Source organism: Collinsella sp. BM28 (genome assembly GCF_054551995.1).
On sequence record NZ_JBTOLJ010000001.1, the window covers coordinates 286,550 to 344,220 of the forward strand.

Consider the following 57,671-nt stretch of genomic DNA (forward strand, 5'->3'; position numbering starts at 1 on the left):
ACACCTCGATAGAACAACGCGCCGCCCCGTAGGGCGGCCAATGCAGATGTGTAAAAAGGGGACTGTCCCCTTTTTACACATCGAGAGAGGTGATTCCATGAGAATCGACAAGCTTGCCATGACCTCGCGCGAGGCGCTGCAAAACGCCATCGGCATCGCGTCCGACGCGCAGGCAGCATCGGTGGAGCCCATCCACCTGCTCGCCGCGTTGCTCACCGGCGGAGAGCGAAACATATCCGTCATCATCGAGCGCATCGGCGCCGACCCAAAGCAGCTCGCAAGCGCAACTCAGCAGGCTATCGACCGCGCCCCCAAGGTCGAAGGCGCTCAGCAGCAGCTCGGTAGCGATCTCACCCGCGTGCTTGAGCGCGCTGAGAAAAAGGCCTCCAAGATGGACGACAACTTCGTGGTGACCGAGCACCTGCTCATGGCACTGGCGGAGGACAAGGGCGAGGCTGGTCGCATTCTGGCCGCCGCCGGCGTGACCCGCGAGCGCATCGAGGAGGTCTATACGGAGCTCCGCGGCGACGACCGCGTGACTTCGGCGGACTCGAAGACCGAGTTCGAGGCCCTCGAGCAGTATGGTCGCAACATCTGTGACCTCGTCCGCGCGGGCAAGCTCGACCCGGTCATCGGCCGCACTGAGGAGATCCGCCGCACCATTCAGGTCCTTTCCCGCCGTACCAAGAACAACCCCGTGCTCATCGGCGAGCCCGGCGTGGGCAAGACCGCCATCGTCGAGGGCATCGCCCAGCGCATCGTCGCGGGCGACGTGCCCAGCACGCTGCGCGACCGCGACCTCATCGAGCTTGACATGAGCGCGCTCGTGGCGGGTGCCAAGTACCGTGGCGAGTTCGAGGACCGCTTGAAGGCGGTGCTCAAGGAGGTCGAGAAGGCCGAGGGTCGCGTCATTCTGTTCATCGACGAGCTCCACACCATCGTGGGTGCGGGTGCTACGGAAGGCTCGATGGACGCGGGCAACATCTTGAAGCCGGCGCTCGCCCGCGGCGACCTGCACGCCATCGGCGCAACTACGCTCGACGAGTATCGTAAGTACATCGAGAAGGACGCCGCGCTTGCGCGTCGTTTCCAGCAGGTGTTCGTGGGTGAGCCGAGCGTGGAGGACACCATCTCCATCCTGCGTGGCCTCAAAGAGAAGTACGAGATCTTCCACGGCGTGCGCATCACCGACGGCGCCCTCGTGGCGGCGGCAGACCTTTCGAGCCGCTACATCGCCGACCGCTTTCTGCCCGACAAGGCCATCGACCTGGTCGACGAGGCGGCGAGTCGTCTGCGCATGGAGCTCGATTCCATGCCGGTTGAGATCGACGCCATCACGCGCCAGCTCACGCAGATGCAGATCGAGGAGCAGGCCCTCATGAAGGAGACGGACGCCGCCTCCGCCGAGCGCCTGGAAGCGCTGCGCCAGGACATCGCTGAGACGCAGGAGCGCCTCAATGTGGCTAAGGCCGGCTGGCTCAACCAGAAGAACGCCATCGACCGCGTCCAGGAGCTGAAAGCCAAGCTCGATGAGGCTCGCGGCGAGGAGGCGCGCGCCACGCGCGACGGCGACCTCGCTCGCGCGTCTGAGCTGCGCTTCAGCGTGATCCCGGGCTTGGAGGCTCAGGTTCGCGAAGGCGAAGAGCAGCTCGCCGCGCAAAAAGAGGACGAGAGCGCCCTCAAGGAGGAGGTCACGTCCGACGAGATCGCCGAGGTTGTGAGCTCGTGGACCGGTGTGCCCGTGGCGAAGATGATGCAGGGCGAACTCGAGAAGCTGCAAGGCCTCGAGGACGAGCTGCACCGCCGCGTCATCGGCCAGGACGAGGCTGTGCGCGCCGTCGCCGCAGCCGTTCGTCGTAGCCGTGCGGGGCTTTCCGACCCCGATCGCCCCATCGGCAGCTTCTTCTTCCTCGGTCCCACCGGCGTTGGCAAGACCGAGCTCGCCAAGGCGCTCGCCGAGTGCCTGTTCGACGACGAGCGTGCGCTCGTACGCATCGACATGTCTGAGTACATGGAGAAGTTCAGCGTCCAACGTCTCATTGGCGCGCCTCCCGGATACGTGGGTTACGACGAGGGTGGCCAGCTCACCGAGGCGGTTCGTAGGCGCCCCTACTCCGTCATCCTGCTGGACGAGATGGAGAAGGCGCACCCGGATGTGTTCAACGTGCTGCTCCAGGTGCTCGACGACGGCCGCCTCACCGACGGCCAGGGTCGCCAGGTGAGCTTCAAGAACACGATCATCATCATGACGAGCAACGTGGGCTCGAGTGCGATCGCCGAGTACGCCGGTCGCGACGATGCCGAGATGCGCCGCTTGGTGGACGAGGCCATGAGCCATACGTTCAGGCCCGAGTTCCTCAACCGTATCGACGACATCGTGGTGTTCCATCCGCTCGGCATGGCTCAAATCGAGAAGATCGTGGATATCCAGCTCGCCGACGTCCGTGCGCGCTTGGCGAAGGAGCGCATGACGCTTAAGATTTCGCCCGCGGCCAAGCAGATGCTCGCGGCGGGCGGCCTTGACCCCGTGTTCGGTGCGCGTCCGCTCAAGCGCCTTATCCAGCGCGAGGTGGTCGACGCAATCGCGCGCGCCATCATTGATGGCCGCGTGCACGAGGGCGACGAGGTCACGGTGGATGTTGACGGAGATGAGTTCGTCGTCGCGTAACCGTTGCGTGAGCGGCGAATTGCGCGTGCGCACGCGGAGGCCGCGTTTCGCCATGGCGTTGTGCAACGTATACTAAGGAGCCGGGTGCCCGTTGGCGCCCGGCTTCTTTACATGAAAGGGGATGGCATGGTGGACGGCAAACGCGACGAGGTCGAACTGCGGGACGAGGAGACGCTCGACCCTTGTGTCCGCGCGGAGAACGAGGACGATGACGGCTACGATCCGTACTCCGATCGCCGCCCCGACCCCGAGCCGCTCTTCGAGCGCGATCCGTGGGCGTAGCGTTTATCATGGCAGAGCCGGTCGAAGGTGCCCTGGCGGCGCGTAGCGGCAATCGCTGCGGCGCACCGTTTGTCCCGTGTGAGGGTGCCGAGTTCGCGCGGGATCCGGCCTCTGCGCCTGCCGCAGATGCCGTGCTTGCTGCGCGCCCTGTGTATGATGAGCCCTTCGCACCCGTGGTGGGCCGCTTTGCGCCATCGCCCACAGGACGGATGCACCTGGGCAATATTATGGCTTCGCTGCTGGCATGGCTGTCTGTGCGCAGCCAGGGCGGCAAGCTCATCTTACGCATCGAGGACTTGGATGACCGCGCGCGCAGCGGTCCGTGGGCGGACCTGCTCATGGATGATCTGCGCTGGTTGGGCCTCCATTGGGACGAGGGGCCGTATTACCAGACCGGGCGCCTTGACCTGTACGAGGCCGCGTTGACCCAGCTGGAAGACTTGGGGTTGCTGTACCCCTGTTTTTGCACGCGCGCCGAGCTGCACGCCGCGAGCGCTCCTCATGCGAGCGACGGTACCCCCATATATGTAGGTACGTGTAGGGGATTGACGCCCGAAGAGGTTGCCGAGCGCTCCAAGTTGCGTCCGCCTGCCTTGAGGCTGCGCGTGCCTGCCGTGCGCACCGCGCCCCGTTCCGCCGCCAACATTCGCGAGAGTTTACTCTCGCAGGCGAAATTGCCCGATTCTGCCGATTTTTTGCCGCGAGAGTTAACTCTCGCGGGGTATGGCACGCCTCCTGTGCGGAACGATGCGGGGCCAATCCGCTTCGAAGATCGTACCTATGGTCCACAGCAGGAGGTCCTCGCGCAGGAGTGCGGCGACTTCCTCGTGCGCCGAAGTGACGGCGTTTTTGCGTACCAGCTTGCGGTGGTGGTGGACGATGCCGCGATGGGCGTCACGGAGGTTGTGCGCGGATGTGACTTGCTGGGATCGACCGCTCGCCAGTTGTACCTGCAAGACTTGCTCGGCTATAAGCATCCGGAGTACGCGCATGTGCCGCTGCTGGTTGCGCCCGACGGCCGCCGCCTGTCCAAGCGCGACCGCGACCTCGACATGGGGGAGCTGCGAGCCCGGTTTGATACGCCGGAAGCGTTGCTGGGTAAGCTCGCATGTGCCGTGGGGTTGCGCTGTGATGCTGCGCCATGCTCGGCCGAGCGACTCGTTGATGGCTTTACATGGGATTGGGTGCGCGAGCATCCGGGCGACATCGTGGTCGCCCCTGGCTTCTTGGGCTAAAGCGCTGCGGGGTTTTGAGATCTATGGCGGCGTCCGGACGGGGTTTCTGGGCGAGTTTTGAATTATTGCCCCGTACTCTGTTCAAGCCCGGGGAAGTGCGATATCATCGACTAGCTGTTCCGGAGAGCTGACCGAGAGGCCGAAGGTGCTCGCCTGCTAAGCGAGTATGGGCCACAAGCCCATCTGGGGTTCGAATCCCCAGCTCTCCGCCAGTGTGAATGATGCGCCCCCTGAGTTATCGCAGCTCAGGGGGCGTTTTCTTTTTCCTGTATCTTCCTGCCGCATGCCCGAATGGCAACTATTTGGCAATCGCCCCGCGCATGGAAAAGAGAGTCGGAAGTCTTTGGAGAACCGTACGCTATATAAACCGAAAAGACAATTACGAAGAATGAAATATCACTATGTAAAATTGAATACAACGTAAGGAGGCAAGATGGGCATACCCGAGAACATTGATGCCTTGCTGGTAAAGTTCGATCTGAAACCCGAAAGCCTCGCAACGGCTCGGTGGCGGCGGTCTCCATCGACGGCGCGGACTACGTGATGCGCCGCCTGTGCAACACGGGGCGCATCATCGTGCTGTCCCCGGACTCGTGGGACGACTCGTACGAGGACATAGTCATAACGGGGGAGGGGGAGCGCACGGTCGAGTACGTCGGCACCGTGGTCTGGTTCCAGCCCGCCGAGGAGATGGAGTAGGGAAATGGTCGGAGAGAGGAGTTTGAAATGCCGCCGAAGGAGATAAGCGGGAAGATAACTGCGCTCGGGGTTGATATATCGGTCTCATCAACAGGAGATCGAGACGACTATATCTCGCTGACGGATATCGCAAGATATCGCAGCGATGAACCCGGTGATGTCGTGAAGAACTGGATGCGGAGCAGGGAGACCATTGAATTTCTCGGCGTCTGGGAACGTCTTCACAACCCCGATTTTAAAGAGGTCGAATTCGACCTCTTTAGGTTGGAGTCTGGCCGCAACGCCTTCACCATGTCCCCGACCAAGTGGATACGATCGACTGGAGCTATCGGGATAAAGAGCAAAAGGGGCAGGTACGGCAGCGGAACGTTCGCTCACGTCGACATTGCCTTCGAATTCGCGTCGTGGGTGTCCCCGGAGTTCAAGCTCTATGTGATCCAGGACTATCAACGTCTGAAAAGTGATGAGAACAGCCGTTTGTCGCTCGACTGGAATGAGAAGAGGCTGTTCACGAAGATCAACTATCGCATTCATACCGATGCGGTGAAGGAGCACCTGGAGCCGATTGCCCGGGGCAAGGCGAAGCAGTTCGTCTATGCCAATGAGGCCGATGTGCTGAACGTCGCCTTGTTCGGAATGACGGCAAGACAGTGGCGCGATGCCAATCCTGCTGAAAAGGGGAACGTCAGGGATGGCGCGACGCTGCATCAGCTCATTGTGCTCGCAAACCTTGAGAGCATGAATGCACAGCTCATCAAGGAGGGGCATTCCAGAGAGGAGAGGGTTGTCTACCTGAGGGAAATGGCTTCCCAACAGCTTGACGCACTGAGAGAGAATCCGACTATCAGGGCACTTGACGGAGCCGTCCTTCCTCCCGCTGCGGAGGAATAGGCCTCACCGTGGAAGCCAGCCTGCCCTCCTTGAGTTCACGGAGCTTCTGGAAATTACCGAAGGGGTTCGCCTCTCCTAGTCGGGCGCATTTGACGGAAAACCGGATTTGTCCGTCAGAAATATCGAAATTTGACGGACAAACCCTGTTGTCCGTCAGAAGTGACTGATGTTTCAGATCCGGTCTGAAGACGGAATAGACAGGCACGCTATCTTGTTCGGGCAGAACAATACGCTCGGGCCTGGAGGTGCCGCATGTTCGGGAGGTTCGTTGTGGAACGCAGGGAAGTCGTTTATAGACTTGGAGGCGTCGACCCGGATGAAGGGGTCGATGTTTACGATTTAGTCAAATACCTTAATAAGTTCGACGACCTCGTGCGCCTGACTGTCCGAGAGGCAGGATACGACGGTGAGCTCAAGATCAGGGTGCGCCCATTCAAAGAGGGCTCCTTTATCACCGAGTTCATTGTCGAAAGCGGCATCGTAGATTTGCTGACGAGCCAGAACGTCGACGCCGTGCTCAACGCGATCGAGATACTCGGTTTCTGCTATGGCGGAGCGAAAGGCATTCCGTGGATTGTCCGGAAGGTGCGAGGGGCGATCGACCGATTCGTGGACAATGGCGACGGGTCCTACACTTACGGAAAAGGCGACAATGCCGTGACGGTTGATGAGGCCACACATCGGGCGGTGCAGAATCCTACGATTGCTGAGCTATACAGGGATGTGGCGGTCGGTCCTGTCGCGGAGTTTAACGGCACGGTCCAACAGGTGAATATCTACATGCGCAATCCCAAGGAGGAGGACGATGGCCTTGCTGAAGGCTCCTCTTTTTCAAGGGATGACGCAAGCGACCTCAACGCGTATGCTAGGACCGCCTCGTCGGCGGATGAGCTCGAGGTCAGCGAGACGTCGTACATAAATAGGGGGATATGGTTGAGGCCGCTCGCCGGCTCATATGGCGGAGCCGAGAAGGGATATACCTTTCAATTTGGATCGGGCAGCGACGTCCTTACGTACAAAAGCGTGCGCATCGAAGACAAGAGTTTTTTGGATGATCTTGCAGACGGCACCGTTCGCTTCAACGCTGGAGATCTGATTCAGGTTGACCTTGAGGTAACCGAGAGGCGAACTAGGAGCGGGAAGATGAAGAATCCCCAATACAGGATTCTGAGCGTTGCTGATTACAGGCCGTTGAGAGTTTCAAAGCAGGAGACGTTTGCCGACTTTCTCGACAAGAGCGAAGAGGTCAGGTCTTCGAAGGAATCGGAGGAGTGACGAAATAGGTCCCGCGCATATGGGCGGCAACCCTGCGCGAGGCCGTGTGTAGCACCAACCGAATACATCGGAAGGCAAGGTAAGTGCGAATCACGCGCTGGAATGCGAAAAAATGCGAGTGGAGCCCGCCCTCCCGCGGCATGGAAAAGCCGCGTCGGAAGAGGGGCTTAACGCCTATCGATAACCTTCACTTCGAAGCTCATATCGGTTATGAGCGGGAAGAGGGCTTGTTTTCAGCCCCCGATATGAAGGAGGTTCATGATGGGCACCATATACGGTTACGCGCGCGTGAGCACTCGCGAGCAGAATCTCGATCGCCAGTTGAGGGCGCTTGAGGAGTTTGGTGTTCGGCGGGAGCATATCTTCGCCGACAAGGCGAGTGGCAAGAATTTCGACCGGCCGGAGTGGACACGTCTCGTGAGCGTGTTGCGTGAGGGCGACGTATTGGTGGTAAAGAGCATCGACCGACTCGGCAGGAACTACGAGGAGATCATAGACCAATGGCGCGCCCTTATAAAAACCTGCGCGCGGATGTCGTTGTGTTGGATATGCCTCTGCTCGACTCCCGGAACGAGTGCGATGGCGTGACGGGCATGCTGATCTCCGATATCGTGCTACAGCTGCTGTCCTACGTTGCCCAAGTTGAGCGGGAGAGCATTCGGCAGCGCCAACGTGAGGGCATAGTCGCCGCCAAGGCTCGGGGTGTGCGCTTTGGCAGGCCCAAAAAACAACGCCCGGCAGCGTATGGGGTCACGAAAGAAGGGTATCTGGACGGGCGCGTCACTCGCGCCGAGGCAGCGCGACGTCTCGAGATATCGGTTTCGACTTTTGATAAATGGCTGAGGGAAGATGGGGTCAAAAAAGACAACGGGCTGAGGTGTGAATAAGTGCACCTTTTCAAAGCCTTTTAAAACGTACCCATTTTACCAATGATTCCGAAATAAAACCCAGCAATCGACAACTTCATATCTTGTCATCGAGTTGAGTAACCCCTCTCTAAAAAGGTGCACTTTTGCGCGTCGCGTGCGTGCGGGGCTGCACCATCGGGGAGGGCCATGCGAGCCGCTTCGCCACAACTGAGCTTGACACCTGCGGGTTTGCCCGCGGGGCGTCGCGTGCCGCGTGGGAATATGCGTTGGTACCTGGTCCATACGCCCATGAGTATGGAGCATGCCACAGCTGACAAGCTGCTCAAGCTCATCCCGAAAAACCTGCTCGCGGATGCCTTCACGCTTTCAAAGGAGCGCTGGGAAAAGCGCAACGGAGTGTGGTCAATCCGTCGTGTGCAGATGTACCCCGAGTACCTATTTGTCGTATCCAGCGATGCTCACGGCCTGAATAGCGCGCTGCAAAAGCTGAGTTTCCACGTGGACTTGGTGGGGGCCACAGAGCGCTCGATCATGCCGCTTTCGGAAGATGCACGTGCCTTTTTTGAGAGGGTTGCGGGCAGTGAGCGCGTGATCCGCAGCAGCACCGCGGTGATCCTCCATGGCGAGCTGAGCGTCACGGACGGTCCTTTGGTTGGTTGCGAAGCCCTCATTACCAAGGTCGACCGGCACAAGCGCCGCTGCTGGGTGCGCGTGGGAGAGCCCGGACGGGGCTTTTTGGAGACGCTTCCGCTGGACATCCCAATCAAGACATAGGAGCACCCAAAGAGTAAGTCATCACAGCAAAGACGCACGTACATGAGGGGAGGAACCTCCCCGGCAATGAAAAAAGTCCGGGGGGGGGGGCGTTCAAAAGTGACCAATGAGACGCAGAAGACAACGCGGGGGCATGCGGAGGACGAGGGCGTGTCGATAAAGCCCGCCGCAACTTTGGGCAACGTTGCTGTCCCCGCCGATGTGAAGGTTCCCGTTGTTGACACCCGTGAGTCTGTCCAAGAGGGCGAATGCTCCGTGCGTTTGTTATCGCTCATGCGCAACGCCCAGGCCTTCGACCGCGAGCGCCTGTGCTATCGCTTCGTGAAGCGCGCGTTCGACATCGCCTTCTCCGCGTGCGTGATCGCCGCGGCGATCGTGCCGTCCGCGGTGCTGTGCGCCGCGATCGCCGTCGAGAGCCCGGGATGCCCGCTGTACCGCCAGAGGCGCGTGGGGCGCATCGGCGCGGACGGCAGGCCCCGCGAGTTCACCATGTGGAAGTTCCGCTCCATGGTGAAGGGCGCCGACAGGATGAAGGACGCCCTGCTGGCCGAGAACGAGGTCGAGGGGCCCATGTTCAAGATGAGGGACGACCCGCGCGTCACGAGGATCGGCCGCTTCATCCGCAGGCACTCCATCGACGAGTTCCCGCAGTTCCTCAACGTCCTTCTGGGCGACATGTCCGTGGTGGGCCCGCGCCCGCCGCTGCCGCGCGAGGTCGCGCAGTACGACGATTGGGCCATGCAGCGCCTGGCCGTGAAGCCGGGCCTCACCGGCCCCTGGCAGGTGGGCGGACGCTCGGACGTGGACTTCGACGACATGGTGCGGCTGGACCTGGGCTACATCGCGCGCCGCGGCGTGATGACGGATCTGAAGCTCATCCTGCAGACCGTCGCCGTGGTCTTCACCGGGAAGGGGGCGGCGTAGATGCACGGCCCGTCCGACCCGCGGCTCGCCCGAACGCCGATCATCGACGTCCCCATCACCGCCACGAACATGGGCGACGCGCTCGCTTTCATCTCCGAGCATCTTACGGAGATCAAGGGAGAGTACATCTGCGTGTCGAATGCGCACACGACCGTGATGGCCCACGACGATCCGGCGTACTACCGCGTCCAGACCGAGTCCCTCATGTCGGTTCCCGATGGTAAGCCGCTCTCCGTTGTGGGAAGAAAGGCGGTCCCCACGATGAGCCGCGTCACCGGCCCGGACCTCATGCGGGAGGTCTTCGAGGTCTCTGCGGAGCGCGGGTACCGCCATTACCTCTACGGCAACACGCGGGAGAACCTCGACGCCCTCGTGGAGGCGCTTGAGCGCGACTACCCCGGCATCGACATCTGCGGCGCCGAGCCCTCCGTGTTCAGGGATATGACTCCCTTGGAGGAGGCTGAGCTGGCGGGGCGCATCAACCGCACCGAGCCGGACTTCGTCTGGGTCGCGCTGGGCGCACCGCGCCAGGAGTGCTTCTGCCATAGGATGCGCGGCAGCATCGACGGCCTCATGGTCGGAGTCGGCGGAGCGTTCAACATCCTGGCCGGCATCACGCCCGAGGCGCCCGTGTGGATGCAAAACCTCAGCCTGGAGTGGCTCTACCGCCTTATCCAGGAGCCAAAGCGCCTGTTCGGGCGCTATTTCGTCACCAATTCGAAATTCATGTTCTACCAGGTCACCGGTAGCAAGAGGAAGAAGGAGAACAAATAGATGGCTTCGTTCGCAGGCAAGACCCTCATGATCACGGGCGGCACGGGCAGCTTCGGCAACACCGTGCTCAAGCACTTCGTCGACACGGACCTCGGGGAGACCCGCATCTTCTCCCGCGACGAGAAGAAGCAGGACGACATGCGCCACCGGCTGCAGGAGCGCAGCCCCGAGCTCGCCTCCAAGGTGCGCTTCTTCATCGGCGACGTGCGCGACGCCCAGTCCGTGCGCGACGCGATGCGCGGCGTGGACCACGTCTTCCACGCGGCGGCGCTCAAGCAGGTGCCCTCATGCGAGTTCTTCCCCATGGAGGCCGTGCGCACCAACGTCATCGGCACCGACAACGTGCTGCACGCCGCCATCGCCGAGGGAGTGGAGAAGGTCGTGTGCCTGTCCACCGACAAGGCCGCCTACCCCATCAACGCCATGGGCAAGTCGAAGGCCATGATGGAGTCGATCATCTACGCCAACGCCCGCAACGGCGCGGGCCGCACCACCATCTGCTGCACGCGCTACGGCAACGTGATGTGCTCGCGCGGCAGCGTCATCCCGCTGTTCATCGACCGCATCCGCCGCGGCGAGCCGCTCACGGTGACCGACCCCAGCATGACCCGCTTCCTCATGAACCTCGACGAGGCGGTCGACCTCGTGCAGTTCGCCTTCGAGCACGCCGACCCCGGCGACCTGTTCGTCCAGAAGGCGCCGGCCTCCACGATCGGAGACCTGGCCGAGGCGGTCCAGGAGGTGTTCGGGCATGTGGGCACCAAGGTGATCGGCACCCGCCACGGCGAGAAGCTCTACGAGACCCTCATGACCCGCGAGGAGCGCCTGAGGGCCGAGGACATGGGCGGCTACTACCGCGTCGCCTGCGACTCCCGCGACCTCAACTACGACAAGTTCTTCGTCGAGGGGGAGGTCAAGACGCAGGCCGACGAGGCCTACACCTCCCACAACACCGAGAGGCTCGACGTGGAGGGCACCATCGCCAAGATCAAGACCGCCGAGTACGTCCAGTTGGCCCTCGAGGGCCGCGAGCACGAGGCGGTGCAGTAGGATGCGCGTCCTGGTCACCGGCGCGAAGGGGTTCGTCGGCCGCAACCTCTGCGAGGCCCTGAAGGCCATCCGCGACGGCAAGGACCGTCGCGAGCGCTTCCGGGCGCTCCTGCCGCTCGAGGTCATGGAGTGCGACCTCGGGACCACGGCGGAGGAGCTGGACGCGATGTGCGCCCGTGCCGACTTCGTGTTCAACCTCGCGGGCGTGAACCGCCCCGAGGACCCGGCGGAGTTCATGGCGGGCAACTTCGGGTTCGCCTCCGACCTGCTCGCGGCGCTCGAGCGCCATGGCAACGCGTGCCCCGTGATGCTCGCGAGCTCCGTCCAGGCGAGCCTGGTCGGGCGCTACGCGGGATCGGCGTACGGCGAGTCCAAGCTGGCGGGGGAGGAGCTGTTCCGCTCGTATTCAGATCGCACGGGCGCGCCGGTGCTCATCTACCGGTTCCCCAACCTCTACGGCAAGTGGTGCTGCCCCAACTACAACTCCGCCGTCGCGACCTTCTGCGATGCTATAGCAAATGACCGCGAATACACGGTCAACGACCCTTCGGTCGAGCTGGAGCTCCTCTACATCGACGACCTGGTCGCCGAGATGCTCTCCGCCCTGCTGGGGGAGGAGCGCCACTGCGGCTACGACGGGCTTGCGGAGATCGAGGGCGACGACTTCTGCGCGTGCCGTCCCACCGACCGCGCCACGCTGGGCGAGATCGTCGACCTGCTCGAGTCGTTCAGGGCGAGCCGCGCCGACCTCTCGGTGCCCGACCTCGCGGATGGCTCGTTCTCCAAGAAGCTGTGGAGCACGTTCGAGAGCTACTACGACGAGGGCTCGCGGGCCTACGCGCTCAAGGCCAACCGCGACGAGCGCGGCTCCTTCACCGAGTTCCTGCGCACCCCGGAGCGCGGCCAGGTCTCCGTCAACGTCTCCGGGCCAGGCGTCACGAAGGGCAACCACTGGCACCACTCCAAGTGGGAGCGCTTCCTGGTGGTCTCCGGCGAGGCGTCCATCCGCCTGCGCCGCGTCGGCCTGGACGCCGACGGCCGCCCGTTCCCCGTGGACGAGTACCGCGTCTCCGGCGACGACCCCGTGGTGGTCGAGATGGCGCCCGGCACCACGCACTGCATCGAGAACCTTTCTGATACCAAGGATCTCGTAACCGTAATGTGGGCCAACGAGCCCTTCGACCCCGAGAACCCCGACACGTATTACGAGGAGGTCTAGCCCTATGGTAGCCGACTACTCCAACGTCTCTTTTGCCAATGACGGTCGTCTTCGACTCCTTGTCATCGTTGGCACGCGCCCCGAGGTTATCCGCCTGTCCGAGGTCATCAAGAAGTGCCGCCGGCACTTCGACTGCCTTCTGGCGCACACCGGGCAGAACTACGACTACACTCTCAACGGCATCTTCTTCCGCGACCTCGAGCTGGCGGACCCGGACATCTACCTGGACGCCGTGGGCGACGGGCTGGGGGAGACCATGGGCAACATCATCGCCCGCTCCTACGACCTGATGCGGGAGGTGGAGCCCGAGGCCCTGCTCGTGCTCGGCGACACCAACTCCTGCCTCTCGGCCATCGCGGCCAAGCGCCTGCACATCCCGATCTTCCACATGGAAGCCGGCAACCGCTGCAAGGACGAGTGCCTGCCCGAGGAGACCAACCGCCGGATCGTCGACGTGATCTCCGATGTGAACCTCGCCTACTCCGAGCACGCGCGCCGCTACCTCAAGGAGACGGGGTGCGCGCCGGAGCGCACCTACGTCACGGGCTCGCCCATGGCCGAGGTGCTGCGCGCCAACCTCCCCAAGATCGAGGCGTCCGACACCCACGCGCGCCTGGGGCTCGAGCCGAGGAGGTACATGCTGCTCTCCGCGCACCGCGAGGAGAACATCGACACCGAGGCGAACTTCCTGTCGCTTTTCGGCGCCATCAACAGGCTCGCCGAGGAGTACCAGATGCCCATCCAGTACTCCTGCCACCCGCGCAGCCGCAAGCGCCTGGAGGAGACCGGCTTCGAGCTGCACCCGCTGGTGCGCATGCACGAGCCCATGGGCTTCCACGACTATAACCGCCTGCAGATGGACGCGTTCTGCGTGGTCTCCGACTCCGGCACGCTGCCCGAGGAGAGCTCGTTCTTCGCGAGCATCGGAAAGCCGTTCCCCGCTGTGTGCATCCGAACCTCCACCGAGCGCCCCGAGGCGCTCGACAAGGCCTGCTTCACCCTCGCCGGCGTCGACGAGCGCGGCCTGCTGAACGCGGTCCGCACCGCCGTGGCACTGGACGCGGAGGGGTCGCTCCCCCAGGCCCCCGTGCCAGACTACGCCGACGAGAACGTGTCCACCAAGGTGGTCAAGATCATCCAATCCTACACCGGCATCGTGGACAAGATGGTGTGGAGGAAGCGTCTGTAATGGCCTCGAGTGACACTAAAACTGCTGAAGCGCTTGTCGGCGAGGCGTTGACGCTGGGAGAGGGGCTTAGTAGGCCGCTGCGCTACGTTCAGCTTAATAGTTTCTACAACGGGTCGACCGGCTCCATTATGCGCGGCCTTCACGCCCAGCTATCGAATTCCGGTGTTGACTCTTATTGCCTGTGGGGCAGGAGGCATGAAACCATCGACGAGCACATGGCATGCTGCGCATCCAAGCCCGAGGTGTATCTGCACGGCGCGATGACGCGTCTTCGAGACCGGATGGGCTTCTACTCCAAACGCGACACCGAGAGGCTTCTCGCTCGGTTGGACGAGATCGACCCCGACGTCGTCCACTTGCACAACATTCACGGCTACTACGTGAACATCGAGATGCTGTTCGCCTGGCTAGCGGGCCACCATTGTCAAGTGAGGTGGACCCTGCACGATTGCTGGGCCTTCACCGGCCATTGTGCGCACTTCACATATGTGAAGTGCGCACAATGGATGACTCATTGTGCGTACTCGGAGGGCTGCCCGCAGCCGGATGCCTATCCCAGGACAATCTGCAAATCGAACTGCGCGAGGAATTTCGAAGATAAGAGGCGCATCTTTACCAGCGTTCCACCGGAGCGCTTGACGCTCATCTGCCCTTCGCAGTGGCTGGCCGATTTGGTGAGGAAGAGCTTCTTGAAGGACTATCCCATTGAGGTGCGCCACAACACCATCGACAATTCAGTGTTCAAGCCCACTCCGAGTGATTTTCGCGAGCGTCATGGCATCGGCGACCGCTTCATGATCCTGGGCGTCGCGAGCCCCTGGACTGAGCGCAAGGGTCTGGGAGACTTCGTGCGGTTGGCCGGGGAGCTGGATTCCGATAGATATGCCATCGTGCTCGTGGGTCTCTCCGCAAAGCAGATCAAATCGCTCCCGGAGGAGATCATCGGTCTCACGAGGACGGATTCCCCGCAGGAGCTCGCCGGGATCTACACGACCGCGGACGTCTTCTTCAACCCGACAGTCGAGGACAACTACCCGACGGTGAACTTGGAGGCTGAGGCCTGCGGAACCCCGGTCATCACGTATGACACAGGCGGCTGCAGAGAGACGATGCAACTATCAGGATCTGCTTGCGTTGCTGGCTTCACTCAGGCGTTGCATTTCTTCAGAAGTTCCGAAGTGGAGGCTGACGACACCCCCATATTGATCTACGACGTCTCCGGTTGTGCCGAGACTGCCAGCGACTCGCGCTCAATGTGCATTTAGGAGGATCGTATGCTTCTTCTTGTTGCAGCGCTGTTTGGTTCTGCAGTCTTCAATAGCTCCTTTTTTCGCATCGGATCAGGCATGGTCAACATTCTGAGTCTGTTCATTGTGCTTTGCGGAGTAACCTACCTTTTTATGCATTTCTACAATAAAAAGCGCGGTGAGAAATATCTTCCTTCCAGATCGAGCGACCGCTTCTTTTGGATGTTCTTTTATACGGGGGTTATCTCCGTAATAGCTTCTTATCTGGGTTTTTACAAAGCGATTGCTTCGAATGATGTCATGTTCGATTCTTCATTCATCCCTCGACAGGCGTACTATCTCTTTTTTATCCCACTCGTTATCCTTGCCGGTCGTCACGTGCAAACACCGACAATTTTGAAATGGATTCAAAAGAATTATAGGGCCCTTTTCTTTTTGGTTTATCTTGCGTACATTGCAGTTAACAGAACCCCGGCAATCGATGTCCCCTGTTTCTTTTGTCTATCGACACTTTTGTTGATGGGTCGGGAAAGGAATAGGGCGGCAGATGTTGCAATGTTGCTGCTTATAGAGCTTAGTCCCATTGATACGGGCGGAGAAATGACTCAAGCGCTATGTCGCATTGCATGCCTCTTCCTGTTTTTTGCAGAGGAGGGCGGTAAGTTTTTACGCCCCATGGTCTGCTTTTCCGTTGTTGTAGTTCTTGTGTGCTACATACTGCCCTTTATTCCTCTTGAGTGGATTGGTCTAGATGCAAACACTTCATGGAGGCTCCAGTATTGGGGCGATGAGCTTCGTCAGCTTCTAAAAACGTTTGGAGTCGGAGTTGGATTCGGCACCTCTTACGCTACTCAGTCTTTTATTGGGGAAGCTGTTTCCGGTCCTTTTGCTGCGACTGCAGAGTACTCAGTCATGGAAAGGCTATATGTGGTCGGTTGTCACAATTCATTCGTTTCCATTTCTTTCAGGCTTGGGATGATAGGCGCCGTTCTTCTATTGATCTATATCATGAGCTGCTCGCATCGAAGGCTTCCCCGGTCGAGGAGTAATTACTTGACATATTCCATTGTTTCGTCGATTGCGGTGGTTTGTTTTAACGTCGGCTTCGAAAGTCCGATGTATTTCTTCCTGTTCGCTTTCTCGTTCGCAGCGTTCAGTGCCATGACACCAGATCAACAAGTAGCTACCTCACAGAATTAGGAGAGAAAATGCCAAGCCTATTGGGAAGTCGCCACAACAACCAAGTTCTATTCTTTGACCCCGGTTGTGCTACGTTAAACGTAGGGGACGAAATCATATCCGATAGCGCCCGTCATCACTTGGCGCCGTTATTTAATGACAAGTTTATTGTGCGTCTTTCAACGCATCAAAAGACGTCTTTTAGATACAGAAGATATCTTCGCGGGAGCGATATCGGTTTCGTGCTTGGTTCGAACCTACTCAAGCCAAACATGTTGTTCGGCTTTCGGCAGTGGGATGTTTCGTTGCTTGACACGATTCAGGTAGATAACTTGGTGCTCGTTGGGTGTGGCTGGCAGAACTACGACAAGTCGGTCGATTCCTACTCAAAGACCCTGTACCGCCGTTTGCTGTCGGGCGATATGCTGCATTCGGTGAGGGATGAGTATACAAAAAAGAAGCTCGAATCTATGGGGATTCGCAATGTCATTAATACGGGCTGCGCAACTCTGTGGCAGCTGACGCCTGACTTTTGTGCAGGAATACCATCACATTCTGCCTCAGAAGCGGTAACGACCTTAACGGACTATAGACGTGATCCCCAAAATGATAAATCGATGGTTGAGCAGCTAATTGCCACTCATAGAAAAGTGTATATCTGGCTTCAGGGGAGTGGCGATCTCGATTATATCTCCAGTTTGTCCATAGACGGTGATTACGAGCTCATTCCGCCCACGCTTGATGATTACGATGAACTGCTAGAGAAGAACGCTGATATCGAATACGTTGGCACTCGGCTTCATGGAGGAATAAGAGCCCTCCAACACGGACGCCGTTCGCTAATAGTTTCCATCGATAATCGCGCAAGAGAGATGGCACACGATTACGGTCTGCCGATATTGGAGCGTGAAGATATGGCATTGCTAACAGATCTGATTAATAGAAAACGGGAGACGAGGATCAAGATTAACGAGACGGGCATCCAAACATTTTTGAAGCAATTCAGCCGATGATTTATTAGCAAGGGTATGATGGGCATCTTTTCTCGCAAATATAGACAGCTTGCCGTCAATATTGGCTTATTCGCTGTAAATGCTGTTGCAACAAGACTGGTGACTTTCCTACTCGTTCCGCTCTATACGGCATTTATGAGCGCCGGAGAGTATGGCGTTGCCGATATGTCGCTCACGGTCATATCGCTCGTCACTCCACTCGCCACATTGTCGGTGGCGGACGCAGCGGTACGTTTCATCGTGGGGGACAGGGCCCGTGGTGCGGAGTATTCATTCGTCGGCTTCGCGATAACGCTTGCTTCGATCGCACTTGTCGCGCTGCTCTCTCCCCTGCTTGATCTGAGGGTTTTCGGCGGGCTTGGAACATTCAAAGGGTGGTTCGTGCTTGCGTACGCGCCGAGCGCGTTGTTGCAGCTCTGTGGTGAGATTGCGCGGGGAATGGGGGAGATTAGGCTCATTCCCGTTTGTGCGGGGGTATCCTCGTTTATCACCTGTTCTTTGGCTGTCGTCCTCATTGGAGGGCTTGATATGTCGGTCGTCGGGTACTTCGTATCCGTCTCAGTCGGTCCGCTTGTTGCCGTCATGGTCTATCTGTCCACCGGCGGCATGGGAAGGCTCGTGCTCAATGGTGCAAGATCCATTTTCGTTACCGTCGAACGCCGGGCGCATCTCAAAGATCTCAGTTTGCCCATGCTGCGATATGCACTGCCACTCATTCCCAATTCGCTTTTCTGGTGGGTCGGTACCAGCATCAACCGGTTTTTCATAACCGGAATGCTCGGAATCGCAGCGTCAGGCATGTTTGCGGCAGCAGCAAAACTGCCCAACCTGCTCAATACTGCCTACTCGGTTTTTCAGCAGGCATGGCAGCTTTCTGCCTTTCAAGAATCTGGCAAGGAGGGGCTTGGACAGTTCTTCTCACAGGTGTTTTGCGTCCTTCAGGCGACGATGACCGTGCTCTGCGCGCTCATTTCATTTTCTGCGCCGTGGGTTGCCACCGTGTTCTTACAAGGAGAGTTTTATTCTGCCTGGCCTATGATCTCTGTCCTATTGATTGCTAACCTCATGAACGTTTTCAATGCATTCTATGGCACGGTTTATACCACAACGATGCACACCTCCTACATCATGAGGACAACGTTTGTCGGTGCTGCTGTGTGCGCCGTTTTTACTCCAGTCTTTATAGTTCCGCTTGGCACTTATGGCGCATGTGTTGCCTCGGTGGCGGGAAATGCACTTGTTTTCGCTTTGCGCGCCCGCGATTCGCGCAGGTACGTCAAGTTCACGGTCGGTTGGCGAATTTTTCTTCCGACACTTGTTCTGCTCGCTGCTCAGTCATTGGTGACGGCAATGCAAGTTCCTTGTTGGCATGTGATGTCGGGTGTGTTCCTCATTGCCGTTATCGTGCTACAGGGCTTGCAGCTGTTTCCACTGTGCAAAAACATGCTGTTTAATGTTTCGACACGGCGAAAGGAACTTGGAAACTAGTCGTCTCGATTAATTCGGATATGGAGGCACGCCGCATGATTATCAGAGATCCGCTGTACAACTACATTTATCTCACTGGTGTTGAACAGAAGATAGTGGATAACGTCCTGTTTCAGAGGCTTCGACACATATCCCAGAACGGTGCCGCATACTACACGTATCCAAGCAACCATAGCTGCCGCTTCCTTCACAGTTTGGGAACTATGGAAGTCGCAGGCAGAATGGTGACGTCTATCTTGAACAACTCCTCAGGGGAAGCCCTCGATTATTTCTACATTGCCTGCGAAGACCTTATCAAGGGATGCTCGGGATCTGCTGCGGGAGCGATGGCGCCGATTGTTGGTGCTGAGGGATATGCTGTCTCCGAGGACTCACTGAGCGTGTACTCTCACTATGGATTGGAGTTCTCGATTCTCAAACATGAGACTGATCGAGGTAGCGACGAGTTGACGGAAACGGCGATGCGCGAGTACGCATGGCTCGTTACGTTCGAGGCGGTTCGCATAGCGGCTTTGCTCCACGATCTCGGACACTTTCCGTACAGCCATTCCCTTGAAGACGCCTTTGTCGAAGAGGATGGAGAGAACCTGGCGGAAATCAGCAATGCTTTTGCCAGAAAGCATAAGAAGCTCGAAAAGGTAAAGGCTTTGCATGAGAGGATTGGAATCGGTCTGCTAGACGTGGTGTTGCCAGAGGTAAATCTCAATTCGTTCGAACGCGTCTGCAGGATGGCAGCAAAGAGGATTCTATGTTCTACTGGGACAGGGGACGGAGCGGCATACCTTCTACACACTATCGTTGCCAGCGACCTTGATGCTGACAGGCTCGATTACAGCATGCGCGATCCGCGCTTTTCCGGCATGGAGCTTGGAGCGTTCGACCTTGACAGGATTACAAGCAACATCCAGATTGTGGAAGACGGCGTATGGCTTAGGGTGGTGCCGTCAATTAATGCCCTTCCCGCAGTCGAATCTTTTTATCATCAGCGCTATCTGGTTTATAAGTACCTTGTGTACCATCACGGAACGACGAGGATGAACGAGCTGGTGAAGCGCATCGTTCACGATCTGGCACTTGCCTATGTCAATGGGCGGCCAGAAAGTCTTGTGTGTCTATTGAGGGAGCGGCGTTTCAGTTACCTTTGGGATCATTGTGACGATGAGAGGTACTTCAATTGTACGGAAGACTGGCTTTTTTCGCTCATGTGCGATTTGAGGGAGTCGCGCAAGGAGTTGCTTTTGGGATGTGAGACCTCGGAGGAACGCGGGGCGATTGAGCATTTGCTGTTGATGGTTGATACGTTTGTCTGTCGCAAATCCTCAAACTTTATTACTCTCACGAAACGGATCAATCTCTATGATGAATTGGTTAGACGTGTGGAGGCCGAACTGGCATCGGTGATGCCGCTGCAAAAAGGAATCGTTGTCGAGCACATTATCGACGCCTGCTCCACGCAGGGAAGTAGGGTTTTCGATGGAACCAAGAAGAAACACAACCTTGATGTCTTCGTTCTTGAAACCAAGCCAAAAACGGTTTTCAACCGGGATAACGAAGTCGACGCGATGCTGGTGTGCAAGGATGGATCTCTGGCAAGGGTTACCGATTACTCCACTTATCTAGCTTCGCTCAAAGATTGTGTCGCTGGAGACCAACAATTTCACCTCGTTCTGTTCGGCAAAGATATCAAGGAACGGGTTAGCAATAATTCGGATCGGATAGAGGCTATCAAACACGATTTAGTGGTCGATCTTGCAAGGGCGGTAGCCATTCAGTTTGAGTAGGCAGCTTTGATTGGAAAAAGGGGTGCGCATCGATTAGGTGGCGCACGCCAATTGTTTGAGACGTCCGTCTTTGAGGTGCTTCTCTCCTAATTCCCAAATCGCAAGAAGGGCGGAGTAAGCCCCCATCGTGCTTTCTTTTTTTGACAGGTGTACCATGAGTGGATGTGAGGCAAAGCAAATCCGCATGTTTTCCTTGACGGAGAGATGAGCATCCGGGGATTTCGACGCCGCCATAGTCATCAAAATATACGCTTGCGTTATTTCTACTACAGTGCGACTGGCAATAAGGCATGGGTGGATCGGCAACACTTCTATCGAGTATAAGGCTGAGGGATCCGAGTACTCAGCGGGTGGCGCCGTGCCCATCGGTGTTGTGTTGACAAACTCGAAAGTAGGTGCGCAGGAGAACGTTCGCGAGTAATTTCTCGATTCAATCAAGGGCGGAAGGGCAGCAGCATGGCTCAAAGAGGTCTGGAGGACAAAGAGCTCGAACGTCAGCAACGTCTGTGGGAGCTGTATCTGAGGAACATGTCGGAAGTGAAGAGGCGTGTGGCGGCAATCGATGATATTTTCTTCGGGAGATGTTCTACGACCTACAGAATAACGAACATGGAGTTTTGTGTACTCCAAATCAGGAAGATTCTTGAGCTCATAGCCCTCTCTGCATTTGTTTCTGATGCTGATTTGTATCGCGAGCGGTTAGATAAAATTGAAAAAATGTGGAATGCTCGCCTCATACTTAGAGACATTGGGCGAATCCACCCTGATTTTTATCCACAACCAATCGAAATCGTGGCCCACGATGACAATCGACCAGATGAGTTTGTTGATGTAAAAGAGGGATATCTCACAGAAGAGAAGTTTATCGAAGCGTATGGCACGTGTGGAAAATACCTACACCAATCATCTCCGTTTGTTGACGAAGCAAGCCTCGCTTCGGGTTATGAGAAATTGGAAAAGGAGATACTTGAGTGGCGCGAACTCATTATTCGGTTGCTTTCCACTCATATAGTTAGACTCTATGACTCGGACTACATTTGGTACACGACAATGAACGCCAAAGATAAAGAGCCCTCGGGAAATATATTCAAGCGCTGCTCTTCATAAGAAAGTGCCGTTGCGCTTGGATTTTCTCATCTCGCATCGAGCCTAGAAAAACATCGTACTTACGCGCGGCTTGCGCCCGATCAAATGCCCAGGGCTTCACCCCTTCAAATTACTTGGAAAAAACGAACTCATGTTCTATAGTATAGAACATGAGTTCGTGCTCTGTAATTTGCCGCCCAAGAAAGGGAGGTCTTTCCTCGGGCCATCAAGGAGGCGGGGCAGATGTGAGGAAATGAAATGACCAAGAAGGTCGATCATTTCTATGCATGTTCTTCTTCGCTGATACTGCTCTTTCCATACGACCGTTGAGATAAACATATCCCAATGGGATAGGTTCGTTATGATGAGGGCTGTTGTCTAATGGACTCTTGGCGGCAAAAAGGTGGATAGCTACTTTGAAGCATCTAATCATAATGTGCCTTTTCTCCCATTCGACGCATTGTCTCCCGTGTTTAACATGCGCAAGTGGATCACGTGATTGGGAGTTGAATGCCATCACTTGGATTGAGTCTCTAGATGTGTCTGACCGAATTAGCCTGGTAAGCGCGGCGGCCTCTCTGCTGCTGAGCTTAGTCATTGCTGTGGTTCAATACCGCCAAACGGAAAAAATGAAACAAATGGAACAATCTGTAGAGGATAGAGAGGAGAGGCACCACCAAGAAGAGGTTGATGCCAAGACAGTCAGTTTTATTGTTAGATATGGAAACAATCGATCGCGCTTGCCCTTGTGTGCAATTGCTGCAATGCATAACGACACGTTTCTTTACTCGCATGAAGTCTATCGAGCGTTTTGCGGATTGCCGCGTGAGGTTCAGAATCAAGTTCTTGAACGATCCGGTGCAAATCTCAGAATCGATGAAGTTGATGATTTGGCGCAGGAGGCAATCGACTACCTTATTCAATTCTATAACGATACGTTTCCTAAGGATTCCACTCCTTTCTATGACAATGCGAAATACGTTACTAGATCTATTTCGCATTACGGTCATGTGGAGTGCGATACGGTGATTTCCGTTAGTGATTCAGAAGTGGCGCATCGACCAAGTACTAAATTATACAATGCATGTATCGTTGACACCTTAAATGCTGTGCTCGAAGAGCGAAGCATGCCCGAGCGACATGCAATAGATGAGCTGATGAAGCTATATTCTTTTGCGAGTTATAGTCAAGTAAATGCCTGTCAATTTGCAACAACTTTGGCATATTGGCTCATCATCTATTCCAAAGATCCGTCCGAAAATAGAGAGACACCAGGGATCGGTGAGGTAATGACATCGGAGGACTTGACTCTGGAGGACTTATTTCTTCTGTTTCTGCTCGCATATTATGTTCGCCGCTCAGATTAAATTCATTTGCCATGGATTCATGGTCGCTTGGAGATAAAACGCCAGCAAAACGGCCTTTCTTCTGATCGTTTTCGACTTTGCCGAACCTGTCGATAGCGCACTTTAGGTCTTTTATGACGACCGTCCAATCGGAGCGCATTGCGCGGACGTCCGCAATATCGGGGGTGGGGGAATCGTTGTAAACGTTTCGGGTTGCCCTGAGGTCCAGTACGCGTCCCATACCCCGTAGAGAACTAGTCTCTGCGAACAAGAGGGCTGCGTCATCAAGACGCATGACCCCCCCCTCTGCTCGCTGAGTTGTTAATCCAGCGAGCAGAGGGGGGTCATTCCTTCACGGTCTACAGAGCATTGGGCGTTATCTGTTGGACATGACCGGCTGCCCTCCGTTGCGTGTGGAGCGCTGCAATGGTTGGCAATGCGACCATTGCCGCGTGTCCCAAGTTGAGCCCGTGAGGGACAGGCATCAGTGTTCGGCTTATATCGCCTGCTGTGTGCCTGTTACAGCGGCAACGCGGTCATCTGTGTGTACACGCGGGCCTGGTACTCGCGGTCCAAGTCGTACAGGCCCTTGGGATCGCTGCCGAACAGCTTCATCTTGGTGACCATGTCGCGAGCGTTGGCCTCTTCCTCGCCTTGCTCTTTAACAAAAAAGTCGAGCATGCGCAGCGCGCGAATGTCGTGCGCCTCGTGTGCCACTTCGTAGCAGTGGTGGATGAGGCTCGTCACGTACTCCTCGTGTGCCAAGCCGGCTTCGAGCGGGTCCAGGTCGTTCTCGAAGTGCATGCTGGGCTGCTCAATGGCGAACATTGTGGGCTTGTAGTCGTTGTCAAGCAGGTAGCGGCGCATTGCCATGGCGTGGTCGACTTCCTCCTTGACCTGGATTTCGTACCAGTTTGCGAAGCCCTTGAGGCCACGGTCCTCGTAATAGTCGGCAAACGTGAGGTACAGGTATGCGGAGTAGAACTCCTTGTTAATCTGCTCCTCAAGCACCTTCGCGACGTTCTCGTTCATAGCCATATGCACTCCTTCGGTCGATCTGGCGCGTGCGCGCAACCTGAGTATACCGCCGCATGGCACGGCAAATTGACTATGGCTGCCAGGTAATTGCCGGCCTGTTACGGGCTGGCTGCGCCCACGTGGAAATGCAAGGCCACGATAGATTAAACGAGTTTTGAACTGCTTTCCGTGCCAGCTTTGGTCGAGCTCCCGTTCCGGCGCATGCCGTTTGCGGGGTCGCGGGGCACCGCGAGGCAGAACCGAATCCCGCACGGGTACAATGGGCGCACGTATACATAGAGAAAGGTGCGTCCCATGCTCGCACGCCCGCATTCCTCATCTCCTGTCCGCGTCATCTGTCAGCGCCGCGCCTCATGCTCGCTGCGCCTTTTCGCCACGTTCTGCGGCCTCGTCCTCGCGCTCGTCTTCGCGCTTGTTGCCCCGGCGACTGCCCATGCGGACACGTACTCGCTTCCACGCGTGAACATTCAGGCGCAGGTTATGGAGAACGGCGACCTCAATGTCACCGAGGAGCGCACCTTTGCCTTTGAGGACACGGTTAACGGCGTGTACTGGAGCATCCCCTTTGCGCAAAACGAGCAGGGCCAGACCTCATCCGTAACGGTCTCCAGCGTGTATGAGTACGACGGTTCGGTCGGTGAGGGGGCAGAGGCGGACGCTCGTCGTGCCTCCCAGCCCATGCAGGAAGTCGCCTCCGCGGAGCCGGGTGACCAGCACGTTTACACGGTTTCGGACGAGGGCGACGCCCTTGAACTCAAGGTCTTCGTCCCCCGCGAAGATGGTGATGAGGTGACCTTGTGGGTTTCGTACACGATCACGGGTGCCGTGATGGCGTGGCCCGACACCGCCGAGCTCTATTGGCAATTCATCGGTCCCGAGTGGGAGGAGGATGCCGAGGACGTCGAGTTGAACGTGATGTTCGCGGGGGCTTCTGAGGGCACGCCGGCGACCACTGGCACCGATGATGCCAATTTCCGCTCATGGGGCCACGGTCCGCTTGATGGAAGCGTGGTGCTCGATGATGGGGATGTCGCCAACCCCGTGGTGACCCTAACTGCCCCGCGTGTCCATGCGGGCCAATTTGCCGAGGTTCGCGTTGCGTTCCCGACGGATTGGGTGCCCGGCTTGGCGGCGATGGGTGATGCGCGCCTGGACACCATACTTTCCGAGGAGGCCGCGTGGGCGGACGAGGCGAACGCCCAGCGCGAACGCGCCCGCACGACCGCCACGGTCGGTACGGGCATCTTGACAATCGGCCCGGCGGCACTCTTGGCGATAGTGGTGTACCTGCGCAAAACCAAGTACACCAGCCCTAAGCCCGTCTTCGAGGAGACCTATTTCCGAGACCTCCCGTCCAACGACCACCCCGCCGTGCTCTCCGCGCTCGTGTACGGCGGCTCGGTTCAGGATTGCGCCTTCGTGGCGACCCTCATGAAGCTCACCGACGACCGCGTGATCGCGATCGACCACGAGTCCCGCACCGAGAGCCGTTTCCTCGGCCTGGGCGAGAAGACCGTCGAGGAGTACTCGCTCAAACTCGTCGCACGTGAGCGCGTGGACGACCCCATCGATCTGACCGCGATCAACCTGTATTTCGGGCCGAGCGCGAAAAACGGCGACGAGGTCAGTTTCGATGCGCTCAAAGACGGCGAGGACGCGGGTGATCTCATGCAGGAGTTTAAGGACCAGGTGAGCGGGGAGCTCGAGCGCCGGAACCTCGTCAACCTCGTTCCCGCCGGGTTCAAATTCGGTATGGGGGGCATCGGAATCATCCTGATAATCGTTGCCGTCCTCTTCATTCTCTACACGGACGCAGCGAATCTGCCGTTCGTGCTGTTGGGTATCGGCATGTCCGTCACGGCGGCGATCATCGGCGCGACTGCGAAGATGTACTCATCCGAAGCTGTCGAGCTGCTCAACCGCTGCCAGGCGCTCGAGCGCTGGCTCGAGGACTTCACCAATCTGGACGAGGCGGTGCCCGATGACCTCATCCTGTGGAACAAGATGCTCGTACTCGCCGTGGCGTTCGGCGTAAGCGACGAGGTTCTGCGTCAGCTTGCCGACGCCGTGCCGAACGAGCTGCGCGAGGACGAGAACGGCATGTATTACTATCCCAGCTACTGGTGGTACTACGGTCACGGTGGCCTGCATTCGCCCATGAGCGAGATGCACGATGCGTACCAGGCCACGGTCGCGGAACTTTCCTCGAGCTCCAGCAGCTCGGGCGGTGGTTTTGGTGGCGGCTTCTCCGGTGGAGGCGGCGGGGGCGTTGGCGGCGGAGGCGGCGGCAGCTTCTAACGCGCATTCTGGTGGCGACAAGCCGCATCTTTCGCTTGTTGGGCGCCTCTCGCGCCCCACAAGCTCAAGTGCATGCCGCAAATCGGGCGATTTTGTAACGAAAATCAGAACGGCTCGAGTAGACGCCATCATCGAACAGTTGTGACCTGCGGAAATGCCGACCGGATTTCCCTGCTACTCGCCTCGTCCGAGAACTCGTTACAAAAACGCCCGATTCGCGGCATGCAGGGGATGTTTTGTGCGATGAATCGGCTTTGCGCGGCGCGAAGTCCGAGGGATCCCGTGATGCATGCGAGGGCTACAGGACAGCGGCGTCGATTCTAAGCGGAGAGGTCCAGTCCGTACACGTACATCTCTTTGGGGAGCAGGCGACGCTCTTCGCGCGTGCTGCGATACGTGCCGGCGCGTTTGAAACCGTGGTGTTCATAGAACTGCCAGGTGCAGTCGGTGTCGGTGTAGAGGAACGCCCGCTGTGCGCCCTCTTCGGCCAAATACGTGGTCGCCGCATCGATAAGCACGCTGCCAATGCCCATACCGCGTGCCGATTCGCCAACCGCGAGCAGGGTGATCTCCGTTGACCCGGCAAAACCGCTGTCGCTCAGCAGCTTGTCATTTTTAGACTCGGTGAGTTGGACACCCTTCCAGTAATTGGCGGCAGCCTCGGGTTCAAGTTCGCGCATGCGGCGGAAGTAGTCTTTGGACATGACGAACCAGCGCTTGTGGGCGCGGACGCGCGTGGCGCTCGGGCAAGCGAGCACAATGCCGCACGGCTTATCGTCGATAAGGGCCACCTGCGAGAAGGGGGAAATGGAGAGCGAGTATGAGAGGTCGTTGCAGGCCTCGAGAAATCCGTATTCGGACGAGGGGACTTCGGTGTGCCACGCCTCCTGAATGATGGCGGCAATATCCTCGAAGTCGCCTTCGTCAAAAGGCCTATACGTTACGCGCGAGACCATGGATCCTCCTGTCGTCCTCTCGTTTCTACCACCGCAGCGTGCACGTGTTGTGGTGCGTTCGTGGAACCCGTCGTTCACCTCATATTTTTCGCGCAAACGCCATGGTTTCTCGGCAAGTTCTCCAAATCGCGCGCGTTGAGCGATGTGAGTGTTTGCCGCCTGCGGTACAGTAGGTGCATGTTAGATAGAGATGCGCACGCTGCTTGCGGCGCGTCATCCCTGCGAAGGAGGGCACATGGCAGACCTTGGAAAGGTTTCGCGCGCGTTGATTTCGGTTACGGACAAGACCGGCGTGGTTGAGTTCGCGAAGGCGCTGGCAGAGGAGTTCGGTGTCGAGATCATCTCCACCGGCGGCACCGCCAAGGTTCTCGTCGAGGCCGGCGTCCCCGTCGTCCCGATTGAGGAGTACACCGGGTTCCCCGAGATGATGGAGGGCCGCGTCAAGACGCTGCATCCCAAGGTTCACGGCGGCCTGCTCGCTCGTCGCGACTCCGAGCAGCATATGGCCGAGGCTGCCGAGCACGGCATTGGCATGATCGACCTCGTCTGCGTGAACCTCTACGAGTTCGAGAAGACCGTCGCCAACCCCGACGTCACCTTCGCCGACGCCATCGAGCACATCGACATCGGTGGCCCCTCCATGCTGCGCTCCGCCGCGAAGAACGCCGCCGCCGTGACCGTGGTGTCCGACCCCGCCGATTACGACGCCGTCCTTGCCGAGATGCGCGCCAATGACGGCGCCACCACGCCCGAGACGCGCCGCCGCCTGCAGGTCAAGGTCTACACCACCACCGCCGCGTACGACACCGCCATCTCCACTTGGCTCGCCGCCCAGGTCGAGGGTGCCACCACCGCGCCGCTCACCGCCGAGGGTGAGTTCGCTGCCCCCGCGTCCATGGGCATGAGACTCGAGAAGGCCCAGGACCTGCGCTACGGCGAGAACCCGCAGCAGGCCGCCGCGGTCTACCGCTTCGACGCCGCCAACGCCCCGCTCTTCTCCTCCGACGCCCCCCTCGTGGGCGCCGAGCAGCTCCAGGGCAAGCCGCTCTCCTACAACAACTTCCTCGACGCCGAGGCGGCTTGGAACGCCGTCCGCGAGTTCGACGAGCCCGGCGTGATCATCCTCAAGCATCAGAACCCCTGCGGCTCCGCCGTGGCGGGCGACGTGACCGAGGCCTACGACCGCGCCTTCGCGTGCGACCCCAAGAGCGCCTTCGGCGGCATCGTTGCCGTCAACCGCGAGGTGCCGCTGTCGCTCGTCGAGCACTTTGCCGACCGCGACAAGCTGTTCGTCGAGGTTCTCATTGCCCCGAGCTTTACGCCTGAGGCCCTCGAGCGTCTTGCCAAGCGCCCCAACCTGCGCGTCCTCGCCACGGGTGCGGCCTCCGGCCATGCCAAGCTCGAGATGCGCACCGTCGACGGCGGCATGCTCGTCCAGCGCGTCGACACGGTCGACGAGGACCCGGCCACCTTCACGTTCCCCACGGAGCGCAAGCCCACGGATGCCGAGATGCGCGACCTCATGTTCGCCTGGAAGGTCTGCAAGACCGTCAAGTCCAACGCCATCCTCATCGCGAAGGACGAGATGGGTATCGGCATGGGCCCCGGTCAGCCCAATCGCGTGGACTCTGCGCTGCTGGCCTGCCAGCGCGCCGACGAGGTCTGCGAGCGCCTGGGACAGGAGGCCGGTGGCTACGCCTGCGCGTCCGACGCCTTCTTCCCGTTCCGCGACAACGTCGACACGCTCGCGGCGCACGGCGTGACCGCCATCATCCAGCCCGGTGGCTCCGTGCGCGACGAGGAGTCCATCGACGCCTGCAACGAGCATGGCATCGCGATGGTCTTCACCGGTACCCGTCACTTCCGTCACTAAGTAGCAACGGGTTGCTGCGGGCTTCCCAGACACCGCACTTTGGGGTTCAATCGTCGGGCGCCGTACGTTAGGCGTGCGCCCTCCTCTTTCACCCCAATCTGCGGCACCTGGAAAGCCCTCGCCGGTTTGGAGGGTTTTTAGGGAACCTGGAAAGACCTCGCCGACCTGGATTGAGCTGGGTGGTGTGCCTCGACTTTCCTTTGCCCGAGGGTGTTGTATGTGATTTGAACGTGCCGGGGAATTGTTTTCCCGGTACGTTTTTGCTTAGGAGGATTCGCCGTGAGCGACATCGAACCGTTCTTCAATTCGGCTGAGGAATGCGCCGCGTACGAGATGTTTTGCGCCGAGCAGGAGCGCGGTCTTGAGAAGTTCGAGCTGGCCGACCCCGCCTTGGTGTGCCGTTGGCGCATGAACCGCCGACAGGTTCCGCTCATCAACCGCCACATTCGAGCGTTGTCGCAGCGCGTGGTCAACGGTGCGCCCCTCACCACGAACATGCTTTCATGGGCCAAACAGCACGTTGAATGGTCGCTTGCGGCAGGGGAGTATGAGGATCCGAACGGCGTGCTCATGCTGGTGATCGATGTGAACGGCGATGCCCTTATGAGCGTTGGGCCGTATGAGCCGCTGGCGGATACGTCGCGTGCCGCGCTTGTGTCCCGTGCCTCCATCGCGCGTGCGGAGGCGGCGGGCACCGGGGTGGCGCCCGAACTTCTTGGCGTGCTTACCGCCGATGGTCGTGTGTTGCTCGCCGCTGCGCCCGGCGAGGCTCTTTGCGGTGCCGCTACGCTGGTAGAGCAGCTTGCTGCTGTTCGCGGTCATGCGGTTGAACGTTCACTCGTGGACGGCGTGACGGCTGAGCAGGTTGCGGGCGCTGCGGGTGAGGGCGATGCCGTGTTCCTCATCTCCGACGAGCACGGCGTGGTGGTCGAGCGCGGAGCGACCAGCGGTGACGCGGCGCAGCTCTCGGCTGACGTCCGCAAGCTCTTTGCCTGATGTGCTACGCGCAACCGTGCCCTTACCCGCGCCGCCGGTCTCCCTCAGCCGCATTCCTGCCGCGAAAGTTAACTCTCGCAGCCCGTTTTGCCGCGAGTCGTGTGTATCGTTCCGCGAAAGTTAACTCTCGCGGAAGAAGTCGCCCCTCATGCGGAGGCGATCGCCCACCCGCGCCCCTGTGCCGGCTCCTTACATTGATGAAAGCTCTTCGCTTGCCGCTCTCGCTGCGAGGCTAGGCGGGGCATAATGAAAGCACGACAAAACGTCAATCGGCTGCATGCGCGCGGCGAACACGCCCTCGCGCACGAGGCGGTGGAAGGGAAGTGGTGGCATGGCGCGCATATTCGTGGTCGAGGATGACGCCCCCATTCGCAACGAGGTCATCGAAGTGCTCGAGCGCCAGGGCTACGAGGCGTCGTACTGCCTTACCTTCGACCACGTGGTCGAGGATATCCTGACCGCCCGCCCCGACCTTGTGCTGCTCGACCTCACGTTGCCGGGTACGGACGGCCAGCTCATCTGCCGCGAACTGCGCCAGCAGTCCGACATTCCCGTCATCGTGCTCACGTCGCGCGTGACCGAGGTCGACGAGGTCATGAGCATGACCATGGGCGCGGACGACTTCATACCCAAGCCCTACAGCGCGCGTGTGCTCGTCGCGCGCGTGCAGGCGCTGCTGCGTCGCGTCAAGGGCGCATCGGATTCCAGCCGCGCGCTCGAGCACAATGGCGTGGCTCTCGACTTGTCGCGCTCCACGGCAACCGCAACGCAGACCGGCCGCTCCATCGAGCTCACCAAAAACGAGATGCGCATCCTCTCGCTGCTTATCGCCCATGCGGGAACGATTGTGAGCCGAGAGGCGATCATGCGCGACCTATGGGACTCCGACGCCTTTGTGGACGACAACACGCTCACCGTGAACATCAACCGTTTGCGCACTACGCTGGAAAAAATCGGGATCACGGGGTATCTCACCACGCATCGCGGTCGCGGCTACTCGGTGTAGGGGTGCACGATGAAGTTATCCGAGTTCCTTGCTTCGTCATGGCCTCACATGGCGCTTGCCTGCATCGCGGCGGCGCTTTGCGCGTTCATTTCCGCAGTGGGCGGCGCGGGGTTTGCAGTGAGTGCGCTGATGGCCTTGCTGATCGTGGGGTCGGCACTGGTGGCGCTCGTTGTCGATTACCGCCGAAAGCGCTCATTTTACGCCGACTTGGTTGCATGCATCGATGATGTCGAGCATCCCCTGTGGATCACCGAGATGATGGATAGACCCGAGTTTTTGGAAGGGCGCCTGGCGTACGAGGCACTTTGCCGCGTTTCCAAAGCGGCCAATGATGACGTGGCGGAGTATCGTCGTCAGACTCAGGATTATCGCGAGTACGTCGAAACGTGGGTACATGAGGCCAAGTCGCCCTTGGCCGCCTCCCACTTGATGTTGGAAAACCTTATGGAGGCGGCGCCCGCCGACGAGACGGGAGAGAAGCTCCTTGTTAAGACCGAGGCGCTCGGCGAGGAGCTCGATCGCGTTGAGGGCTACATCGAACAGGCTCTGTTCTTTGCGCGCTCCGAGTCTCTTGATCGCGATTACCTCATTCGCGCCTATGACCTCCAGAAGCTCGTGGGCGACGCAGTTCGCGCGAACGCGCGCGTGCTCATCGGCGCCCACGTGTCGCCGTTTCGTAGAGGGCTTGACCACACGGTGTTTACCGACGAGAAGTGGATGACGTTCATCCTGGGCCAACTTATCCAGAACAGCGCGAAGTACGCCCAAGGAGAGGGTGCCGAAATCGTGTTTACGAGCAGACTGGTGGATGAAGGGCGCGCGACGGAGCGCGTAGAGCTCGAGGTCCGTGACAACGGCTGCGGGGTTGAGCAAGCGGAGCTGCCGCGCGTCTTTGATCGTGGGTTCACGGGTGACAATGGACGCACGGGCAAACGCGCCACGGGCATTGGCCTGTACTTGGTCAAGCGCCTATGCGGCAAAATGGGGCTTTCCGTGCGGGCGGACGCGCGCCCGGGGGAGTTTTTCGCCGTGACCATCGGGTTTCCCACCAACAAGATGCATTACTTCGAATAGGCGTGCGCGGAGCCTGAATCCATGTGGTCCCGATGACGATCTGGGGATTTCGCAAAAGGTATCAGGATGTATCAATCACGTTGTGTAGTTCGTAAAACGGCATAGAAAAGAAGTATCAGCATCTGCCCGGGGCATTGTGGCGCGTCCTTGCGCTCGGCATACTGGGGCCATGGTTCGTCGAGCGCTTGCTGCATGGGGCAGCGGGCCCGGCGCGCGAGAAGGGGTGCAAGATGGGTTTTCGTGACGACTTCCTGTGGGGTGGAGCCACCGCTGCCAATCAGTGCGAGGGCGCGTACAACGTTGACGGCCGTGGCTTGGCCAACGTCGATGTGATGCCGCACGGCAAGGATCGCTTCGCGGTGGGTATGGGCGTCCGCAAGATGCTCGATTTCGAGGACGGGTACTTCTATCCGGCGCAGACCGGCATCGACTTCTACCACCACTACAAGGAGGACATCGCGCTGTTCGCGGAGATGGGCTTCAAGACCTTCCGCATGAGCCTCGCTTGGACCCGTATCTTCCCCAACGGAGACGAGACGGAGCCCAATGAGGCCGGCCTCGCCTTCTACGAGGACGTGTTCCGCGAGTGCCAAAAGCACGGCATAGAGCCGCTCGTCACCATCACGCACTTCGACTGTCCCATCCATCTCATCAAGGAGTACGGTGGCTGGCGCAACCGCAAGCTCATCGACTTCTACAAGAACCTCGCCCGCGTGCTGTTCACCCGCTACAAGGGCCTGGTGAAGTACTGGCTCACCTTCAACGAGATCAACATGATCCTGCACCTGCCGTTCATGGGCGCCGGCCTGGTGTTCGAGGAGGGCGAGGACAAGAAGGCCGTCGAGTACCTGGCCGCCCATAACGAGCTCGTCGCCAGCGCCTGGGCAACCAAGATCGCGCATGAGATCGACCCCGACGTGAAGATCGGCTGCATGCTCGCCGCGGGCAGCTACTACCCCTACAGCTGCCGCCCCGAGGACGTGCGCGCCGCCCAGCTCGCCAACCAGGACAACTACTTCTTCGTGGACGTCCAGAGCCGCGGGTACTATCCGTCCTACGCGCTCAAGAAGCTCGAGCACGAGGGCATCGATGTGGGCATGACCGACGAGGATAAGCAGATCCTGGCTGAGAACACGGTCGACTTCATCTCCTTCAGCTACTACTCCACGCGCTGCGCCGCCGGCGAGGGCTCCGACGCCGCCAAGACCGAGGGCAACGCCTTCGCCGGCGCCAAGAACCCCTACCTCAAGGAGAGCCAGTGGGGCTGGGCCATCGACCCGCTCGGGTTCCGCATCACCCTCAACGACCTCTACGACCGCTATCAGAAGCCGCTGTTCGTGGTGGAGAACGGCCTGGGCGCGAAGGACGTCGTCGAGGAGGACGGCTCCATCAACGACGATTACCGCATCGACTACCTGCGCCAGCACATCGAGGCCATGCGCGATGCGGTGACCGAGGACGGCGTCGACCTGCTCGGCTACACCACGTGGGGCCCCATCGACCTGGTTTCCGCCGGCACGGGCGAGATGTCCAAGCGCTACGGCTTCATCTACGTGGACCGCGACGATGCCGGCAACGGCACCCTCGCGCGCTCCAAGAAGAAGAGCTTTGACTGGTACAAGAAGGTTATCGCCACCAACGGCGAGGACCTTTCCTAACTCGCCCGGCTTTCCCAGGCACCCCACCTCGGCGCGAACCCAAAGGCTTATGTACGCCAGTACACCGCGCCTTTGCGTTCACGCCGATCTGGGGCACCTGAGAAAGCCGGGACAAAGGAGGATGTAATGTTCCCTAAGAATTTCTATTGGGGTGGCGCCACTGCGGCCAATCAGTTCGAGGGCGCGTGGAACGTCGATGGGCGAGGCCCCTCCGTCGACGACCACTTCACCGGCGGTAGCTACGAGAAGCCGCGTGAGATCACGGTCGACATCAAGCCCGACGTGCTCTACCCCAATCACGACGGCATCGACTTCTACCACCATTACGAGGAGGACATCGCGCTGTTTGCCGAAATGGGCTTCAACATGTTCCGCATGTCCATCTCCTGGAGCCGCATCTTCCCCAATGGCGACGATGCCGAGCCCAACGAGGCGGGTCTCGCGTTCTACGACCGCGTCTTCGACGCCTGCGCCAAGCACGGCATCGAGCCGCTGGTAACGCTCTCGCACTACGAGATGCCCTACCACCTGGTCGAGAAATACAACGGTTGGGCCTCCCGTGAGCTCATCGGCTTCTTTGAGAACTACTGCGCCACTGTGTTCGAGCGCTACCAGGACAAGGTGAAGTTCTGGCTCACTTTCAACGAGATCAACTGCGGCACCATGGACATGGGTGCCATGATGGAGACCGGCCTCATCCAGGGCTTCGAGGGTCCGGCGTCCGCCATCAAGACCACGCCGCAGCAGCGCTACCAGGCCCTGCACCATCAGTTCGTGGCGCATGGCCGCGTGGTCAAGCTCGCCCACGAGAAGTACCCGCAGTTCAAGATGGGCAACATGGACTGCTTCATCCTGAGCTACCCCGGTACGTGCGACCCCGCGGACGTGCTCGCCAACGAGCTCGAGATGAACCGCATGAACTGGTACTGCTCCGACATCCAGGTGCGCGGTGCCTACCCGTTCTACGCCAAGCGCTTCTGGGCCGAGAACGATATCGAGCTCGCGATGGAGCCCGGTGACCTCGAGGACATTGCTGCCGGCAAGGTGGACTTCTACACCTTCTCCTACTACATGTCCGGCACCGTGAGCACGCACGCCGACCACGAGATGACCGAAGGCAACATGACCTTCGGCGGCAAGAACCCCTACCTTAAGAGCACCGACTGGGGCTGGCAGATCGACCCCGAGGGTCTGCGCATCGCTCTCAACATGATTTACGCCCGCTACGAGATTCCGCTGATGGTGGTCGAGAACGGCATGGGCGCCTACGATACGGTCGAAGAGGACGGATCGATCCACGATCAGTACCGCATTGACTACCTCAAGAGCCACGTGAAGGCCATGGGCGAGGCCGTCGCCGACGGCGTGGACCTCATCGCCTACACCTGGTGGGGCCCCATCGACCTCGTCTCCGCCGGTACCGGCGAGATGCGCAAGCGCTACGGTTTCATCCACGTGGACAAGTACGACGACGGCACCGGCACCTACGAGCGTCGCCGCAAGGACAGCTTCTTCGCGTACCAGAAAATCATCAAGTCCAACGGCGCCGAGGGGCTCGAGTAATGGCGCAATCCAAGATCGTCTTCCTCGATGTGGACGGTACAATCACCGACTACGAGAACAACGTGCCGCAGTCTGCGAAGGACGCCATCAAGGCGGCCCGCGCCAACGGGCACCGCGTGTACATGTGCACCGGCCGCAGCAAGGCCGAGAATCCACCGGAGATTTGGGAGATCGGCTTCGACGGCATGATCGGCGGCAACGGCTGCTATGTGGAGTCCGAGGGTGAGGTGGTGATGCATCAGCTCATTACGGCGGAGCAGTGCTGCCACATTGTGGACTGGCTGCACGGGCGCGGGCTGGAGTTCTACCTCGAGTCCAACAACGGCCTGTTCGCCAGCGAACGTTTTCGCGAGGAGGCCGGCCCGATCATGAGACTCTACGCCAAGGGCAAGGGTGCCAGTGACGAGGACGCCGAGACCTCGGCCCATGCGTTCATGGACACGCTCATCTACGATGGCGAGCTCTATCGCGACGACCTCAACAAGGTGAGCTTCATCCTGTCGACCTACCAGGATCATTTGGACTCCGTCGAGGAGTTCCCCGATCTGGTGGCGCGCACCTGGGGCGGCAAGGGCGAACATGCCCTGTTTGGCGACCTGGGCGTGAAGGGGCTCGACAAGGCGCACGCCATCCGTGTGCTCGTGGAACACTTGGGCGCGAACATGGCAGACACCATCGCCGTGGGCGACGCCAAGGTCGACATCCCCATGTTCGCGTGCTGCGGCGCGAGCGTGTGCATGGGCAGTGGCGGTGACGAGGCCAAGGCCGCTGCCGATTGGGTCACCACGGATGTGGACGACGACGGCATGTGGAACGCCTTTGTGCACTTGGGACTAATCTAAGAAAGCTCCAAAGTAGACCACGCGAATCTATATACATTGCATTGCGGAACGGCTCCGAAGTACGGGGCCGTTCCGTTTTTACGTAAGGCTGTACGACAGGAAACATGCATTTCATCAGGGGTGTACGACAGACAGAACAGGTATGACGGGTTAAGACTTGAAGTGTCTTCGACGGTGTGATGGCTCCATAAGGGGAAGCCGCACGTGGCAAGCGGATGGATGCTAGGATGTCTCGATCTTTTTTTACGCTGTTGCGCCTATGCACAGGGCGGAAGCTGGTTTGGGCGTTTCTCGCCTGTTTCGCGCTGTTGTTCTATGAGCTCGTTCAGCTGATGCTGACTGCGTACGGAAATGCAGGTCAAGTTGAGATCATGGGCATCGATTTGCCACCTCTCGTTCTGGCGGCGGAGGCCTTTGGGCGCTCCGCCGCCCCGTGGCTCATCGTGCCGTTCGTCGTGTGCGCCTATGCCGAAGAGCACTTGGCAAACGGCTACGTTGTGATGATTCAATCGAACGGTGAAGACGCCAAGGTTCTGGCGCTGAAATTCATATTAGTGGCAACTGCCCTCTCGTTATGCACCGCTGTTGCGATGAGCGTATGTATCCTGTTGGTATGCGCGTTGCTCTGTCGCGGTACGCTTGATGCCGCGTACATGACGAGTCTTGCGAGTGCAGGGGTCCGAGTTCTAACAGATTCCATGGCGATCAATTATGCCGGTGCGATCTTGGTCGGCATGCTTCGGGTGGTAGCGATCGGCGCCGCATCCATGGGCTTTGCCTTGATTGCCCGCTGGAAGCACGCCGGGGTGCTCGCTATTCCCATGATATGGCTCACGCTGTCTTATACCCCCGCAATGACGGTTATCGCTGGAGTATTGGGAACTCTAGGTATGCCGCCGGAGAGGCTGGCGAAACCCGTATATAGCCTGATGGCGTATACGGAGACAAGCGCCGCGCTGCATGTGTTTCTTTGCTCCGAGATTTCCTTCTGCCTTGTCGTGCTTGCGGCATCGGTGTTGGTTGCGGTCAAGGCACCGCGTTCTCTCCGAGTGAAAGCCGCAGGTGTGACCCAAAAAAACGATTTGATGAGATGAGGAGGGGTCATGCGCAGTGTCCATAGTGCGTCTTCAGCGTTCCGACGGCTTGTCAGTTTCGAGCTGCGGAGGTTCGTGACACCGTTCCGTATGGTATTGGCGATGGTTTCCCTCGTTGCGATGGTTGTGCTTGCGCGGGGCAACTTGCTGCAGCAGATGGCGATCGCGGCGCCTCAACTCGCCGACGATGGCATGAGCGTTTCGCCGACTGCTTTTGATATGGCATATCTGGCCCTCAACAACCAGTTGATAACGGGGATTATCCTTCCGATTGTGTGCGGCATTCTGTGCTCCGATCTTGTAGCGCGAGATTATTCGGGTGGGATGCGCACTCTGATTGCGTGCGAGACGCGGGGCGCTTCGACGTATGTAGCGGCAAAACTTGTTACCGCGGCAGTTGTGTGTCAGGGCGTCGTACTACTCTTCATTGCCGCATGCATCCTGGTGTCATGCCTCTTGCTCGATCTCCCCATTGCGATTGAACCTTCTGCATGGCTGGCATCGAGTGGGCCGCAGGACAGTATTTGGGCTCAATACGGGCCAATTCCCATGGGCTGGAATTACGCCGCACTCATTGTTGCGCTTGTCTTGGGTTTTGGGGCGCTTGAAACTGTATTGTCGTGGACTGCCATGGCGGTATGCTCTTTTTTGAAATCTCCAAGCGCGGCTCCGTTGGTTGTTGCTCTGTTTTATGTGATTGCCTCGCAGTTCGAGTCACTGGTCACAAGTTTGGGGATGTTGCTGGGGATTACCTCTTGGATCAAAACGATAGGCTGGATTGTCGATCGCCTGTGTCTGGTGAACTACCGATTGGGGGCTTCATTTTTTCAGGAGTTTGCCGGTGGCGCATATCAGGGGTATATCGCGGTCGCTTCGGATGTTGCAGCGGGCACGTATCCGATTAACAACTGGGCGAGTTTGCTGTCGATGCTTGCGGTTCTATCGGCCATTTCGATGGTGCTGCTTCTTGTCCACGAAAGAAGGCTTCACGGGCGAGCGTGACGCCTCGCATACGCGGAATTGTAGATAGATGGTTTTGAACGTATTGGGGCGATAGAGGGATGAGGTGGTAGAGAGATGGGGGCCTCCACGTCTGTCATCGGTGGTGGACCGGCGATTTCCCTGAGAAACGTGAGCGTTTCGTACAGGGATCGAATTGTTTTCTCCAATGCTTCTCTTGAGGCGAAAAGGGGAGACGTTATCGGGTTTATGGGACCCAACGGCGCGGGAAAAAGCACGATGCTGCGCGTGCTGGCAGGTCTTGTTGTTCCCCGCCAGGGAAGCGGGCAGGTGCTCGGTCATGCGCTGGGAGAACATCGTCATGTTCCTTTTGGCATCATGCTGGAAACCCCTCCGTTCATTGAAGAGAAGACGGGGAGGGAGAACCTTGTTCTCCTTGCGAAGCTCAGGGGCGTCGCAAGCGGAGATATTCAAAAGTACTGCGATGCATGCATGAGGACGGTTGGTCTGGATCCCAAGCTCAATGTCCCAGTCAAGTCCTATTCGCAGGGAATGAGAAAGCGCCTCGCTTTGGCTCAGTCATTGCTCGCCGCTCCTCCTCTTTACCTGTTTGACGAGCCAATGAACGGTTTGGATCCGCTCGGTGTGATAACTCTGCGCAACTGTATCCAAAAGCTCGCAAATCGCGGTGCGGTTGTCGTGGTGTCCAGTCATCTGCTCAGCGAGCTCGAGCGAGTCTGCACGAAGGTGTATATGTTTAATAAAGGTGCCGTTTTTCCAGTGGCGCCGCAGGGCGGCGAATCGGGCTGGCTTGAACGGGTGTATGTGAACAGTGTCTTGGGAAGAGAGCAATAGAGAAATGAGGGATGGGGGCAAGTTTCTTGGTGCCTTGAGCACGGTGGCTGCCGCATCCGTGCTTCTCATCTGCGGTGTTGCCGCGTGCGGCTTATTGTGGAATGCAGTTGTTCCAGTTCCACAGCGGTTGCTCTTGGTTGTTTTTGGTGGCAAGTGGAGCGATTTGACCATGATCGCACGGGCGATTGCCGGAACCTTGCCCCTCTGTGTTTCATTTTCCCTGATGTGTTCGACACGCATGCGAACGGCGTTCGTCCGCCTGTTATCGCGAAATGGCGAAGAGGAGTGTGTCAAAAAATCCCGGTACTTCAACGCCGCTTTTCCTCAGAAGATGCGGTTACTGTTCCCCGCGATGTTGGGCGCCGCACTGTTGGTGGCTGTGTACGAAGTAATGACGGGTTGGATTCGCGTGATGCCGAACGGCTCTCATGTGTGGGCGATAGGGGTTATCCCTGTGGAGCCTCGATGGGTGCTCGTGGTGGCGTTGGCTGTGTTCGCCGGCATGGTTGCGCTCTATTATCTCTCGGTTGGTGGGCCTCGGCTTGCATTGGCTGCTGCTGCGATTGGAGGCCTTGCGGTCCTTGCTTTTTGCGCGTTTGACTGCTCGCCCGGCATGTTGCCCCTTTTGTTTTCGCTTCTGTTTGGGCTGAACATGATCGGGGCGGTCTTCTCTGTGTGGGGAGATGAGCCGCGCGCGCTTCGAGTGCTTGCCTGCGTTGAATTGGTGCCTGTGCTTACGCTCGTTGCTTCTGTGGGGGAGCAAATGGCCGGTCTTCTGGTTGACGGAACCTCTGCGCACGGCATGCCAGAAGTTGTTTTGCTTGCAGCATTGGATGGATGTTCCGTCCTCGCTTTGTTCTTGCGTGCTTTCGTCACGCGGGGTCGATATGTGGAAGAATCGCGCGAGGAGAAGTGTGTTTTGGTTTCCCCTGAATCGCTTGCGGAACAATTGGGTCCTTTCAACCTGTCTGAACGCGAGCTGTTCGTGTTGATGGAAAGCCTCCGAGGTAGATCTTTGGCCTCCATAGCCAAGGAACTCGGCGTATCACGATCAACGGCGGGAACGTACCGTTTGCGAGCGTATGCAAAGGCAGGCGTCGAGTCGCTTGATGAGGCGCGCGCCAAGTTCACCACGCCCAAGTCGGTACAGACGGCCGAGGTGATGGGGAGGGGTCCTTGCCCAGTGCGTCGGAGCGTCGCTGCTTTGGGTTTGGTGGCATGGTTCGCGCTGGCTGGGTCACTCTTACTACCGTGGAGCGGGTCACGTGCGTGGTTGTGCGACGAGGTGTGGTCGACATTGCCGTCGCTTCTGCTTATGCTGGCATCTTGCTATCTCATTTTCAGCAATCAAGTAGATTCGAGAAAGATGCGACGCGGTATGCTTCGGTATGCCGCGGTGTGTTCCGCACTGATTGTTCCTGTGTCATGTGCGCTGTCTGGCCGTATAGCTACCACTGGGATTCTCCCAGTTCTTTTCAGCTCGTTGGCGTTGTCCGCGCTCGTGGTGGGTTTTGAAAGCGTGGTTAATCTTGCGCGACGTGCTCATTGCGGGATTGTGGAATGCGCCGCGGTGGCTGCCATGGTTCTTTCCGTTTCATCTGCAACGGCTGTGTGGTATACGGTTGCGATCGCAACGTCCGCGGCAATTCTGTGCACGTTGTTAGCGTGGGTTGTGCGCACTGAGAAGCGAGGCGACGAGACCTCGATGCCTGAGGATGTGCGTACGGGTGACTCGAAGACAATGACTCAGACCGTCGGTTTCTTTCCGCGCAGAGAGCAGGCGTTTTGCATCATTGCGGGCTTTTCAATGGTGGGGTGGGGTTTCTACCAGATTAACGAAGTCGCTGTTTTAAACGTCGATGCCATAGCAAGCTTGCCACCGATCTTCTTTGCGTGTTCGACCCTCCTGTACACGAGTGCGCTCTTCTTCATCTGGAATCGCTATGTGAGGAATCGAGAAGTGCTCCTGGCGAGTTTTATTGCGATCATCTGGTTTGCTTCGGCCATGGTGATTATCGGACTGCAGTATTTGGGCTGTCATAACGATGCCTCTCCGATGGGGCACATGATGATCGGTTTTCCGTGCATGGTGCTCGCTGGCATGTCCGTTGACGCACTCCTGTCCTTCCAGGAACAACATAGCTGCAAATCGTTTAGATTTGCCTATCCGGTGGTGCTTCTCGTTGGGCTGGCGATATGGTGTGGAGGTATCGTTGTTGCGGACGCGGCGAAAGCCTTTGCATCGCAGGAAATATCTACGGTATGCATTGTCGCCGGGGGAGCTATGGGGTTCGTGGGCCTTGTGGACACAGGGCGTACGCTGCATAAACGGACAGCATTGAGCTCTACAAGTTCTGAGGCAGTTATTGATGTCCTGATAGGGGCAGGGCTCACGCCGTCTGAGGCGCGGGTAGCGCTGCTGGTGTGTAGCGGCCTCGCTGCCCGAGAGGCGGCAGGAGTGCTATGCGTCGAGTGTAGTACGGTGCGATCGCATTTGAGGAGTGTGTACGCGAAATTAGCGGTGCATACGAGGGCGGAGCTCGAGGTCGCGGTTGCTGCGCTTGTGCGCGAGCACATTCGATAGTGGTTTTCTATAGTGGGCCTCGGCGCATTCGCAAAACTTATATGGAAACATGCGATGGGTCGTCCTTGCGGTCTTGGCGCAAAGCAAATCAAAGCTGCAAAACAAATCAAGGAAATCAAGCGCGCAAAACAAATCAAGGAATGGGTATAGTGTAGGCGAATGAGCATTGTGATCGGAGGCATCGTGAACAACCCCTTTACACCGAATTTCGGTCAAGCACCTTTGTACATAGCGGGCCGCTCTTTTCTGACCGGTGAAATTGAACGGGCGCTCGATCGCGGGTTGGGCGACCCTGCGCTTGCGTCAATCCTTGTTGGTCCCCGCGGAACAGGCAAGACCGCTCTTCTGTCGCACCTCGGATCGTATGCAGAGGGTCATGGATGGATTGCCGTCAACGTTTCCTGCCTTCCCGGAATGCTGCAGGACATCTTGGAACAGACGAAGCGCCGCACGGTTGAGTTTGTCGAGCCTGCACACGATAAAAAGCTGAGTGCAATTTCTATTGGGCAGCTTGGGGGCATTGAATGGGAGCGTCAGGAACCGCCTACTCAAAATTGGCGGAGTCTCATGACGGACATTTTGGAAGAACTTGCTGCTCATGATGTCGGCCTCTATATCACCGTCGACGAAGTCGATCCAGAATTGGATGAAATGATTGAGCTTGCGGCGGTTTATCAGCTGTTCATTCGTGAGGGGCGAAACGTCGGTCTGCTTATGGCGGGTTTGCCCTACAAAGTTTCTGCCTTGCTGAGAGACAAGTCAGTTTCGTTCCTCAGGCGAGCCAGCCAATACCGGTTGGGCAGAATCGCCGACCCGGAGATCTCCACGGCGTTCAAATCAACGGTCGAGGCGGCCGGGGGAGTTGTGGACGAATGCGCGCTGCTCGCCGCTGTTGATGCGACGAATGGATTCCCCTTTATGATGCAGCTCGTCGGCTTCCGCTCCTGGGAAAATCGCGATGCCTCAAATGCGATGACGCTCGATTCGGTGGAAGAGGGCATTGCGATGGCAAAGGCGGATTTGGAAAACCGCATTCTGCGTCCAACTCTCGATGAGCTCTCCGATATGGATATCGCGTTTCTTGAGGCCATGCTCGAAGATGACGAGTTGAGCACGTCGGAGGACATCGCGAAGCGTTTGGGAAAATCTCCGAGCTATATCGCGACCTATCGAAAGCGTCTTTTGGAACAGGGGATTATAGAGCTCCAAGGCCGTTCCAAGCTCCGTATCGCGCTTCCCGGAGTGCGGGAATATCTGCCTGAGTATTTGTCGTGATGCCGTGAGTCCATATGGACGCAGCAACCGACTGCAGGCCGACGGGCGATTCACGACATCCCGCTCTACGCAATCGAGGCACGCGATGCGTGGCTTCCTCAATAGCAAGGCCGCACTTGCCTTTGAGTACGCTCCAAGGCCTAGGATGACGAGGTAACGTTCAGCCGCGAGGAGGAGATGACGATGTCAAAGCTGTACATGATGAGGCACGGACAGACGCTGTTCAACGTGCTCAAACGCAAGCAGGGTTGGTGTGATTCGCCGCTCACCGAGCTTGGGATTGAGCAGGCAAAGCGCGCGGGCGAGGAGCTGCGCGAGCGCGGGATTACGTTCGACCATACGTATTCGAGCACTTCGGAGCGTGCGTGCGACACCCTCGAGCTCGTGGTGCCGGGCATGCCTTACGAGCGTGTGAAGGGTCTTAAGGAGTGGAACTTCGGCAAGTTTGAGGGCATTACCGAGGACCTGAACCTTACGCCGCCGTTCGGCGACTTTTACGTGCAGTTTGGCGGGGAGGACGAGATGGAGTTCCGTAACCGCCTGTTCACCACCATCACCGAGCTTATGCGTCGCCCCGACCACGAGAGCGTCCTCATGGTGAGCCACGGCGCCGCGTGCGCGCAATTTCCTCGTGCGTTCGGCGTCGAGTTGACGGAAAGGCTCGGTAGGCGGATCGGCAACTGCGGGATATTCATCTACGAGTTCGACGGCGACGCTGGATTCGAGCTGCTCGATGCAATTAATCCTAACGACTAGTGGCTCGCAAGGCGGAGATTGACGTCTGCCGTTTGCCGCCGAATAGCTACCGTTTGCGACTCGCTGTTAGAATTATGCAGCAGTGACTTATACAATAAGAGAACAGCAGCAAGGTTGTTACTCTCCGGGAGGCATCACTTACGCACTCAAGTCCGGGGGCCTTGTGGTCTCCGTTCGTGCGCAGAGATGGTTCGGGGAGTTTTTTCATGCTTATCCTCAAGAAGATCAACAACAACGTCGCCCTCGCGTCGACCGACGCGGGCGAAGAGGTCGTTGTTTTCGGCAAGGGCGTGGGTTTCCACGAGATGCCCTACGAACTTGAGGACGAGTCCGTTATCCAGCGCGTCTTCCGCGATGTGGACGAGAAGTCAATCGACGGGTTCGAGGGCATCTCCGATGAGGTCCTCCTCGTTGCGTCCGACATCGTCGCATTGGCGGACAAGGCTCTCGACTGCAAACTCGCCGGCAATCTCGTCATAAGTCTCGCGGACCATCTCCAATATGCGGTCGAGCGCGCGGGTGAGGGTGTGGCCATCGAAAATCCCCTGTCCCACGAGGTCGCCTTCGTGTATCCGCGCGAGACCGAGCTTGGCCGTCGCGGCATTGAAGTCGTGCGCGAGCGCTTGGGCGTGGAGCTTCCGGAGAGCGAAGTGACCTCCATCGCCTTGCACCTTGTCAACGCCGAGGTTGACGGCATGGGCAGCGCCCAGGACATGGACCTCGTTATGAAGAGCACCGTCATCCTCGAGCGCGCCACGCAGATCATTGAGGGCCAGCTTGGCCAAACGCTCGACCGCACCTCTTATGCGTACGTGCGCTTTGTGGCGCACCTGCGCTTTCTCGTCCGCCGTCTTATGCGGGGTAGCTGCAAGGAGACCGAGAACTCGGGTCTGTTCCGCCAGGCGGCTCGCGATTTCCCCGACGCCTATCGTTGCGCGGCGGGTTTTAACGAATACCTCAAACGTGAATATAACTGGAGCTGCTCCGATGAGGAGATGCTCTACCTCATGATGCACGTCAACCGCCTGCGACAGGGTTGATCACGCACATCCAGTCGTCATATCGCACATGCCAGGGCCCGGCCAGGCGATGGACAAATAGGTTTGATCAGATTCTTTGGAGAGAAAGGACTGAGACATGGCAGGAAAGTACGACGACCTCGCGCGCGCCATTCTTGAGAATGTGGGCGGCAAGGAGAACGTCAACAGCGTCGCGCATTGCATCACCCGCGTGCGCTTCAAGCTCAAGGACGAGGGCAAGGCTAACACCGAGGCCATCGAGAAGCTCGAGGGCGTAATCAAGGTCATGCAGGCCAACGGCCAGTACCAGGTCGTGGTGGGCAATAAGGTTGAGGACGTATACGATGCCGTCGTCGCTGTGGGCGGTCTTGTCGCGGGCGGGGAGATCGACGCCGAGGACGACGCACCCAAGGGAATTGCCGTCAAGGCCATTGACCTCATCTCGGGTATCTTCGCCCCCATGCTCGGCACCTTCGCGGCCGCCGGTATCATGAAGGGCATCCTTGCCGCCATCACTCAGTTCGTCCCTGAGTTCGCCAACGATGGCGCTTACACCATTCTGTACACCATCGCCGACGGCATGTTCTATTTCCTGCCGGTCATTTTGGCGTACACCGCCTCCAAGAAGTTCAGGATGAACGAGTTCACGGGCATGGCAATCGGCCTTGCGCTCGTGTATCCCACGATGGTCGCCCTTACCGGCGGCGAGGTCGTGGGCAGCATCGATCTCGGCTTCGCTGGAACCTTCTCTTGGTACGCCACGTTCCTGGGCATCCCTATCATCATGCCCGCCTCCGGTTATACGAGTTCGGTTATTCCGATCATCCTCATGATCTGGTTCGGCTCCACCGTGGAGCACTGGTGCAAGAAGTGGATGCCCGCGTCCGTCAAGATGTTCTTCACGCCCCTCGTCACCATGACCGCCTCGATTGTGCTCGGCTATTTGGTCATCGGCCCCATCGCCACGCTGATCACCAACCTTCTGTCCCTGATCTTCTCCGCCCTGTTTGGCCTGCCCGTTATCGGCTCCGTGCTCGGCTGCACCATCGTCGGCGCGTTCTGGATGTGTCTCGTGATCTTCGGATTCCACTGGAGCCTCGTGCCCATCGCGCTCGTGAACCTCACCACGCTGGGTTATGACTACATTCTTGGTGCCGTGATCGCCCACTCCTTCTCCTTGGGCGCCGTGCTCTTTGCCATGTATCTCAAGAACAAGGACGAGAACTTCCGCGGCATCTGCCTGCCCGCCATCATTTCCTCCTTCTTCTTCGGCGTGACCGAGCCCGCCATCTACGGCGTCGCCCTTCCCGACAAGAAGGCCTTCGTGGTTGCGAGCATCGGCTCCGCCGTGGGCGGTCTCATCATCGGCCTCACGGGTGCCATGGTGTACATCTCCGGTGGTCTGGGTGTCTTCAACTGGCTGTCCTTCCTCCCGACCGACCCTGCGAGCACCGTGGGCATCATGCACATGGTCTGGGCGATCGTCGCCTCCCTCGCCGGTGCCGCCGTGGGCTTCGTGATCGAGTACGCGACCTATAAGCCGGAGGCCGCCAAGTAGGCGTCCGCTCCCGGCTGTGCGTCTGCACGTACCGTATAGCGAATGGCGAATAACAGCCCGGCGCGTTCGGCTCATCCCGGGCGCGCCGGGCCCATGCGAAAGGAGATCATCATGGCGAACTTCCCGAAAGGCTTCCTCTGGGGTGGCGCTACCGCCGCCAACCAGTGCGAGGGCGGTTACAACGAGGGCGGCAAGGGCCTCGGCGTGCCGGACATCATGACCGGCGGTACGGTGAGCGAGCCGCGCCACATCACCGACGGCATCCTGCCCGGGCGTCATTACCCCAGCCACGAGGCCGTTGACATGTACCATCACTACCTCGATGACATCAAGCTCTTCGGCGAAATGGGCTTCAAGTGCTACCGCATGTCCATCAACTGGAGCCGCATCTTCCCCATGGGCGATGAGGCGGAGCCCAATCAGGCGGGTGTGGAGTTTTACCGTCGGGTATTCGAGGCCTGCCGCGAGCAGGGCATCGAGCCCATGGTGACGCTGTCGCACTACGAGCTGCCCTACGGCCTTTCCAAGAATTATGGCGGGTGGAAGAACCCCGCGCTCATCGAGTTCTACCTCAATTACGCCCGCACCGTCATGACCGAGTACCGCGGCCTGGTGAAGTACTGGCTCACCTTCAACGAGATCAACTGCCTGCTCATGGGCGTATTTGGCGGCGTGATGGGCGGCGGCATGGTGCCCGAGGGGCTCGAGGACGTGCCCATGACCTTCGGCGCATGCGACTGGGACGACCCGCAGGTGCGTTTCGACGCCCTGCACAACCAGTTCCTGGCGAGCGCGAAGTGCGTGGTCATGGCGCATGAGATCGACCCTGAGAACAAGGTGGGCTGCATGATCGCCGGCAACGCCACCTATCCGCGCACCTGCAACCCCGCAGATGTCCTGAAGGCCCAGCGCGAGCAGCGCGAGCACAACTTTTACTGCGGCGACGTCCAGGTGCGCGGCGCGTACCCCTCGTGGGCGCCGTCCCTGTGGAAGCGCGAGGGCGTGAAGATTGAGGTAAGCGATGAGGACGCCGCCACGCTCAAGGCGGGCACCGTGGACTTCTACTCCTTCAGTTATTACATGAGCGCCACCGCCTCCGCCGACCCCAAGGCAAGCGAGGGCGGCAATATCTTCGGCGGCGCCGGCAACCCGTACCTCGAGAAGAGCGACTGGGGCTGGGCGATCGACCCCGAGGGCCTCAAGTATTACCTGGAGGAGGTCTACGACCGCTACCAGATTCCTCTTATGATCGTGGAGAACGGGCTGGGAGCCGTGGACGAGGTCGAGGCGGACGGCTCCATTCACGACCCGTATCGCATCGACTACCTGCGCCGCCACATCGAGCAGATGGACGAGGCCATCGCGGACGGCGTCGATCTCATGGGTTACACCATGTGGGGCTGCATTGACCTTGTGTCCGCCTCGACCGGTGAGATGAAGAAGCGCTACGGCTTCATTTACGTCGACAAGGACAATGACGGCAACGGCACGCTTGCGCGCAGCCGCAAGGACTCGTTCCATTGGTACAAGAAGGTCATCGCCAGCAACGGCGAGGATTTGGCGTAAAATAAGTTACATTGCATGAGCGCTGTCGAGCGCACGCACGGAACAACAAGGAGAATCTCATGGGCCTGTTCGACATATTCAAGAAGAAGGAAGCCCCCGCTGCTCCGGCAGCTCCCGCCGCCATTGACGCCCAGGCAGGTGCCGACGTGCTTTGCGCGCCGGTTTCCGGCAAGGCCATCAAGATGGTCGATGTGCCCGACCCGGTGTTCTCCGGTGAGGTTCTCGGCAAGGGCTGCGCCGTGTGGCCTGAGGGCGATATCGTCTACGCCCCGGTTTCCGGCAAGGTCACCGTCACCATGGGTCACGCCGTTGGCATCATGTCCGATTCCGGCATCGAGGTCCTCGTGCACGTGGGTGTCGACACCGTCAACCTGCAGGGCAAGGGCTTTACCGGCTACGTTGGCCAGGGCGACCAGGTCGTTGCCGGCCAGCCCGTGCTCAAGATGGACCGTGCCGTCATCGCCGAGGCTGGCTACAAGGACTGTGTGGTGCTCGCCGTTTCCAACAGTGCCGAGTTCGAGGCAGTCGAGATGACCGTCGAGCCCGAGGCGTCCGTCGCCGCCGGTGCCGCCGTGGTCAAGGTCGTTCGCAAGTAAGTTGCCGCACGAGGCGCATGTCCGTGAGGTGCTTGCGTCGCCACATGAAAGAGGGCGCCGGGTGGTGAGCATGCCGCCCGGCGCTTTTGTTGTTCGCTCCGTCGTCCGCCCGGCCGCCGGCATGGAAGAGAGCGGGTGCCATGATCGAGTTTTCGCACGTCATCTCCGATGCCGAGGGGTTGCATGCCCGGCCTGTGGCGCTTGTGGCGTCCGCCGTTCACCCATGGGAGAGCTCCGTGACCGTGACATGTCGGGGCGCGTCGACCTCTGCGCGCGACCTCATGGGGCTGATGGGGTTGTGCGCCCGCCGTGGTGACGAGCTTGCGGTGCGTGTTGAGGGGCCAGACGAGGAGGCTTGCGCCGCCGCGCTCCGCGAGGTGTTCACGTTCTAGCTCACGCGGCGCATGCGGCGAACGCCGTTTCAATCTCGTGTATATGGGGCACTCCATAAAGGTGGAGTGCCCCGCCGTGTCTATAATGGAACAATTGCATGTTCACCATCGAAAGGGGCGCCACATGGCACTCACTGAGGATGACGTGCGCGGGATCGCGGAATACGCGACCATCGCGCTCGATGAGTCGGAGCTCACGGAGATGACCGCGTACCTCAACGACGCGGTCGAGATGCTCGAGCCGATTCTCCAATACGCCGCCGAGGATGTGGAGCCTACGTTCCATCCCATCGGCGATTTGTCGAACGTGATGCGTTCCGACGCCGTGGACGCGGATCGCGCACTTGCGACCGAGGACGCCCTGGCGAACGCCGGCGCCGCGCGCGATGGGCAGTTCCGCGTTCCCTCGATTTTGGGCGGGGGCGATCGATAATGGGTATTTCGCTCGATACACTCACCGCCGCTCAGATTGCCGCCGGTGTCGCCGCAGGCAAGTTCACGGCAACGGAAGTCGCTCGCGCCGCCCTCTCCGCAATCGAAACGCGTGAGGCCGATGTCCAGGCCTTTTTGCAGGTGACTCCCGAGCTCGCCCTCGAGGCGGCCGCTCGCATCGACGTCGCACGTGCGGCCGGCGAGTCTCTGCCGCCGCTCGCCGGCGTGCCGCTGGCAATCAAAGACAACATGAATCTGGCAGGCACGCGCACCACCTGCGCGTCGCGCGTGCTCGAGAATTACGAGTCCCCGTACACCGCGACGTGCGTGCGCCGCATGCTCGATGCGGGTTGCCTGCCTGTGGGCAAGGCGAATATGGATGAGTTCGCGTTCGGTTCCTCAACGGAGTCCTCCGCCTTCCATCGTACGAATAACCCGTGGGACCTCGAGCGCGTCCCCGGCGGATCCTCCGGTGGTTCTGCCGCTGCGGTCGCTGCGGGCATGACCGCGCTCGCCTTGGGCTCCGATACCGGCGGATCGATTCGCCAGCCCGCCGCCCTGTGCGGCGTGGTTGGCATGAAGCCCACGTACGGCGTGGTGTCGCGTTACGGCGTGGTGGCCTTTGGATCCTCGCTCGACCAGGTGGGTCCGTTCGGCCGTACGGTCGAGGACGTCGCGCTCGCGCTCGACGCGCTCACGGCGGGCGGGCGCGACCCGTTCGACGGTACGAGCCAGGAGGCCGAGGGCGGGTTCGCCGCGCACATCGATGACGACATCGCCGGCCTGCGCGTGGGCGTTATCCCGGCGTTCATGGAAGCAGAAGGGCTGGCCCCCGAGGTCAAGGCCGCCGTTGAGGGCGCTTTGCGTACGCTCGAGGCCCAAGGTGCCAAGCTGGTCGAGGTCGACCTGCCACACCTCGATGCCGCCATCGCCGCGTATTACGTGATCGGTCCCGCCGAGGCGTTCTCCAACCTCGCTCGTTTTGACGGCGTTCGTTACGGTTATCAGGAGGCCGGTTGCACCAATTTGGCCGAGCAGAGCTCCAAGAGCCGTGCCCATGGTTTTGGCGCGGAGGCCAAGCGCCGTCAGATGCTCGGTGCCTATTTGCTGTCGTCCGGCGTGTATGACAAGTATTACTACGCGGCGCAAAAGGCCCGCTCGCTCATCACCGAGGACTACGCGCGCGCCTACGAGCAGGTGGACGTGATCCTCATGCCGGCGAGCCCCACCACGGCGTTCAAGTTCGGCGAGCTGTCGGACCCCACGCAGATGTACCTCTCGGACATGTTCACCATCTCCATCAACATCGCGGGCAACGGCGGCATCACCGTGCCGTGCGGTGTGGGCGCGGATTCAGGCTTGCCGGTTGCCGTGCAGTTGGTGGGTCGCGCATTCGACGACCGCCGTCTGCTCACGTTCGCGCGCGCCGTGGAGCGCGGCCACGCACAGGCCGCCGGTGTGCCGGGGTGCGTTGTGGCACCTGATTTCGCCGGGAAGGGAGGCGAGCTCGCATGAGGGAGCTAACCGAGGTCCTTAAGGACTGGGAGGCCGTCATCGGTCTGGAGATCCATACCGAGCTGACCGCGCTCGACACCAAAATGTTCTGCGGCTGCAAGCTCAGCCACGACGACGCGCCCAACACCAACGTATGCCCGGTGTGTCTGGGCATGCCGGGTGCTTTGCCGGTGCCCAACCGCCGGGCCATCGAGAGCATCGTCAAGGCGGGTCTCGCCACCAACTGCGAGATCCAAAAGCACTCGATGTTCTATCGCAAGCACTATTTCTATCCCGACATGGCCAAGAACTTCCAGACCACGCAGGGCCCGGTCGCGTTTTGCATGCACGGCAAGCTGAATCTCGAGGTGACGGGTCGCGGGGCCGCGGAGCGCCCCTTGTGTGCGTTCGGCGATGGAGAGGCCGCGAGCCTGGCGAGTGCCAGCGCGAACGCCGAGGGGCTGTCGCGCCAGATGGCCGAGGGGCTTCCCGAGCGGGCGGGGGGCGCGCTCGCCGGCATGGCCGCCTACGACACGGCCGATCTCGCGGTGGCTGAGCGCCATGAGGACGGCTCCTATACCGTGCCCATCCGCATCCTGCGCATCCACATGGAGGAGGACGCCGCCAAGATGGTCCATGTGGGCGGCGAGGAGGGTCGCATTGGCGGCGCGGCAGAGAGCCTCATCGACTACAACCGCTGCGGTACGCCCCTCATCGAGCTCGTGACCGAGCCCGACCTGCGCACTCCCGAAGAGGCACGCCTGTTCATGGAGAAGCTCCGCCGCATCTTCCTCACCATCGGCATTTCCGATTGCTCGATGGAGAAGGGCTCCATGCGCTGCGACGGCAACGTCTCCATCCGCCGTCGCGGCGAGACGGGCCTGGGCACCAAGACCGAGCTCAAGAACCTCAACTCCTTCAAGGCGCTGCACGACGGCCTTGCATACGAGATCTGCCGCCAAGCCGAGGTCTTGGAAGAGGGCGGCACCATCTACCAGGAGACGCGCCACTGGGAGCCCAGTCGCAAGCGCACCGTGGTGATGCGCGTGAAGGAGACGGCCGACGACTACCGCCTGTTCCCCGACCCGGATCTGGCGCCGTTCGACCTTTCTGACGAGTTCATCGAGCATTGCCGCGCCGAGCTGCCCGAGCTGCCCGACGCCAAGCGCGATCGCTTCGAGGCGGACTTTGGCATCAAGCGCGCCGACGCCGAACAGCTGGCGGGCGACCCGGAGACGGCCGAATTCTTCGAGGCGGCAGCGGCGGGTCTTTCCGGCAAGGCGGCGCAGACGGTCGCCAACCTCGTCGTGAACGAGCTGGCTGCCTACCTCAAGGGCGTCGGTGTGGCGCTCGCCGCCAGCGGTATCGCGCCCGCGCAGGTGGCGTCCCTGGCGAAGCTGCTCGCCGAGGACGCGATCTCGAGCAACCAAGCTCACGAGGTCTTCGAGGCGATGGCCGAAAGCGGCGACGACCCGGCCAAGATCGTGGACGAGCGCGGCATGCGCCAGGTGAGCGACACGTCGGCGCTCCAGCCGATCGTGGACGAGGTCCTCGCCGCCTGCTCCGACCAGGCGCAGCAGTACCGCGACGGCAACCAGAAGGTCATCGGCTTTTTGGTGGGCCAGTGCATGAAGGCCAGTCGCGGCACGGGCAACCCCAAGCTCTTCAACGAGCTCCTGCGCCAGGCGCTGAGCTAACTCGACGTGCCGCCCGCCTCGATCTCCTCGCGGCAGATCGCGGTGAGGCGGCGCACCGTCTCCCACATGTCGTGCTCGGTCGCCTCCGGGTGCGGGGCGCAGATGCGCGCGTTGAGGGCGTCCCTCGCGGTCTCATCCATGCCCTCGGGGCTGTACCGGAAGTTGACCATGGCCATCTGCGCGGGCGAGACGACCTCGATGAGGGGATTGCGCCGCACCTCGTCGAATTCATCGCCGCGACCCGAGAGTTCTTTGGTGTGGAAGCGTGACCCCGCACAACAAGAGGCCTGCGCGCGAAGAGAATGCCGATGGGCAAGCAGCTCCCGAGCCCGTGATATTCGTTTCAAGATTCGGAAAATCACGAACGGATAATTCGGAACATCAATAACGAAACATTCGGAAAACCTTGAGTCGATAATTCGGAGCTGGTGGTAAGCGATTATGCCATAGTGAGATGGCGAGTTCGAGGAGCCTTGCCCGGGGCGATTGTGTGAGCTCATCTGCGCTCGATGTAGGAGTGCGCAAACTCGGTTTTTGCAAAATGATCATTAAGCCTCGGGCGAGATGGGCGCATGTCATTATGATGCTGTTCGACGCTGTCCAGTGTTGACGCAGCCCTTCGAGAAGGGGTTGACTGCTTAAAGATGGGAGACACCATGAGCGATCAGCTTGTCATTCGATTGGCCACCGAGGCGGACGCTCCGGCGCTTGCGGCGATATACGCGCCCTATGTGCTGGAGACGGCCATCACGTTTGAGTACGAGCCGCCGACTGCGGAGGAGTTCGCCGAGCGCATGCGCGCGACCCTCGCGTTCTTTCCCTATCTGGTAGCGGAGCTGGACGGTCGTCCGGTGGGGTATGCCTACGCAAGCACGTTCAAAGGAAGGCCCGCGTACGACTGGGCGGTCGAGACCTCCATTTACGTGGCGCAGGGCTACTCAGGGCGCGGTATTGGCCGTGCGTTGCACGACGCATTGGCGCGAGCCCTCAAGGTGCAGGGCATCCTGAACATGTACGCGTGCATTGCGGTCCCATGCGGTGCAGACGACGAGACCCTCACCCGCAACAGCGAGCAGTTCCACGCCCATTTGGGATACCGTTTGGTGGGCGAGTTCGAGCGGTGCGGCTATAAGGGCGGTCGATGGTACAGCATGGTCTGGATGGAGAAGATGTTGGGGGAGCACCGCCCCGACCAGCCGCCCGTGACACCGTTTCTGCAGGTTGAAGCGCAGCAGCGTGTCTAGCGCACCAGTGCGCCCGGTGCGCCTGGTGTGCCCGGGGTGCCTGTTGTAGTTGATGCGCCCAGTGTACTCCGGATTGCCAAAGGCCGGCCGGGTATTTGCTTGAGGCTGAGGCATTGCAAGCACGGCGCGCACGCCATGCGACATTTTGCTTTTGCTGAGCATGCGCTTTAGCGTGGTGCGTTGGCTGCATGTTGGCCCTATGGTAAGGTTTTCGCGTCGGGGGGCCGACACGATGAACAAGTGATGCCGAGCGGCGCCCGGGTGGCGCGGACACCACGCTCGGGTGCGCGAGGAAGCCTGAATGGCCAGCGACGATCGCGAGTGTGCGGATGACATCAATACCGTCTGCACCATAGGGGACGTACGCGCCATGAAACGTGCATGCAAAGGGGGCACCCGGAAGTATTCCTGCGCCTGCAGGTCCGGTGTGCGATACGAGGGGGAAAGCGAGGCGTGGGCTCAATTGAAGGCCATGATCAAGGAGGAACTGGACAGGACCGAGGTCGGACAGGCAAATGCCGCCGAAGAGGCCGGGCAGACCAAGGTTGCCGCAAAGTCTGTGCTGGCCGGGGGCCGCAAAGCCACCACCGGCACTGAGCTCGGTGATCCCTTTGCGAGCAAGGATCCCGTTCCCGTACCGTCAGAGGACCGAGCGCCCGGCAAACTTCGTGGCGCCGGCGCACGGTCACCGCTGTTCTGGAAGTTCATGCTCGTCGCCATGGCCTTGGTTTGGGGTTATTCGTTTCTCACCATGAAGACGGTGCTCGACACCGTGCCTACGTTCATGCTGCTTGCGTGCCGCTTCCTTCTGTCGGCTGCCATCATGTTCGTTGTCTTCCATAAGCGTATTAAGGCGCACTTCAACCGCGAGTACCTGGGGTTCGGCGTGCTCATGGGCTGCGTCATCTGGTCGGCGTATGCCGCGCAGACCCTCGGCTTGGTGGACACGACACCCGGCAAGAACGCCTTCCTCACCGGCACGTACTGCATCCTGGTACCCTTCATCGCGCTTGTGCTGTTCCGCGAGCGCGTCACCAAGTGGCATATCGGTTCGGCGCTATTGTGCCTAGTGGGCGTGGGCTTTGTTGCACTCGACAACTTCAGCATCCAGATAGGCGACCTCATGACGTTGGTGGGTGCAGTCTTTTTCGCTGTGGACATGGCGGTGGTGGGCCACATCGGCCGCACGCGCGACGTGAGCGTCCTCACCTCGTGGATGTTCCTATTCGTGGGCACGTTCTCGCTTATCGCGACCATCGCGGTCGAGCCGCGCGTTCCTGCCGAGCAGTGGACGCCCGAGATCATCGGTCAGCTTGTGTTTCTCGCCGTAGTGTGCACCACTATCGGCCTGCTCCTGCAGAATCAGGCGCTTTCGCACGTGCCGCCGGCGACCGGCTCGCTACTTCTTTCGCTCGAGAGCCCCTCGGGTGTGCTCTTCTCCGTCCTCATGGCGGGCGAGGTCCTCACCGGCAAGTTGATCTTCGGATTCGCGCTGATCTTCCTGTCGATTGTGCTGTCCGAGACGCACTTCAGCTTCTTGCGGAAATGGTTTCCCAAACGATAAAAGGAAAGGCGCCCGTCACAGGGCGCTTTTCTATGAGCGGTGTATGGTTCCGGTCCGTGGCCCATCGGTGCGCTAGAGGGCGGAGATGAACCCCAAAAGCTCCTCGACGTGCTCGGGCTGGCAGGCCCAGCTCGTCACAAAGCGCAGGACGACTCGGTCGCGCCCCGTGGGGTCCTTGGCGGGCGTGACTTCGGCACCGCTGGCTTCGACGATGCGGACGGCCGTATCGGAATCGAACCAGAAGAACTGCTGGTTGCCGGTTGTACGCACATATGGCTCGTAACCGGCGGCCTCGAGGCCATTGGCGAGCATGACGGCGCATTCGTTTGAGCGTTTGGCGTGGGTAAAGTAGGGGAGAAGCCCCTCGGCGTCGCGGAGCTCGGGGTCAAACACTGCCTCATACTGGATGCCCATGAGGCGGCCCTTGGCGGTCATGTGCCCGCTGCGTTTGGTGAGGTAGGGGATGCGCTCGATTGCGCGTCGCCCACGTGCGGTGCGCGGGCTCACTACGAGGGCTTCGCCGAACAGCATGCCCGCTTTGGTACCACCGAGCGTGAAGGCATCGGCGCGCGAAGCGAGGTGCTCGAGCGTGAGGTCGCCGTCCGCGGCGGTCAGCGCGCTCGCCATGCGGGCACCGTCCACGTACACGGCGAGGTCGAGCTTCTCGGCGACATCGCACAGCGAATCGAACTCGGCGCGCGTGTAGACGTGCCCGAGCTCGCTGGTGTTGGAGAAGTAGAGCATCGCGGGGCGCGTGGTATGGCAGCCGCCGGCGATGGACGCGTGGTACACGCGCTCGACCTCAGCGGGGGCGAGCACGCCGAAGGCGTCGGCTGTGGCGAGGATGCGGCGGCCGCAGGCCTCGATGGCACCAGTCTCGTGCGCGGTGGGATGCGCGTCGGCGGCGAGAATCGGTCCCTCGAAGTCGTCGGTGAACGCGGAGATGCAGACGGCATTCGCCGCGGTGCCGCCGGGGATAAAGCGAACGTAGGCGTCGGGCTGCCCGCAAACCTCGCGCAGCAGCGCGGCGGCTCGCTCGCAATGTTCGTCGGTGCCGTAACCGGGCGTTTGCTCGGCATTGGTTTGAATGAGCGCCTCGAGGACCTCGGGGCAAGCGCCCTCGGAATAGTCGTTGCGGAATTGGTGCATGGTCGGCTCCATTTTGAATATGCCCTGACAGTCAGGGGCCTGCGGACGATCGAGTATGCCTCAATGGTACGCGCTTCCGCTTGGCTTCGCCAAGGTTCGTTGCATGGTGGGGTACCGTTACGATGGGCGGGGACGTCCGCCTCGCTCGTCCGCCTATGGTATTTCGGAGCCGCTCTTTACGGGCGGTTCCTTTTGTTTGCAGGTATACTGTCTTGATTGAATTCACCAATTCCGGCACCACCCGGGAGCGCATCGGCGCTCGTGGGCGCACGCGAAGGAGAAACCATATGCAGGCACAGAAGGCCGAAGGCACCAAGGACCTCATCGGGCGCGAGATGCGCTCTTGGCTCAAGATGCAGGAAGTCGCGGCGGAGGTGTTCGGCCCGTTTGGGTTCGAGCCCATCGAGACTCCGGCGATCGAGCAGCTCGACGTATTCGTCCACGGCATCGGCCAATCCACCGACGTGGTGCGCAAGGAGATGTTCCGCGTTTTCTCCGGCGCGAATTTCGAGCGCGTCCTCACCGAGGGTACCGACGCCAAGCTCAAGGCCAAGCAGCGCCTGGCGCTTCGTCCCGAGGGCACGGCCGGCGTGGTGCGCGCCGTGGTGGAGAACAACCTGGTTCCCCAGGGCTCCGCTCCGTTCAAGGCGTGGTACGCGGAGGCGATGTTCCGCGGCGAGCGCCCGCAGAAGGGCCGCCTGCGTCAGTTCCACCAGGTGGGCATTGAGTGGCTGGGCGCTCCCGACGCCGCCGCCGATGCCGAGTGCATCATCATGCTCATGCGCTTTTACGAGCGCCTGGGCTTCGACCTCTCCAAGCTCCGCCTGCTCATCAACTCCATGGGCGACCCGGCGTGTCGTCCCGCGTATCGCGAGACCGTGCGCCAGTTCATCCTCGACCATGCCGACGAGATGTGCGATGAGTGCCGCGAGCGCGCCGAGATCAACCCGCTGCGCGCCTTCGACTGCAAAAACGAGCACTGTCGCGAGGTCATGAAGGGTGCCCCGCTTATGGGCGACAACCTGTGCGACGATTGCCGCGAGCATTACGAGCAGGTCAAGCGCCATCTCGACGCGGCGGGCATCGAGTATGTTGAGGATCCGACCCTCGTGCGCGGCCTGGACTACTACACCCGCACGGTTT

The 57,671-nt window shown here is 59.7% G+C and carries 50 protein-coding genes and 1 tRNA gene (1 of these 51 cut by a window edge); 47 read left to right on the plus strand and 4 right to left on the minus strand.

Annotated elements, in window-relative coordinates; translation table 11 throughout:
• Window positions 1-97: 97 nt before the first annotated feature.
• The 22 genes from clpB (at window position 98) to ACX9NZ_RS01320 (ending at window position 23,010) form a co-directional block, all read left to right on the plus strand.
• Complete coding sequence (gene clpB / locus ACX9NZ_RS01215) at window positions 98-2,668, plus strand: ATP-dependent chaperone ClpB (RefSeq protein WP_407496588.1); 2,571 nt, start codon at window positions 98-100, stop codon at window positions 2,666-2,668.
• Window positions 2,669-2,794: 126 nt separating this feature from the next.
• The gene (locus ACX9NZ_RS01220) at window positions 2,795-2,950 is read left to right on the plus strand and encodes a hypothetical protein (protein ID WP_302742096.1); all 156 of its coding nucleotides are present in this window, start codon (window positions 2,795-2,797) and stop codon (window positions 2,948-2,950) included.
• A gap of 209 nt (window positions 2,951-3,159) precedes the next feature.
• The gene (locus ACX9NZ_RS01225) at window positions 3,160-4,185 is read left to right on the plus strand and encodes a glutamate--tRNA ligase family protein (RefSeq protein ID WP_407496642.1); all 1,026 of its coding nucleotides are present in this window, start codon (window positions 3,160-3,162) and stop codon (window positions 4,183-4,185) included.
• 121 nt (window positions 4,186-4,306) lie between these two features.
• Window positions 4,307-4,397: transfer RNA gene (locus tag ACX9NZ_RS01230), tRNA-Ser, on the plus strand.
• Between the two features lie 331 nt (window positions 4,398-4,728).
• Window positions 4,729-4,884, plus strand: a complete 156-nt coding sequence (locus ACX9NZ_RS01235; RefSeq protein ID WP_158574808.1) for a hypothetical protein — start codon at window positions 4,729-4,731, stop codon at window positions 4,882-4,884.
• 27 nt (window positions 4,885-4,911) lie between these two features.
• Window positions 4,912-5,775 (plus strand): KilA-N domain-containing protein, encoded by an 864-nt coding sequence (locus ACX9NZ_RS01240; RefSeq protein ID WP_118653454.1) that lies wholly within the window; start codon window positions 4,912-4,914, stop codon window positions 5,773-5,775.
• A 252-nt stretch (window positions 5,776-6,027) separates the two neighbouring features.
• A complete protein-coding gene (locus ACX9NZ_RS01245) occupies window positions 6,028-7,050 on the plus strand; it encodes a hypothetical protein (RefSeq protein WP_294123004.1) in 1,023 nt (340 codons plus the stop codon).
• 258 nt (window positions 7,051-7,308) lie between these two features.
• Window positions 7,309-7,638, plus strand: a complete 330-nt coding sequence (locus ACX9NZ_RS01250; RefSeq protein WP_407496585.1) for a recombinase family protein — start codon at window positions 7,309-7,311, stop codon at window positions 7,636-7,638.
• A 5-nt stretch (window positions 7,639-7,643) separates the two neighbouring features.
• On the plus strand, window positions 7,644-7,937 hold the full coding sequence (locus ACX9NZ_RS01255) for a recombinase family protein (RefSeq protein WP_407496583.1): 294 nt from the start codon (window positions 7,644-7,646) through the stop codon (window positions 7,935-7,937).
• A gap of 228 nt (window positions 7,938-8,165) precedes the next feature.
• Entirely contained in the window at window positions 8,166-8,693 is a 528-nt protein-coding gene (locus ACX9NZ_RS01260; RefSeq protein ID WP_302742092.1) for a transcription termination/antitermination NusG family protein, read from the plus strand.
• A 150-nt stretch (window positions 8,694-8,843) separates the two neighbouring features.
• Entirely contained in the window at window positions 8,844-9,617 is a 774-nt protein-coding gene (locus ACX9NZ_RS01265; RefSeq protein WP_459389422.1) for a sugar transferase, read from the plus strand.
• A complete protein-coding gene (locus ACX9NZ_RS01270) occupies window positions 9,618-10,391 on the plus strand; it encodes a WecB/TagA/CpsF family glycosyltransferase (RefSeq protein WP_118653457.1) in 774 nt (257 codons plus the stop codon). It abuts the gene before it with no gap.
• The gene (locus tag ACX9NZ_RS01275; protein WP_459389423.1) at window positions 10,392-11,441 is read left to right on the plus strand and encodes a polysaccharide biosynthesis protein; all 1,050 of its coding nucleotides are present in this window, start codon (window positions 10,392-10,394) and stop codon (window positions 11,439-11,441) included.
• Window position 11,442: 1 nt separating this feature from the next.
• Window positions 11,443-12,660, plus strand: coding sequence for a polysaccharide biosynthesis C-terminal domain-containing protein (locus ACX9NZ_RS01280; RefSeq protein WP_118653459.1), 1,218 nt, complete (start codon window positions 11,443-11,445; stop codon window positions 12,658-12,660).
• A gap of 4 nt (window positions 12,661-12,664) precedes the next feature.
• Complete coding sequence (locus tag ACX9NZ_RS01285; RefSeq protein WP_407496968.1) at window positions 12,665-13,849, plus strand: UDP-N-acetyl glucosamine 2-epimerase; 1,185 nt, start codon at window positions 12,665-12,667, stop codon at window positions 13,847-13,849.
• On the plus strand, window positions 13,849-15,114 hold the full coding sequence (locus ACX9NZ_RS01290) for a glycosyltransferase (protein ID WP_407496966.1): 1,266 nt from the start codon (window positions 13,849-13,851) through the stop codon (window positions 15,112-15,114). The genes ACX9NZ_RS01285 and ACX9NZ_RS01290 overlap by 1 nt, the downstream gene beginning before the upstream one ends.
• A gap of 9 nt (window positions 15,115-15,123) precedes the next feature.
• Window positions 15,124-16,296, plus strand: a complete 1,173-nt coding sequence (locus ACX9NZ_RS01295) for a hypothetical protein (protein WP_407496964.1) — start codon at window positions 15,124-15,126, stop codon at window positions 16,294-16,296.
• An 8-nt stretch (window positions 16,297-16,304) separates the two neighbouring features.
• Window positions 16,305-17,288, plus strand: coding sequence for a polysaccharide pyruvyl transferase family protein (locus ACX9NZ_RS01300; RefSeq protein ID WP_407496962.1), 984 nt, complete (start codon window positions 16,305-16,307; stop codon window positions 17,286-17,288).
• Between the two features lie 15 nt (window positions 17,289-17,303).
• Window positions 17,304-18,776 (plus strand): lipopolysaccharide biosynthesis protein, encoded by a 1,473-nt coding sequence (locus tag ACX9NZ_RS01305; RefSeq protein ID WP_407496960.1) that lies wholly within the window; start codon window positions 17,304-17,306, stop codon window positions 18,774-18,776.
• A 35-nt stretch (window positions 18,777-18,811) separates the two neighbouring features.
• Entirely contained in the window at window positions 18,812-20,557 is a 1,746-nt protein-coding gene (locus ACX9NZ_RS01310) for an HD domain-containing protein (protein ID WP_407496958.1), read from the plus strand.
• A gap of 456 nt (window positions 20,558-21,013) precedes the next feature.
• The gene (locus tag ACX9NZ_RS01315; protein WP_407497005.1) at window positions 21,014-21,664 is read left to right on the plus strand and encodes a hypothetical protein; all 651 of its coding nucleotides are present in this window, start codon (window positions 21,014-21,016) and stop codon (window positions 21,662-21,664) included.
• A gap of 485 nt (window positions 21,665-22,149) precedes the next feature.
• Window positions 22,150-23,010, plus strand: coding sequence for a hypothetical protein (locus tag ACX9NZ_RS01320; RefSeq protein ID WP_407496788.1), 861 nt, complete (start codon window positions 22,150-22,152; stop codon window positions 23,008-23,010).
• Between the two features lie 498 nt (window positions 23,011-23,508).
• Here ACX9NZ_RS01320 and ACX9NZ_RS01325 read toward each other — a convergent pair whose 3' ends face one another.
• On the minus strand, window positions 23,509-24,027 hold the full coding sequence (locus ACX9NZ_RS01325; protein WP_407496790.1) for a ferritin: 519 nt from the start codon (window positions 24,025-24,027) through the stop codon (window positions 23,509-23,511).
• A 294-nt stretch (window positions 24,028-24,321) separates the two neighbouring features.
• Between ACX9NZ_RS01325 and ACX9NZ_RS01330 the strand changes: the two genes are divergently transcribed.
• Window positions 24,322-26,325: a DUF2207 family protein gene (locus ACX9NZ_RS01330; protein ID WP_407496792.1), complete on the plus strand. Its 2,004-nt coding sequence runs from the start codon at window positions 24,322-24,324 to the stop codon at window positions 26,323-26,325.
• Window positions 26,326-26,645: 320 nt separating this feature from the next.
• Here the strand turns inward: ACX9NZ_RS01330 and ACX9NZ_RS01335 are convergent, their stop codons facing one another.
• Window positions 26,646-27,281, minus strand: coding sequence for a GNAT family N-acetyltransferase (locus ACX9NZ_RS01335; RefSeq protein ID WP_407496794.1), 636 nt, complete (start codon window positions 27,279-27,281; stop codon window positions 26,646-26,648).
• A gap of 235 nt (window positions 27,282-27,516) precedes the next feature.
• Between ACX9NZ_RS01335 and purH the strand changes: the two genes are divergently transcribed.
• The 21 genes from purH (at window position 27,517) to gatB (ending at window position 52,571) form a co-directional block, all read left to right on the plus strand.
• Complete coding sequence (gene purH, locus ACX9NZ_RS01340) at window positions 27,517-29,154, plus strand: bifunctional phosphoribosylaminoimidazolecarboxamide formyltransferase/IMP cyclohydrolase (RefSeq protein WP_294159685.1); 1,638 nt, start codon at window positions 27,517-27,519, stop codon at window positions 29,152-29,154.
• Between the two features lie 279 nt (window positions 29,155-29,433).
• Window positions 29,434-30,150, plus strand: a complete 717-nt coding sequence (locus ACX9NZ_RS01345; RefSeq protein ID WP_407496796.1) for a hypothetical protein — start codon at window positions 29,434-29,436, stop codon at window positions 30,148-30,150.
• A gap of 331 nt (window positions 30,151-30,481) precedes the next feature.
• Window positions 30,482-31,156: a response regulator transcription factor gene (locus ACX9NZ_RS01350; RefSeq protein WP_294123779.1), complete on the plus strand. Its 675-nt coding sequence runs from the start codon at window positions 30,482-30,484 to the stop codon at window positions 31,154-31,156.
• 9 nt (window positions 31,157-31,165) lie between these two features.
• A complete protein-coding gene (locus tag ACX9NZ_RS01355) occupies window positions 31,166-32,230 on the plus strand; it encodes a sensor histidine kinase (RefSeq protein WP_407496799.1) in 1,065 nt (354 codons plus the stop codon).
• Window positions 32,231-32,460: 230 nt separating this feature from the next.
• Window positions 32,461-33,888 (plus strand): 6-phospho-beta-glucosidase, encoded by a 1,428-nt coding sequence (locus ACX9NZ_RS01360; RefSeq protein ID WP_407496801.1) that lies wholly within the window; start codon window positions 32,461-32,463, stop codon window positions 33,886-33,888.
• A 126-nt stretch (window positions 33,889-34,014) separates the two neighbouring features.
• Window positions 34,015-35,451: a glycoside hydrolase family 1 protein gene (locus ACX9NZ_RS01365; protein ID WP_294159691.1), complete on the plus strand. Its 1,437-nt coding sequence runs from the start codon at window positions 34,015-34,017 to the stop codon at window positions 35,449-35,451.
• Window positions 35,451-36,293, plus strand: coding sequence for a Cof-type HAD-IIB family hydrolase (locus ACX9NZ_RS01370; RefSeq protein WP_407496804.1), 843 nt, complete (start codon window positions 35,451-35,453; stop codon window positions 36,291-36,293). The genes ACX9NZ_RS01365 and ACX9NZ_RS01370 overlap by 1 nt, the downstream gene beginning before the upstream one ends.
• A gap of 227 nt (window positions 36,294-36,520) precedes the next feature.
• Window positions 36,521-37,387, plus strand: a complete 867-nt coding sequence (locus ACX9NZ_RS01375; RefSeq protein ID WP_147352837.1) for a hypothetical protein — start codon at window positions 36,521-36,523, stop codon at window positions 37,385-37,387.
• A gap of 9 nt (window positions 37,388-37,396) precedes the next feature.
• On the plus strand, window positions 37,397-38,389 hold the full coding sequence (locus tag ACX9NZ_RS01380; protein ID WP_118653483.1) for a hypothetical protein: 993 nt from the start codon (window positions 37,397-37,399) through the stop codon (window positions 38,387-38,389).
• A gap of 75 nt (window positions 38,390-38,464) precedes the next feature.
• Window positions 38,465-39,202 carry an ABC transporter ATP-binding protein gene (locus ACX9NZ_RS01385; RefSeq protein ID WP_304292596.1) on the plus strand — a complete coding sequence of 246 codons (738 nt, stop codon included), beginning with the start codon at window positions 38,465-38,467 and terminating at the stop codon, window positions 39,200-39,202.
• 4 nt (window positions 39,203-39,206) lie between these two features.
• Window positions 39,207-41,786 (plus strand): helix-turn-helix transcriptional regulator, encoded by a 2,580-nt coding sequence (locus tag ACX9NZ_RS01390; protein ID WP_459389424.1) that lies wholly within the window; start codon window positions 39,207-39,209, stop codon window positions 41,784-41,786.
• Between the two features lie 159 nt (window positions 41,787-41,945).
• Window positions 41,946-43,061 (plus strand): AAA family ATPase, encoded by a 1,116-nt coding sequence (locus ACX9NZ_RS01395; RefSeq protein ID WP_118653485.1) that lies wholly within the window; start codon window positions 41,946-41,948, stop codon window positions 43,059-43,061.
• Window positions 43,062-43,244: 183 nt separating this feature from the next.
• Window positions 43,245-43,817: a histidine phosphatase family protein gene (locus ACX9NZ_RS01400; protein WP_407496809.1), complete on the plus strand. Its 573-nt coding sequence runs from the start codon at window positions 43,245-43,247 to the stop codon at window positions 43,815-43,817.
• Window positions 43,818-44,023: 206 nt separating this feature from the next.
• Window positions 44,024-44,857, plus strand: a complete 834-nt coding sequence (locus ACX9NZ_RS01405; protein ID WP_407496811.1) for a PRD domain-containing protein — start codon at window positions 44,024-44,026, stop codon at window positions 44,855-44,857.
• 97 nt (window positions 44,858-44,954) lie between these two features.
• Window positions 44,955-46,394: a PTS transporter subunit EIIC gene (locus ACX9NZ_RS01410; RefSeq protein WP_407496813.1), complete on the plus strand. Its 1,440-nt coding sequence runs from the start codon at window positions 44,955-44,957 to the stop codon at window positions 46,392-46,394.
• Window positions 46,395-46,505: 111 nt separating this feature from the next.
• Window positions 46,506-47,960 (plus strand): glycoside hydrolase family 1 protein, encoded by a 1,455-nt coding sequence (locus ACX9NZ_RS01415; RefSeq protein ID WP_407496815.1) that lies wholly within the window; start codon window positions 46,506-46,508, stop codon window positions 47,958-47,960.
• 59 nt (window positions 47,961-48,019) lie between these two features.
• Window positions 48,020-48,556, plus strand: a complete 537-nt coding sequence (locus ACX9NZ_RS01420) for a PTS sugar transporter subunit IIA (protein WP_118653490.1) — start codon at window positions 48,020-48,022, stop codon at window positions 48,554-48,556.
• A 140-nt stretch (window positions 48,557-48,696) separates the two neighbouring features.
• Entirely contained in the window at window positions 48,697-48,948 is a 252-nt protein-coding gene (locus ACX9NZ_RS01425) for an HPr family phosphocarrier protein (protein ID WP_118653491.1), read from the plus strand.
• A gap of 124 nt (window positions 48,949-49,072) precedes the next feature.
• Complete coding sequence (gene gatC / locus ACX9NZ_RS01430) at window positions 49,073-49,381, plus strand: Asp-tRNA(Asn)/Glu-tRNA(Gln) amidotransferase subunit GatC (RefSeq protein ID WP_118653492.1); 309 nt, start codon at window positions 49,073-49,075, stop codon at window positions 49,379-49,381.
• Window positions 49,381-50,895, plus strand: a complete 1,515-nt coding sequence (gene gatA, locus ACX9NZ_RS01435) for an Asp-tRNA(Asn)/Glu-tRNA(Gln) amidotransferase subunit GatA (protein WP_407496818.1) — start codon at window positions 49,381-49,383, stop codon at window positions 50,893-50,895. The genes gatC and gatA overlap by 1 nt, the downstream gene beginning before the upstream one ends.
• A complete protein-coding gene (gene gatB / locus ACX9NZ_RS01440; protein WP_118653494.1) occupies window positions 50,892-52,571 on the plus strand; it encodes an Asp-tRNA(Asn)/Glu-tRNA(Gln) amidotransferase subunit GatB in 1,680 nt (559 codons plus the stop codon). The genes gatA and gatB overlap by 4 nt, the downstream gene beginning before the upstream one ends.
• Here gatB and ACX9NZ_RS01445 read toward each other — a convergent pair.
• Window positions 52,568-52,789 carry a hypothetical protein gene (locus ACX9NZ_RS01445; RefSeq protein ID WP_118653495.1) on the minus strand — a complete coding sequence of 74 codons (222 nt, stop codon included), beginning with the start codon at window positions 52,787-52,789 and terminating at the stop codon, window positions 52,568-52,570. The genes gatB and ACX9NZ_RS01445 overlap by 4 nt on opposite strands.
• 438 nt (window positions 52,790-53,227) lie before the next feature.
• On the opposite strand from ACX9NZ_RS01445, the gene ACX9NZ_RS01450 reads away from it, so the two are divergent.
• Together ACX9NZ_RS01450 and ACX9NZ_RS01455 are read left to right on the plus strand one after the other, a co-directional pair.
• Window positions 53,228-53,815, plus strand: a complete 588-nt coding sequence (locus ACX9NZ_RS01450) for a GNAT family N-acetyltransferase (RefSeq protein ID WP_233546111.1) — start codon at window positions 53,228-53,230, stop codon at window positions 53,813-53,815.
• A gap of 301 nt (window positions 53,816-54,116) precedes the next feature.
• The gene (locus ACX9NZ_RS01455; RefSeq protein WP_302741317.1) at window positions 54,117-55,379 is read left to right on the plus strand and encodes a DMT family transporter; all 1,263 of its coding nucleotides are present in this window, start codon (window positions 54,117-54,119) and stop codon (window positions 55,377-55,379) included.
• A gap of 72 nt (window positions 55,380-55,451) precedes the next feature.
• On the opposite strand, the gene ACX9NZ_RS01460 is transcribed toward ACX9NZ_RS01455, so the two are convergent.
• On the minus strand, window positions 55,452-56,528 hold the full coding sequence (locus ACX9NZ_RS01460; protein ID WP_302741319.1) for a threonine aldolase family protein: 1,077 nt from the start codon (window positions 56,526-56,528) through the stop codon (window positions 55,452-55,454).
• Window positions 56,529-56,815: 287 nt separating this feature from the next.
• Here ACX9NZ_RS01460 and hisS point away from each other — a divergent pair, with 287 nt between their 5' ends.
• Window positions 56,816-57,671, plus strand: the 5' portion of a protein-coding gene (gene hisS / locus ACX9NZ_RS01465; RefSeq protein WP_118653499.1) for a histidine--tRNA ligase. The gene runs 455 nt beyond the window's last position; the window shows 856 of its 1,311 coding nt (coding positions 1-856); the start codon lies at window positions 56,816-56,818; its stop codon lies off the right edge, out of view.

Bases quoted from the DNA above. Each gene is read 5' to 3' on its own strand.
- ACX9NZ_RS01315 (WP_407497005.1), top strand. From the start codon at position 21,014: ATGGCTCAAAGAGGTCTGGAGGACAAAGAGCTCGAACGTCAGCAACGT.
- ACX9NZ_RS01275 (WP_459389423.1), top strand. From the start codon at position 10,392: ATGGCTTCGTTCGCAGGCAAGACCCTCATGATCACGGGCGGCACGGGC.
- ACX9NZ_RS01285 (WP_407496968.1), top strand. From the start codon at position 12,665: ATGGTAGCCGACTACTCCAACGTCTCTTTTGCCAATGACGGTCGTCTT.
- ACX9NZ_RS01420 (WP_118653490.1), top strand. From the start codon at position 48,020: ATGGGCCTGTTCGACATATTCAAGAAGAAGGAAGCCCCCGCTGCTCCG.
- ACX9NZ_RS01325 (WP_407496790.1), bottom strand. From the start codon at position 24,027: ATGGCTATGAACGAGAACGTCGCGAAGGTGCTTGAGGAGCAGATTAAC.
- ACX9NZ_RS01450 (WP_233546111.1), top strand. From the start codon at position 53,228: ATGAGCGATCAGCTTGTCATTCGATTGGCCACCGAGGCGGACGCTCCG.
- ACX9NZ_RS01270 (WP_118653457.1), top strand. From the start codon at position 9,618: ATGCACGGCCCGTCCGACCCGCGGCTCGCCCGAACGCCGATCATCGAC.
- ACX9NZ_RS01220 (WP_302742096.1), top strand. From the start codon at position 2,795: ATGGTGGACGGCAAACGCGACGAGGTCGAACTGCGGGACGAGGAGACG.
- ACX9NZ_RS01255 (WP_407496583.1), top strand. From the start codon at position 7,644: ATGCTGATCTCCGATATCGTGCTACAGCTGCTGTCCTACGTTGCCCAA.
- ACX9NZ_RS01355 (WP_407496799.1), top strand. From the start codon at position 31,166: ATGAAGTTATCCGAGTTCCTTGCTTCGTCATGGCCTCACATGGCGCTT.
- ACX9NZ_RS01405 (WP_407496811.1), top strand. From the start codon at position 44,024: ATGCTTATCCTCAAGAAGATCAACAACAACGTCGCCCTCGCGTCGACC.
- ACX9NZ_RS01425 (WP_118653491.1), top strand. From the start codon at position 48,697: ATGATCGAGTTTTCGCACGTCATCTCCGATGCCGAGGGGTTGCATGCC.
- clpB (WP_407496588.1), top strand. From the start codon at position 98: ATGAGAATCGACAAGCTTGCCATGACCTCGCGCGAGGCGCTGCAAAAC.
- ACX9NZ_RS01305 (WP_407496960.1), top strand. From the start codon at position 17,304: ATGATGGGCATCTTTTCTCGCAAATATAGACAGCTTGCCGTCAATATT.
- ACX9NZ_RS01455 (WP_302741317.1), top strand. From the start codon at position 54,117: ATGGCCAGCGACGATCGCGAGTGTGCGGATGACATCAATACCGTCTGC.
- gatC (WP_118653492.1), top strand. From the start codon at position 49,073: ATGGCACTCACTGAGGATGACGTGCGCGGGATCGCGGAATACGCGACC.
- gatA (WP_407496818.1), top strand. From the start codon at position 49,381: ATGGGTATTTCGCTCGATACACTCACCGCCGCTCAGATTGCCGCCGGT.
- ACX9NZ_RS01335 (WP_407496794.1), bottom strand. From the start codon at position 27,281: ATGGTCTCGCGCGTAACGTATAGGCCTTTTGACGAAGGCGACTTCGAG.
- ACX9NZ_RS01365 (WP_294159691.1), top strand. From the start codon at position 34,015: ATGTTCCCTAAGAATTTCTATTGGGGTGGCGCCACTGCGGCCAATCAG.
- ACX9NZ_RS01235 (WP_158574808.1), top strand. From the start codon at position 4,729: ATGCGCCGCCTGTGCAACACGGGGCGCATCATCGTGCTGTCCCCGGAC.
- gatB (WP_118653494.1), top strand. From the start codon at position 50,892: ATGAGGGAGCTAACCGAGGTCCTTAAGGACTGGGAGGCCGTCATCGGT.
- ACX9NZ_RS01400 (WP_407496809.1), top strand. From the start codon at position 43,245: ATGTCAAAGCTGTACATGATGAGGCACGGACAGACGCTGTTCAACGTG.
- ACX9NZ_RS01415 (WP_407496815.1), top strand. From the start codon at position 46,506: ATGGCGAACTTCCCGAAAGGCTTCCTCTGGGGTGGCGCTACCGCCGCC.
- ACX9NZ_RS01350 (WP_294123779.1), top strand. From the start codon at position 30,482: ATGGCGCGCATATTCGTGGTCGAGGATGACGCCCCCATTCGCAACGAG.
- ACX9NZ_RS01410 (WP_407496813.1), top strand. From the start codon at position 44,955: ATGGCAGGAAAGTACGACGACCTCGCGCGCGCCATTCTTGAGAATGTG.
- ACX9NZ_RS01250 (WP_407496585.1), top strand. From the start codon at position 7,309: ATGATGGGCACCATATACGGTTACGCGCGCGTGAGCACTCGCGAGCAG.
- ACX9NZ_RS01390 (WP_459389424.1), top strand. From the start codon at position 39,207: ATGAGGGATGGGGGCAAGTTTCTTGGTGCCTTGAGCACGGTGGCTGCC.
- ACX9NZ_RS01380 (WP_118653483.1), top strand. From the start codon at position 37,397: ATGCGCAGTGTCCATAGTGCGTCTTCAGCGTTCCGACGGCTTGTCAGT.
- ACX9NZ_RS01290 (WP_407496966.1), top strand. From the start codon at position 13,849: ATGGCCTCGAGTGACACTAAAACTGCTGAAGCGCTTGTCGGCGAGGCG.
- ACX9NZ_RS01330 (WP_407496792.1), top strand. From the start codon at position 24,322: ATGCTCGCACGCCCGCATTCCTCATCTCCTGTCCGCGTCATCTGTCAG.
- ACX9NZ_RS01310 (WP_407496958.1), top strand. From the start codon at position 18,812: ATGATTATCAGAGATCCGCTGTACAACTACATTTATCTCACTGGTGTT.
- ACX9NZ_RS01240 (WP_118653454.1), top strand. From the start codon at position 4,912: ATGCCGCCGAAGGAGATAAGCGGGAAGATAACTGCGCTCGGGGTTGAT.
- ACX9NZ_RS01360 (WP_407496801.1), top strand. From the start codon at position 32,461: ATGGGTTTTCGTGACGACTTCCTGTGGGGTGGAGCCACCGCTGCCAAT.
- ACX9NZ_RS01295 (WP_407496964.1), top strand. From the start codon at position 15,124: ATGCTTCTTCTTGTTGCAGCGCTGTTTGGTTCTGCAGTCTTCAATAGC.
- ACX9NZ_RS01375 (WP_147352837.1), top strand. From the start codon at position 36,521: ATGTCTCGATCTTTTTTTACGCTGTTGCGCCTATGCACAGGGCGGAAG.
- purH (WP_294159685.1), top strand. From the start codon at position 27,517: ATGGCAGACCTTGGAAAGGTTTCGCGCGCGTTGATTTCGGTTACGGAC.
- ACX9NZ_RS01460 (WP_302741319.1), bottom strand. From the start codon at position 56,528: ATGCACCAATTCCGCAACGACTATTCCGAGGGCGCTTGCCCCGAGGTC.
- ACX9NZ_RS01385 (WP_304292596.1), top strand. From the start codon at position 38,465: ATGGGGGCCTCCACGTCTGTCATCGGTGGTGGACCGGCGATTTCCCTG.
- ACX9NZ_RS01300 (WP_407496962.1), top strand. From the start codon at position 16,305: ATGCCAAGCCTATTGGGAAGTCGCCACAACAACCAAGTTCTATTCTTT.
- ACX9NZ_RS01225 (WP_407496642.1), top strand. From the start codon at position 3,160: ATGCACCTGGGCAATATTATGGCTTCGCTGCTGGCATGGCTGTCTGTG.
- ACX9NZ_RS01280 (WP_118653459.1), top strand. From the start codon at position 11,443: ATGCGCGTCCTGGTCACCGGCGCGAAGGGGTTCGTCGGCCGCAACCTC.
- ACX9NZ_RS01370 (WP_407496804.1), top strand. From the start codon at position 35,451: ATGGCGCAATCCAAGATCGTCTTCCTCGATGTGGACGGTACAATCACC.
- ACX9NZ_RS01245 (WP_294123004.1), top strand. From the start codon at position 6,028: ATGTTCGGGAGGTTCGTTGTGGAACGCAGGGAAGTCGTTTATAGACTT.
- ACX9NZ_RS01395 (WP_118653485.1), top strand. From the start codon at position 41,946: ATGAGCATTGTGATCGGAGGCATCGTGAACAACCCCTTTACACCGAAT.